This window comes from Mycobacteriales bacterium (genome assembly GCA_036497565.1).
In the GTDB taxonomy this organism is placed as follows: Bacteria; Actinomycetota; Actinomycetes; order Mycobacteriales; family QHCD01; genus DASXJE01.
Window position 1 is genome coordinate 1 of sequence record DASXJE010000230.1, and the last position, 44,085, is coordinate 44,085.

Consider the following 44,085-nt stretch of genomic DNA (forward strand, 5'->3'; position numbering starts at 1 on the left):
CGGCGCGCCTCACGCACCTTGGGCAGCACCTCGGCCATGAACTCCTGCCCGCCGAAGCCGGGCTCGACGGTCATCACCAGCAGCGTGTCGAACTCCCGGAGCAGCTCCAGGTAGGGGTCCAGCGGGGTCGCCGGCTTGAGCGCGAGGCCGACGAGCGCGCCCGCCGACCGGATCGCCCGCGCCGTCTGCACGGCGTCGGCGGCCGCCTCGACGTGGAAGGTGACGTTGTGCGCGCCGAGTTCGGCGTACGGCGGCGCCCACCGGTCGGGGTCGTCGATCATCAGGTGGCAGTCCAGCGGCAGCGAGGTCGACCGGGCCAGCGCGCCGACCACCGGCGGGCCGATGGTCAGGTTGGGCACGAAATGGTTGTCCATCACGTCGACGTGCAGCCAGTCGGCATTGCCGACCGAGGCCGCTTCGTCGGCCAGCCGGGCGAAATCGGCCGACAGCAGGCTCGGGGCCACCAGATGCTCCACGGCGAGCGAGTCTACGGCCGGGTCAGCCGGCCGCCGCCGGACGGGACAGCAGGGCGATGAACATCGCGTCGGTGCCGTGCCGGTGCGGCCACAACTGCACGGCCGGGCCAGGCCCGAGATCCGGTACGCCGGGCAGCAGCGGCCGCACGTCGACCGGCGTGGCCGGCGTCGTGCGGGTGACCTCGGCGACGACGGCGCGGGTCTCGGCGAGATGCGGCGAGCAGGTGATGTAGCCGACGACACCGCCGGGCCGGACCGCGGCGAGCGCCGCGGCCAGCAGGCTGCGCTGCAGCCGGGTGAGGGCCGGCAGGTCCTCCGGCTGGCGCCGCCAGCGGGCCTCGGGCCGGCGGCGCAGTGCGCCCAGACCCGAGCACGGGGCGTCGACGAGCACCCGGTCGAACGACCCGGCGGGCCACGCCGGCGCCGTACCGTCGGCCTGCACGACGGTGACCGGCAGCCCGGCGCAGGCCTGGGCGGTCAGCCGGGCCCGGTGCGCGCGCGGCTCGACGGCGAGCACCCGGGCGTCGCGGCCGGCCGCGAGCCCGCCGAGCAGCGCCGCCTTCCCACCGGGGCCGGCGCACAGGTCGAGCCAGCGTCGGTCCGGCCCGTCGAGCGGCGCCGCGGCGAGGGCGAGCGCGGCGAGTTGGCTACCTTCGTCCTGGACCCCGGCCCGGCCGTCGCGTATGGCGGCCAAGGCGCCGGGATCACCGGACCGCAGGTGCACGGCGTAGGGCGACCACGGGCCCGGCGTACCGCCCACCTCGGTGGCAAGTGAGTCGCGATCGACCCGGCCGGGACGGGCGGCGAGGTGCACGGCCGGCCGCTCGTCGTCGGTGCGCAGCGCCGCCTCGGTATCGGCGAGGTCGCCGCCGAGCGCGTCGCGGAACGCCGTGACCACCCAGGCCGGGTGGGCGTAGCGGACCGCGAGATTGCCGATCGGGTCGTCGCCGGCGCCGGGGGCGATCTCGCCGATCCAGGTGTCGAGGTCGCTTCGGCCGACCCCGCGCAGGACGGCGTTGACGAAACCGGCGGCCCGGCGGGGCGCCAGGTCGACCGTCGTACTGACTGCTGCGTGGGCTCGGACCCGGGTGTAGAGCAGCTGGTAGGCGCCGAGCCGCAGCACGTCGAGCACGTTGGGGTCCACAGTGGACAGAGGCCGGTTGGAACAGCGCTGCAGTACGGCGTCGAGCGTGCCCTGCGCCCGCAGGGTGCCGTAGGTCAGCTCCGTCGCCAGCGCCGCGTCCCGGCCGGTCAGGCCGCGTTCGCGGAGCATGCTCGGCAGCACGAGGTTGGCGTAGGCACCCCGGTCGGTGACGGCGCGCAGGGCGTCGTACGCCGTCGCCCGGGTGCGGTCCGGGGTCGCCGCCGGGCCCTGCTCCGGGGTTGCCGCGGGGCCGCGCGCACGGCCCCGGCCCGTCGACGGACCGCGGGGTCGATCCGGGCTCACTGCAGCCGCTCGCCCGGGGTCGGCCGGACGCCGCGGGCCCAGTCCGCGGCCGGCATGGGCCGTTTCCCCGACGGTTGGACTTCGCCGAGCCGCACCGACTGGGTCGCCGTACCGACCCGGACCACGCCGTCGCCGACCCTCAGCTCACCCAGCCCGAGGCCGGCGGAGTCGGGCTCCGGGGTGACCGGTCCGAGCTTGATCCGCTGGCCGCGGAACGTCGTCCAGGCGCCCGGCGCCGGTGTGGCGCCGCGGATCCGCCGGTCGACGGCGACCGCCGGGGCCGACCAGTCGACCTCGGCGTCCTCGGCCGTCACCTTCGGGGCCAGGGAGACGCCGGACTCGCGCTGCGGGCGGGCCTGCAGCTCACCGGACTCGATGCCGTCGAGAGTCGCGACGAGAAGGTCGGCACCGGAGACGGCGAGCCGGTCGAGCAGGTCGCCGGCGGTGTCGTCCGGACGGACCGTCTCGGTGACGACGCCGTAGATCGGCCCGGTGTCCATCCCCTGCTCGAGCAGGAAGGTGCTCGCGCCGGTGACGTCGTCGCCGGCCATGAGTGAGCGCTGCACCGGGGCGGCGCCGCGCCAGGCGGGCAGCAGCGAGAAGTGCAGGTTGACCCAGCCGCGCGGCGGTATCTCCAGCGCAGCCGGCGGGACGAGCGCGCCGTAGGCCACCACCGGGCAGCAGTCGGGGGCAAGCGTGCGGAGCCGGTCGAGGAACTCCGGCTCCGACGGCCGGCGCGGGATCAGCACCTCGATGTCGTGGGCCCGGGCGAAGTCGGCGACCGGCGAGGACCGCACCCGGCGGCCGCGGCCGGCCGGGGCATCGGGGCGGGTGAGGACGGCGGCCACCTCGTGCCGGGAGTCGAGCAGCGCGCGCAGCGACGGGATCGCGGGCTCTGGCGTCCCGGCGAAGACCAGCCTCAGCGTGCCACCCCGAACAGCCGGTGCGGGCTCGTCTTCACCCGCGGCGTCGCGGCGCCGGCCCACTCGGCCTCGCGGATCGCCTTCATCGCTTCCCGCTTGGTTTCCGCGTCGAGCCGGTCGACGAACAACACGCCGTCGAGGTGATCGGTCTCGTGCTGCACGCAGCGCGCGAGCACCTCGCTCCCCTCGATCGTCACCGGGTCGCCGTAGGAGTTGAAGCCGGTCGCGACGACATGCTGGTGGCGTTTGCAGTCGAAGGTCAGGTCGGGGATCGACAGACACCCTTCCGGCCCGTCCTGCTCCTCGTCGCTGGGGAACGAGAGCACCGGGTTGATCAGGTGACCCTGCTCCTCCTCGTCGACGTGGTAGACGAAGACCCGTAGGCCGACCCCGATCTGCGGAGCGGCAAGGCCGGTGCCCGGGGCGTCGAGCATCGTCTCGGCGAGGTCGCGGACCAGCCGGCGCAGCTGCCGGTCGAAGTCGATGACGGGTTCGGCCGGCGTACGCAGCACCGGGTCACCGAACAGACGGATCGGCTTGACGGACACGGACGAACTCCTCTTTCGTGGAACGGCTCGACCGCCAGTCTAGGGACCGCCGCGCGCCGCCGCTTCCGCGCGCCGCCCGCCCGGCTGTCGCTCGCCCGCCGCGCACCCGCCGCGCCCTGGACAAAACCCACTACTAGTGGGTTGTGGGCGGTTCCACCGGCGTGTCGTGGACCAAAACCCACTACTAGTGGGTTTTGTCCAGCCGGGTCGGCTGGCTCGGCCGCCCGTGCGATCAAAACGCACTCCGAGTGCGTTTTGGGGGCCTCACACGGCGTGTCGCGGACCAGAACGCACTAGGAGTGCGTTTTGTTCGGCCGTCCCGCGCGGGCCGCCAGCGCGGTCGCGTCGTCGGGCGCGGACTCCGACCGGCGGTCGGCGTCGACGGCCGCCACCCAGCCGCCCACCTCGTCGGTCACCCGGGCGTCGTCCCAGCCGAGTACCTCGCCCATCAGCGCGGCGACGACCGGCGCCGCCGCGACCCCGCGGTCGCGCGTCTCGATCGCGAGGTGGGTACGCCGGGCGAGGACGTCGTCGAGATGACGGGCCCCCTCGTGGCTGGCGGCGTAGACCACCTCGGCACCGAGGTAGCCGGCACCGACCGGCCGGGCGAGGTCCGGGCGGTCGGCGACGAGGTCGAGCAGGTCACCGATCCGGGAGCCGTAGCGGTCGAGCAGGTGGTCGACCGTCGCGACCGGGAGCCCCGACTCCGCGGCCAGGCCGTCCCGCTGGTTGCGCACCGCGGGCCAGCCCGCGGCGCCGAGCAGCGGCAGCCTGGCGGTCGGCGACGCGGGGATGTCGCCGCCGAGCCGGCGCGCGGCCAGGTCGACCGCGTCGGCGGCCATCACGCGGTACGTCGTGTACTTCCCGCCCGTCACCGTGACCATCCCGGGCGCGGTCTCGACGACCGTGTGGTCCCGCGAGAGTGCCGCGGTCTCCGACGCATCGGCGGAGCCGGCCGGCGACAGCAGCGGCCGCAGCCCGGCGTAGACGCCCACGATGTCGTCGCGGGTGAGCGGACGCGTGAGCCACCGGTTGGTCTCCGACAACACGTAGTCGACGTCGCCGCCGGTCGCCGCCGGGTCGTCCCGCGCTCCCGACCACGGCGTGTCGGTGGTGCCGATGATCCAGTGCCGCCACCACGGGCGCACCACCAGCACGCTGTCCGCGGTGCGGGCGATCAGGCCGGTGTGCGAGGCGATCCGGTCGGCCGGTACGACGAGGTGCACGCCCTTCGCCGGAGCGACCCGCAGCCCCGCCGGTCCGGCCAGCCCCGCGACCCGGTCCGCCCACACGCCGGCGGCGTTGACCACCACCCGGGCCCGCACCTCGAAGTCACCGCCACCACCGTCGCGATCCCGCGCGCGGACGCCGACGACCCGGTCGCCGTCGCGGAGTACGCCGGTCACCTCGGTGCGGGTCGCGATCCGCGCGCCGAGGCCCGCGGCGGTGCGGGCGACGGTCATGGTGTGCCGGGCGTCGTCGACCCGCACGTCCCAGTACTGCACCGCGCCGGTCAGGACGTCCGGCCGCAGGGCGGGCATCTCCCGCAGCGCGGCCGCCCGGCTGAGGTGGCGGTGCCGCGGCACGCCCGGCCCACCGCGCAGCCGGCCACCGAGCGCGTCGTAGAGCGCCACACCGGCGCCGACGTAGGCCCGCTCCCACCCGCGGTGGAGGAGCGGGTAGAGGAACGGCTGCGGCCGCGCCAGATGCGGGCAGAGCGTCTCGACCATCAGGTCGCGTTCGTGCAGCGCGGTGCGGACCAGGGAGATGTCGAGGCGCTGCAGGTAGCGCAGCCCGCCGTGGAACGTCTTGCCGGAGCGGGACGACGTGCCGATGGCGAGGTCACCGGCTTCGAGTACGCCGACGGACAGACCGCGCGCCGCGGCGTCGAGGGCGACCCCGGCGCCGGTCACGCCGCCACCGACGACCAGCACGTCGACCTCGCCCCCGGCCAACGCGGCGAGCGTCGCGGCCCGCTGGTCCGGGCCGAGCCGGTCGCTGCGCACGGCGTCCCCTCTCGTCATCGGCGCCGCGTCACCGCTGCCGGGCGAGGATCTGCTGGCGGTGGTGCTCGTCCTCGCGGCTGTCGATCCGGTCGGCCTGCTCGTCGGTCAGGTAGCGCGGCGCTCCGACGGCCAGCGCGCCCGCGAGCACCCTGGCCACCTTCACGGTCATCTCGGTGATCTGCCGGACGTCGACGGCGCTCTGCCCGAGCGCGAGCATGCCGTGGTTGCGCAGGTAGACCACCCGCGGCGGAACGCCGTGGCGCTGCAGGTGCGCGGACAGGCCGTCCCGCACGGCGCGGGCCAGTGGCAGCCCGGGGTCGGCGTAGGGCACCAGCACCGGGTGCCGGCCGCAGACGACGATCTGGTCGGGGAAGAGCGCGCCCGCGACGAGAGCGTCGGCCTGATCGCTGCACAGCAGTTCGTTGAGGGCGACCGGATGGGTGTGGCCGACGAACGACGCACCGGCGGTGTCGACCGCGAGCGCATGCAGGATCGCCTCGATCGACGGACGGCGGTCGCCGTCGGTCCGGGCCGCCGCGAGCCCGGCCGCGAGCTCGGCGTCGGACAGCGACGACTTCTCCAGCAGCGACAGCGCCCGGGCCACGTCGATCTCGACGAAGTCCTCGGGGCCGCTCGCGCCGAGGCTCGCGCCGCTGGCCTTCACCCGGATCCGACCGGGCGCGACCACCGCCGAGGTGTTGCCCTCGCCGAGAATCGCCAGGGCCCGCTCCGGGTCGCCGAGCCAGCGCGAGAGCGCGACCAGGTCGGCCAACGGGTCGGCCACGGGTTCGGCCAGGGGGTCACCGCTCATCGCACACTCTCCTCATCGGTCTCGTCGTCGGCGAGTTCGTCATACGCCGGCAGGCTCGCCTGCAGTTCGCGGAAGAGCACCAGCCGGCGGGTGTAGGCGCGGTGCCGGCCGGGATCGGGCTGATAGGTCTCGCGGACCGGGTCGGAGAGCGCGCGCAGTTCCTGCGGGTCGGACCAGACACCGACCGCGAGGCCAGCGAGCAGCCCGGCGCCGACGGCGGCACCGTGTCCGGCGACCGGGACCTGCACCGGCCGGCCGAGGACGTCGGCCTTCACCTGCATCCACGCGCGGTTCTTCACGCCGCCGCCGCTGGACCGCAGGGTGGGCGTCGCGCCGCCGGCCGAGTCGAGCCGCTCGAGGTTGTCGCGCAGCGCCAGTGCGGTGCCCTCGTAGACGGCGAGCAGGAGGTCACCGGCGGTGCAGCTCAGGTCGAGGCCGACCACGGCGCCGCGGGCCCGCGGTGTCCAGGTCGGTGTCCGTTCGCCGGCGAAGGAGGGCACCAGCAGCAGCCGGCCCGGGCGCCCGGCCGGGACGCGCGTGGTCGCGTCGCCGTACGTCGTCCCGGTCAGCCCATGCACCCAGTCGACGACCGAGCCCGTCGAGGTCTGCGCGGACAGCACCAGATCGGTGCCCGCGACGGCGTGCCGGGTGTGGATCATCCCCGGCACGTGGCTCCCGCGGGCCGCGGCGCGCATCGTCACCGTCGAGAAACCAGTCATCTCCACCGGCGGATCGGCGGGGGTGAATACGCCGGCCTCCAGCGCCGCTCCGATCGAGTCGATCCCGCCGGCGGCGACCGGGGTTCCGGCCGGCAGGCCGGTGGCCTTCGCGGCAGCCGCGGACACCGTGCCGACCACGTCGACACACGGCACCGCCGCGGGCAGCAGCCCGACCGGCACCGCGGCGGCCAGCGCCGGTGGGAAGCCGCCGTCCCAGCCCTGCAACATCCCGGCGGTGCTCTCGTCGAGGCTGTCCACCCCGCAGAGCTGACGGACGACGAAGCCGTTGGCACCGAGCACCGCGGCGGCGCCGTCGAGGTCGGTGCGGTGCCGCGCCCACCACAGGAGCTTCGCGGTCCCGAAGAACGGGTCGGCGCCGTTGCGGCCCGCGTCGGCGAGCGCGGCGATCTCGGCCGACTCGGCCACCGCACGCCGGTCGATCCAGGTCAGCGCCGGTCCCCGCGGCGCTCCCGCGGCATCGACCGCGACGAGGGTCGGCGCCTGGCAGGTGACGGCGAGGCCCAGCACGTCGTCGCCGTCCACGACGTCGGGGAGTACGGCGCAGGCCGCACCCCACCAGTCACCGGCGTCCTGTTCCGCTGCGGCACCGGCGAACCGGGTTGCATAGCGCTCGGTGCGCTCGCGCAGCAGGCGACCGGCCGGGCTCAGGGCCACCGCCTTGAGCCCGGTGGTTCCGACGTCGATGCCGACGAGGATCACCGTGCTCCGTTCCTCCCGATGCGTCCCGGCCGCCGCTCGGCCGGCCGGAGCCCACTGTGCCAGGGCCGGGCGCACGCGGGACCGATCACCCCAGCTCGGCCGGATCGAGCCGCACCCGCACCGGGTCCGGGGCCTTGCGCGCACTGCGCACCCCGGCGGCGGCGTGCAGCGCAGCGGCCAGCGCCGCACCGTCCCGGCGCGGCACCCGCACCAGCAACCGCTCCAGCGCAGGCGTCGGCGTCCCCGTCGACGCCGGCGCACCCGGCGGATCGACCGGCACCGGGCCGAGCAGCTCGGCGGAGTCGGGCAGTCGCGCGGCCGCGACCAGGTCGGCCACCGCGTCCGGCAGACCGGTGAGGCTCGCCATCCGGGTGGCCGGGGGGAAGCCGAGGTCGGCGCGCTCGGCAAGTTCGCGGGCGGCGTAGCCAGCCATGTCCCAGCGCAGCAACGCCTGGACGACCGGCAGCCCGCCGTCGGCGACCACCACCACCGTGCCGCCGGCCGGCGCCGACCGCACCAGCGCCGCCGCATTGGCCCACCGGCGCAGCGTCTCCTCGGCGGCGCGCAGGTCTGGCCGGGTGAGCATCGCCCACGCGTCGAGCAGCAGCGCAGCGCCGTAACCGCCCTCGGCGAGCGGCTCGGCGCCCGGCGTGGCCACGACCAGTGCCGGACCGGCTGAGACGGTGTCGAGGATGCCGTCGCGTCCCGAGGTGCGGACCGGCACATCGGGGAAGGCCCGGCCGAGCTCCTCCGCGGTACGCCGGGCCCCGACCACCGTGGCCCGCAGCCGGGTGCCGTCGCAGGTCGGGCAGCGCCATCCGCCGGCGAGCCGGCCACACCACCGGCAGCTGGGCATGGCATGGCCCGAGGTCGTGGCGAGCGGACCCCGGCAGGTGGTGCACCGGGCCGGGGCCCGGCAGTTGTCGCAGGCGAGCGCCGGTGCATAGCCGCGGCGCGGCACCTGCACCAGCACCGGCGCGCCGGAGCCGAGCGCGGCGCGGGCGGAGCGCAGGGCGACGGTCGGCAGCCGCGCACTGCGCGCCGCCGCGTCGCGGAGCAGTTCGATGTCGTCGCCGGCCGGCACGACCCGGGGTGCGCTGCGGCGTACCTCCGCCCGGTCGGCCGCGATCTCGTGCGCCCACCCGGAGTCGACGAGCAACTGGGCCTCTGCGGTGCGGGCGCCGCCGGCGAGGAGAGCGCAGGCGTTGGCGAGGTGCGCGCGGGCGACGAGCACCTCACGGGCGTGCGGGTAGGGGGCGCGGGGCTCGTCGTGCAGGTCGTCGCCGTCGTCCCAGATCACGACGAGCCCGAGGTCGGCGACGGGGGCGAACGACGCGGCGCGGGTGCCGACCACCGCCCGGACGCCGCCGCGGCGCACGGCCAGCCACCGCCGGTAGCGCTCGGCCGGGCCGAGGTCGGCCGACAGCGCGACGTGCCGGGCCGGGCCGAGGACGACGCCGAACGCCGCGTCGACCCGGTCGAGGTCGCGGTGGTCGGGGACGACGACGACGGCCCCGCGCCCGACCGCGAGTGCGGCGCGCACCGCCTCCGCGATCCGGGCCGGCCAGTCCTCCCCGGGCAGCGCCGACCAGACCGCGCGGGCCGGGCGCCCTTCGGCGATCGCCCGCAGGAAGGCCGGGCCGGCGCCGTACCGGCTCCATCCGGCGGCGTCGGGCGGCTCGGGTGCGGATGCCGGCTCGCCGGGCTTTTCGGCCTCGACCCGGGCGTGCCGGGGCGGCAGGGCGAGCCGGAGCACGTCGGTCAGCGAGCCGGCGTAGCGGTCGGCCACCGAGCGGGCGAGCCGGGCGATCTCCGGCGAGAGCACGGGCTCGGCGGACACCGACCGGTCGACGTAGGACAGCCGGCCGGCGTGCTCGCTGGCCGCGGTGCGGGCGAGGACGACGGCGTCGACCAGCGCTCCGGAGAACCGCACCCGCACCCGTGAGCCGGGTACGACCGACTCGTCGAGGTCGGCCGGGACCTGGTAGTCGAACAGCCGGTCGAGGTGGGCCAGCGGTACGTCGACGCACAGCCGGGCGATCGGGTCGTGCTCGGCCGGCTCCCGGGTCCGCGGGCTGGTGCGCCGCGTACTCACCGGCCGGGTCTATCAGACGACCCGGACATCGCGCCGATCAGCCGGTCGCGATCTTCTTCAGCTGGTCGGCCCGGTCGGTGCGCTCCCAGGTGAACTCGGGCAGCTCCCGCCCGAAGTGCCCGTAGGCGGCGGTCTTGGCGTAGATCGGCCGGAGCAGGTCGAGGTCGCGGATCAGCGCGGCGGGGCGCAGGTCGAACACCTCGCCGACGGCGTCGGCGATCTTGTCCGCGGCGACCCGCTCGGTGCCGAACGTCTCCACAAACAGGCCGACCGGCTGCGCCTTGCCGATCGCGTAGGCCACCTGCACCTCGCACCGGGACGCCAGGCCCGCGGCGACGACGTTCTTCGCCACCCAGCGCATCGCGTAGCAGGCGGACCGGTCCACCTTCGACGGGTCCTTGCCGGAGAAGGCACCGCCGCCGTGGCGGGCCATGCCGCCGTAGGTGTCGACGATGATCTTGCGGCCGGTGAGCCCGGCGTCACCCATCGGGCCGCCGATCTCGAACCGGCCGGTCGGGTTGACCAGCAGCCGGTAGCCGGTGGTGTCGAGATCGAGGTTGGCGATCTCCGGCTCGATCACGTGCTCGACGATGTCCGGAGACAGCAGCGTGTCGAGGTCGATGTCGGCGGCGTGCTGGCTGGAGACGACGACGGTGTCGAGGCGGACCGGGCGGTGCCCGTCGTACTCGATCGTCACCTGGGTCTTGCCGTCCGGGCGCAGGTAGGGCACGGTGCCGCCCTTGCGGACCGCGGTCAGCCGCTGCGCGAGCCGGTGCGCCAGTGCGATCGGCAACGGCATCAACTCGGGGGTGTCCTCGCAGGCGTAGCCGAACATCAGCCCCTGATCACCCGCGCCCTGGCGGTCGAGTGCGTCCTCGACGCTCTCCCCGCGCCGCGCCTCGTAGGCGGCGTCGACGCCCTGAGCGATGTCCGGCGACTGGGAGCCGATCGAGACGCTGACCCCGCAGGAGGCGCCGTCGAATCCCTTCTTCGACGAGTCGTAGCCGACCTCGAGGATGCGGTTGCGCACGATCGCCGGGATGTCGGCGTAGGCCTCGGTCGTCACCTCGCCGGCGACGTGGACCTGGCCGGTCGTGATCAGGGTCTCGACCGCGACCCGGCTCCGGGTGTCCTGCTCGAGCAGGGCATCGAGGATCGAGTCCGAGATCGCGTCGGCGATCTTGTCCGGATGGCCTTCGGTGACGGACTCGGAGGTGAACAGACGCCGGGACACGGGACTCCTGGTGAACTGGGCCGAAGTAGGCCGGGGACAACGTCGCGCGGAAGTCTACCGGTCGGGTCGGGAGGCGGACGCCCAGCGCGGCAGGAGCAGGTCCCACACCGCGTCGGCGACCTCTTCCTTGGGCCGAAGTCCGATCTCTGCCACGACACCGTCGGCGTCCAGCACGGTCACCGCGTTGCCGGTCGCGCCGAACACAGCACCGTCTGAGACGTCGTTGACGACGATCAGGTCGGCGTTCTTGGCGGCCAACTTCGCCGCGGCGCTGGTCAGGGCGTCGTGGGCCGCCGCCATGGTCTCGGCGGCGAAGACGACCAGCAGCCGGCCGGGGCCGGTCTTTCGGCCCACCTCGGCCGCGACGTCCGGTGTCCGCGTCAGCACGAGGGGCGCCGGGTCCGCGTCGCCGGTCTTCTTGATCTTCGACGGGGAGTACGACGCGGGTCGGAAGTCGGCCGGGGCGGCGGCCATGACCACCGCGTCGGCGCCCTCGGCGGCGGCGAGTACGGCGGTACGCAGCTCCTCGGTGCTGGTCACCCGGACGAGGTCGACGCCGGCGGGGTCGGGCAGGCTGACGTTGGCGGCGACGAGCGTCACCGCGGCCCCGCGGGCGGCGGCGGTCGAGGCGAAGGCGTAGCCCTGCCGGCCGGAGGAGTTGTTGCCGAGGAACCGCACCGGGTCGAGGTGCTCGCGGGTGCCGCCGGCGGTGATGACCACCCGGCGCCCGGTGAGATCGGGCGGCTGCAAGCCGCGGGCGAGGAGTCGGCGGGCGACCGCGGCGATCGCGTCGGGATCGGGCAGCCGACCACGGCCGGTGTCCGGGCCGGTCAGCCGGCCCACGGCGGGATCGAGCACCACGGCGCCGCGGGAACGCAGGGTCGCGACGTTAGCCCGGGTCGCCGGGTGCTCCCACATCTCGGTGTGCATCGCCGGGGCGTAGAGGACCGGACAGCGTGCGGTGAGCAGGGTGGCCGTCAGCAGGTCGTTCGCTCGTCCGGCGGTGGCCCGGGCGAGCAGGTCGGCGGTCGCCGGAGCGACGACGACCAGGTCGGCCTCCCGGCCGAGCCGCACATGCGGGACGTCATGGACGTCGGACCAGACGTCGGTGGTGACGGGGTTCCCGGACAGCGCCGCCCAGGTGGCTTCGCCGACGAAGTGCAGGGCGCCCTCGGTCGGGACGACGCGGACGCTCAGGCCGTCCTCGGTGAGCCGTCGGCACAGCTCGGCGGCCTTGTAGGCCGCGATGCCGCCGGCCACCCCCAGGACGACCCGCGGCGGCGTCACCGGGGCTCGCTCAGGCCTCCGCCGCCTGCTCGTAGGTGAGCAGGCCGGCGTCGATCTCGCGCAGGGCGATGGACAGCGCCTTCTCCTGCGGCGCGGTCTCGACCAGCGGGCCGACGTATTCGAGCAGGCCCTCACCGAGCTGGCTGTAGTAGGAGTTGATCTGCCGGGCCCGCTTGGCGGCGTAGATCACCAGGCCGTACTTCGAGCTGGCGTGGGTGAGCAGCTCGTCGATCGGCGGCTTGGTGATGCCCTCGGGCGTAGCGACGATTCCGGACAACTCGGACCAGCCTTCTCACGGTTCGGCCGCCACCCGCGCGGGGGCGACCGGAGTCAACGAACGGGATTCGACACCAATGCTACCAACTCGTCGGCGGCCCGCCCGACATCGCGGTTGACGATCACCACGTCGAACTCCTTCTCGGCCGCGAGCTCCACCCGGGCGAGCTCCAGCCGGGCCCGCTGCGCCTCGTCCGGTTCGGTGGCGCGGCCGAGCAGCCGGCGCTCCAACTCCTCCCAGGACGGCGGGGTGAGGAAGGCCAGTTGGGCGTCCGGTTTGGCCGCCCGGACCTGCCGGGCGCCCTGCAGATCGATCTTCAGCAGGACCGGGGTTCCCGTGGCGAGGCGGCTCTCGACCGCCTGCCGCGGCGTGCCGTAGAGGTTGCCGGCGTATTCGGCGTGCTCGAGCAGGTCGCCCTCGGCAACCATCTGCGCGAACCGCTCCCGGTCGACGAAGAAGTACTCGACGCCGTCGGTCTCCCCCGGTCGCGGCCGTCGGGTCGTCGCGGAGACGGAGACCCAGATGTGCGGATGGCGCCGGCGAACCTCGGCGATGACCGTGTCCTTGCCGACGGCCGACGGCCCGGAGAGCACGGTGAGGGCCGTCACCCGGCCACCCGGGGTCAGGCCCGGTCCGACGTGAACTCGCGCTGCAGCGCGCGGCGCTGGTTGGCGCCGAGCCCGCGCAGGCGCCGGGTCGGCGCGATGTCGAGGCGTTGCATGATCTGCTGGGCCCGGACCTTGCCGACACCGGGCAACGATTCCAGCACCTCCGATACGCGCATCTTGCCGACGACCTCGTCGGTCTCGCCGGCTTCGAGCACGCTGTCGAGGGAGGTGCCGTTGCGTTTGAGGCGGTCCTTGAGCTCGGCGCGGGCCCGGCGTACGGCAGCGGCCTTCTGCAGGGCGGCCGCCCGCTGCTCGGCGGTCAGCGGCGGCAAAGCCACAGGTCACCTCGCTTCGGCTCGTCGGTTCCGTTGAAGGCAACCTAGCGATTATCGTCGCGGACCGGCAACGTGCCGCACCCGTCGCCAACGGACAAACGCACTACACGTGCGTTTGGACGCCGATCCCGGCGGCGTGCAGATCGTCGACCTGAACGCGCGCGGCGGTGAGCAGCGCGATCGGGTCGGGTCCTGCGCCCAGCACGGAACGCGATGCGGATGGGAGCACCCCGGGCATCGTCCCGAAGAGTCGCCGCAGGTCGGCGGGCGTTCCGCCCTGCGCGCCGAGGCCGGGCACGAGCACCGGACCGTGCAGCGCCGACACGTCGACGCCGAGCGTGCCGACGGTCGCACCGATGACCACCCCGACCGGTCCGAGCGGTGCCGCCGCGGCGTTGTCCGCGGCGGCGGCGTCGACGATCTGCTGCGCGACGGTGGAGTCGCCGGTCACCGCGCGCTGCACCGACGCGCCCTCCGGGTTGGAGGTCAGCGCGAGGACGAAGACACCCCGGTCATGCTCGCGGGCGGTCTCGACGAGCGGCGAGAGCGCGCCGTAACCGAGGTAGGGGCTCGCGGTCACGGCATCGGCCGCGAGCGGACCCGACGGATCGAGGTAGGCGGCGGCGTACGCCGCGACGGTGCTGCCGATGTCGCCGCGTTTGACGTCGAGCAGCACCAGCGCACCGGCCGCGCGGGCGTCGGCGACGACCTGCTCGAGGACCGCGATCCCCTTCGCACCGAACCGCTCGAAGAAGGCCGACTGCGGCTTCAACACGGCGACGTCCGCGGCCAGGGCGTCGACCACCCCGCGGCTGAACCGCTCGAGTCCGTCGACGTCGTCGTCGAGTCCCCAGGACCGCAGCAGGCCCGGGTGCGGGTCGATCCCGACACACAGCGGTCCCCGCTCGGCCAGCGCCGAGAGCAGCCGCGAACCGAACGAGCTCACTCGTTCTCCGGCACCGGCTCGGCGGCGGTGGCGGCCTGCTGCACCGGCTCGACCGGCCGGTGGGCATGACCGACGGCGTCGGAGAACTTCGCGAAACCGCGCTCGGCGAGGGCGTTGCGCAGCTCGCTGAGCACCCGCATCGGGGCGTGCGGGTCGTGGAAGACCGCCGTGCCGACCGACACCGCGGACGCGCCGGCGAGGACGAACTGCAGCGCGTCGAGCCCGGTGAGGATGCCGCCCATCCCGAGGATCGGGACGTCGGGCAGCGCCTCGTGCACCTGCCAGACGCAGCGCACCGCGACCGGCCTGATCGCCGGGCCGGACAGTCCACCGGTGACCCCGGCGAGCACCGGGCGCATCGTGTCGGTGTCGATCGCCGCGCCGAGCATGGTGTTGATCAGGGACAGCCCGTCGGCGCCGGACTCCACGCAGGCCCGTGCGATCCCGACGATGTCGGTGACGTCCGGCGAGAGCTTCGCGAACAGCGGCACGCCGCGGTTGGTCTCGGCCCGGACGGCGCGGATCACGGCGGACGCCGCCCCCGGGTCGCAGGCGAAGACGTGGCCGCGGTCCTCGACATTGGGGCAGGAGATGTTGACCTCGAGCATCGCCACGCCCTGCTGCCAGCGCAGCCGCCGGGCGAGCTCGGCGTATTCCTCGACGCTGGTGCCGGCGATGCTCACCACGGCGCGCGCGCCCCGCTCGACGAGCCAGGGCAGGTCGGAGTCGCAGAAGGCCTCGATCCCCGGCCCTTGCAGGCCGATGGAGTTGAGCATCCCCGAGGCGGTCTCGGCCATCCGCGGCGTGGGCCGGCCGGCCCGCGGCCGGAGCATGACCGACTTGGTGACGATGCCGCCGAGGTCGGCGACGTCGAAGAACTGATCGAGTTCGCGCCCGGCGGCGGCGCACCCGGATGCGGTGAACACCGGGTTGGGCATCCGCACCTGGCCGAGGCGGGTCGACATGTCGACCGCGGGCGCGGCGGCGATCTCGGGCTGCGCCATCAGCGTCCCTTCGTCACGGCGACGTCGGAGGAGCCGGCACCGAGCGCGTCGACCGGCACGGTGCCGATGTCGTCCCAGCGCACCCGGTCCGCGGGGAACACCGGGCCCTCGACGCAGGACCGCACCATCCGGGTGACCTGGTCGTCGCCGATGACCGGCAGCACGCAGGTCATGCACACCCCGATTCCGCAGGCCATGGACTCCTCGACGGCCGCCTGGCACGGCACGTCGTAGGACGCGGCGATGTCGCCGCAGGCCTTGAGCATCCCCATCGGGCCGCAGGCGTAGATCACGCCGGCGCCGGAGCGCTCGATCACCTCGGGCAGGACGTCGGAGACGATGCCCTGCCGCCCGGAGCTGCCGTCATCGGTGGTGACCTCGATGCTGGTCGCCGCCCGCTTGGCCTCGAGCTCGCCGAAGAGCCGCTCCGCGGTGGACGCGCCCAGCACGAAGTCGACCCGGCATTCCCGTGCCCGCAGGCTCTCGGCCAGCGGGAACAACGAGGCACTGCCGTAGCCGCCGCCGACGAGCACCGCGGTCACCGGCCGGGCCGGCAGCCGGTACGGCGCCCCCAGCGGCCCTACGACGTCGACCTGGTCGCCCTGGCGAAGGCCGGCCAGCCACGCCGTGCCGGGGCCGCGGACCGCGACGACGAACTGCACGGTGCCGCCGTAGACGCCGGCCGGGGTGGCGGAGTAGATCGCGAAGGCCCGGCGCAGCATCATCCCGCTCGAGGCGCCCCCGACGGCGAGGGAGACGAACTGTCCCGGTCGGGACGCCTCGGCGATGCCCGGCGCGATGAGGGTCATCAGGTGGTAGGCGCCGACCCGCTTGCGGGTGAGCACCTCGCCACGGACCTGTACCGGCGGCATCAGTTCCCCCCTTCATCCCGACGGGTGCGCATCGCCTCGTGCATCTCCTGCAGCGACCGGACGCCGACGTCCCCCCGGAGCATCGCTTCGATCCCCTGCACGCATGCTGCCGCACCCTGGACCGTGGTGATACAGGGAATCGCCGTATTGACCGCCGCGGTGCGGATCTCGTAGCCGTCCAGGCGGGGCCCGGCGTTGCCCGGGCTGCCGAACGGGGTGTTGACCACGAGGTCGACGTCACCGGCCAGGATCCGCTCCACGCAGTTGCCCGGGCCGTCGCTGTACTTGCCGACGATCTGGGCGTCGATGCCGTGCCGCCGCAGGACCTTCGCCGTTCCGGCGGTCGCCAGCACCTCGAAGCCGAGGTCGGCCAGCCGCTTGACCGGGAAGATGATCGCCCGCTTGTCACGGTTGGCGACGCTGACGAAGAGCCGGCCCTTGGTGGGCAGCGAGCCGTAGGCGGCGGCCTGGGACTTGGCGAACGCCGTACCGAACACCGCGTCGATGCCCATGACCTCGCCGGTGGACTTCATCTCCGGGCCGAGGATGGTGTCGATGCCGTGCCCCTCGACGGTGTGGAACCGGTGGAACGGCAGCACCGCCTCCTTGACCGCGATCGGCGCGTCGTCGGGCAGGTCGCCCCCGTCGCCGGACGCCGGCAGCAGCCCCTCCTCGCGCAGCTGCGCGATCTCCGCGCCCAGCGCGATCCGCGCGGCCGCCTTCGCCAGCGGCACCGCGGTCGCCTTGGACACGAACGGCACCGTGCGTGACGCGCGCGGGTTGGCCTCCAGGACGTAGAGCACGTCGTCCTTGAGCGCGTACTGCACGTTGAGCAGCCCGCGGACCCCGACCCCGGCCGCGATGGCGACCGTCGACCGGCGTACCAGCTCGACGTCGCTCTCCCCCAGGGTGATCGGCGGCAGCGCGCAGGCCGAGTCGCCGGAGTGGATCCCGGCCTCCTCGATGTGTTCCATGACCCCGCCGAGGTAGAGCTCGGCGCCGTCGTAGAGCGCGTCGACGTCGATCTCGATGGCGTCCTCGAGGAACCGGTCGACCAGGACCGGATGCTCCGGGGAGACCTCGGTGGCCCGGGCGATGTAGGAACGCAGGGTCTCGTCGTCGTAGACGATCTCCATGCCTCGCCCGCCGAGCACGTAGGACGGGCGGACCAGCACCGGGTAGCCGATCTCGTCGGCGATCGCCTTGGCCTCGGCGTAGGAGGTCGCGGTCCCGAACTTCGGTGCCGGCAGCCCGGCCTTCTGCAGGACCCGGCCGAACGAGCCGCGGTCCTCCGCCAGGTGGATCGCCTCGGGCGGGGTGCCGACGATCGGCACACCGGCGTCCTTCAGCGCCTGCGCGAGACCGAGCGGCGTCTGCCCGCCGAGCTGGCAGATCACCCCGGCCACCGTCCCGGAGGTCTGCTCCGCGGCGACCACCTCGAGCACGTCCTCCAGGGTGAGCGGCTCGAAGTAGAGCCGGTCGGAGGTGTCGTAGTCGGTGGAGACGGTCTCGGGGTTGCAGTTGACCATGACCGACTCGAAGCCGGCGGCGCGCAGCTCCATCGCGGCGTGCACGCAGGAGTAGTCGAACTCGATGCCCTGCCCGATCCGGTTGGGCCCACTGCCGAGGATCAGCACCTTGGGCCGGTCGCCCGGCTCGACCTCGGTCTCCTCGTCGTAGGAGGAGTAGTGATACGGCGTACGCGCGGCGAATTCGGCCGCGCAGGTGTCGACGGTCTTGTAGACCGGGCGGATGCCGAGGCGGTGCCGCAACGCCCGGACGCCGGCCTCCCCGGCCAGTTCGGGGCGCAGCGCCGCGATCTGCCGGTCGGAACAGCCGGCCCGCTTGGCGCGACGGAGCAGGTCGGGGGTCAGCGCCGGCGCGCCCTCGACGTCGTCGCGGAGTTCGACCAGCGCGGCGATCTGGTCGACGAACCACGGGTCGATGCCGCTGGCGTCGCTGACCTCCTCGATGCTCGCGCCCAGCCGCAGCGCGCGCTCGACGGTGTAGAGCCGGCCGTCGTGCGGCGTACGCAGGGCGTCGACGGTGTCCGCCCGGGTGCCGCCCTCGGGATCGGGCCGGGTCCAGAATCCGGATGCCGCGGTCTCCATCGAACGCAACGCCTTGCCGAGGGCCTCGCTGAAGTTGCGGCCGAGCGCCATGGCCTCGCCGACGGACTTCATCGTCGTGGTGAGCTCCGGGTCGGCGCCGGGGAACTTCTCGAACGCGAACCGCGGCACCTTCACCACGACGTAGTCCAGGGTCGGCTCGAACGACGCGGGCGTCTCGCCGGTGATGTCGTTGGGGATCTCGTCGAGGGCGTAGCCGATGGCCAGCTTCGCGGCGATCTTCGCGATCGGGAAGCCGGTCGCCTTGGAGGCCAGCGCACTGGACCGGGAGACCCGCGGGTTCATCTCGATGACGACCAGCCGCCCGGTCTGCGGGTGTACGGCGAACTGGATGTTGCACCCGCCGGTGTCGACGCCGACCGCCCGCAGCACCTCGATCCCCAGGTCGCGCATCCGCTGGTATTCGCGGTCGGTGAGGGTCAGCGCCGGCGCGACGGTCACCGAGTCGCCGGTGTGCACGCCCATCGCGTCGACGTTCTCGATCGAGCAGACCACCACGACGTTGTCGTGCCGGTCGCGCATGAGTTCGAGCTCGAACTCCTTCCAGCCGAGCACGCTCTGCTCGATGAGCACCTCGTGCACCGGGCTGGCGGCCAGGCCGGCGGCGGCGATCCGGCGCAGGTCGGCCTCGTCGTGGGCCATGCCCGACCCGGAGCCGCCCATCGTGTAGGACGGCCGGACCACGAGCGGGTAACCGAACGTCGCGGCCGCTTCCAGGACGGTGTCGATGCTGCGGCAGACCGCGGAGTCCGGCACCTCGCCGCCGACCGACCGCACGATGTCCTTGAACCGCTGCCGGTCCTCGCCGCGCTGGATCGCCTCGACGTCGGCGCCGATGAGCTCCACGCCGTACTGCTCGAGGACACCGCGTTCGTGCAGGGTGACCGCGATGTTGAGTGCGGTCTGCCCGCCGAGCGTGGCCAGCAGCGCGTCGGGACGTTCCTTGGCGATGACCTGCTCTACGAACTCCGGGGTGAGCGGCTCGACGTAGGTGGCGTCGGCGAACTCCGGGTCGGTCATGATCGTCGCCGGGTTGCTGTTGACCAGGCTGACCCGCAGCCCCTCGGCACGCAGCACGCGGCACGCCTGGGTGCCGGAGTAGTCGAATTCGCAGGCCTGGCCGATGACGATCGGGCCGGACCCGATGACCAGCACGTGCTCGATGTCGGTACGCCGGGGCATCAGCGGCCTCCGTCCATCAGCGCGGCGAACCGCGCGAAGAGATGCTCGGCGTCGTGCGGGCCGGCCGCCGCCTCCGGGTGGTACTGCACCGAGAAGGCCGGCACGTCGAGGCAGCGCAGGCCCTCGACGACCTGGTCGTTGAGGCACACATGGCTCACCTCGGCCCGGCCGTAGGGCGTCTGCGTCGGCCCGTCGAGTGGCGCGTCGACGGCGAAGCCGTGGTTGTGCGCGGTGATCTCGACCCGACCGGTGGACCGCTCGGCGACCGGCTGGTTGATCCCGCGGTGGCCGTAGCGCAGCTTGTAGGTGCCGAAACCCAGGGCCCGGCCGAGCACCTGGTTGCCGAAACAGATGCCGAACAGCGGGATGCGGCGGTCGAGCACCTCGCGGGTGAGCCGCACCGCGCGCTCGGCCGCGGCCGGGTCGCCCGGGCCGTTGGCCAGGAAGACGCCGTCCGGTGCGACGGCGAGCACGTCGTCCAGGCTCGACCCCGCGGGCAGCACGTGGGTCTCGACGCCGCGCTCGGCGAGCCGGCGCGGGGTCATCGCCTTGATGCCGAGGTCGATCGCCGCCACCCGGAACCGGGTTTCACCGACCGCCGGGACGACGTAGGGGCTCGCGGTGGTGACCTCGTCGGTGAGGTCGGCACCGAGCATGCCGGGGCTGGCCTGCACCCGCTCCAGCAGCGCTTCCGGATCGCTCTCGACGGTGGAGATGCCGATCCGCATCGCGCCGCGTTCGCGCAGGTGCCGGGTGAGCGCGCGGGTGTCGATGCCGGCGATGCCGACGATCCGCTGCGCGGTGAGCTCCTCGTCGAGGCCGCGCCGGGATCGCCATGAGGAGGGCCGCCGGGCCGGGTCGCGGACGACGTAGCCGGCCACCCAGATCCGGGCCGACTCCGGGTCCTCGTCGTTGACCCCGGTGTTGCCGATGTGCGGGGCGGTCTGGATGACGACCTGCCGGTGGTACGACGGGTCGGTGAGCGTTTCCTGGTAGCCGGTCATCCCGGTCGCGAACACCGCCTCGCCGAAGGTCTCCCCGGCCGCGCCGTAGCTGTCGCCGCTGAAGGTGCGGCCGTCCTCGAGCACCAGCAGAGCCGGATCACGCACCCGGCCGCTCACGGGGCCGCTCACCGGGTCGCCTTCCCGTCGAGCACCGTCGCGGTCCCGCGCAGGAACGTCGCCATCACCCGGCCCGGCAGCGTCATCCCGGCGTACGGCGTGTTGCGGCTGACACTGGCGAGCTCGGTCGGGTCGACCGTCGCCCGCACCTGCGGGTCGACGAGCAGCACATTGGCCGCGGTGCCCTCCTCGAGCGGACCACCGTGGCCGTCGAGCCGGGCGATCCGGGCCGGCCGGCCGGACATGCGCTCGGCCACTCCGCGCCAGTCCAGCGCGCCGGTCTCGATCATGGTCTCGATCACGACGGACAGCGCGGTCTGCAGGCCGAGCATCCCGGGAGATGCCTCGTCCCACTCGCAGTCCTTGGCCTCCGGGGTGTGCGGCGCGTGGTCGGTCGCCACGGCGTCGATCGTCCCGTCGGCGAGGCCGGCCCGCATCGCCTCGACGTCGGCGGCGGTCCGCAGCGGCGGGTTGACCTTGAAGGCGGGGTCGTAGCTCGTCGCCAGCTGATCGGTGAGCAGCAGGTGGTGCGGCGTGACCTCGGCGGTGACCCGGGCGCCCTTGGCCTTGGCCCACCGGATGATCTCGACCGATCCCGCCGTGGAGACGTGGCAGATGTGCAGCCGGGAGCCGACGTGGGCGGCCAGCAGCGCGTCGCGGGCGATGATCGTCTCCTCGGCCACGGCCGGCCAGCCCTGCAGACCGAGGATGCCGGAGAGCTCGCCCTCGTTCATCTGGGCACCCTCGGTGAGCCGGGGCTCCTGGGCGTGCTGGGCGATGACCCCGTCGAACGCCTTGACGTATTCCAGCGCCCGGCGCATGAGCACCGCGTCGGAGACGCACTGCCCGTCGTCGGAGAAGATCCGCACCCGGGCGGCGGAGTCGGCCATCGCGCCGAGCTCGGCGAGCCGGACGCCGGCCAGCCCGATGGTGACCGCGCCCACCGGCAGGACGTCGACGAGACCGGCCTCCCGGCCGAGCCGCCACACCTGCTCGACGACGCCGGCGGTGTCGGCGACCGGTTCGGTGTTGGCCATGGCGTGTACGGCGGTGTAGCCGCCCAGCGCGGCGGCGCGGCTGCCCGTCTCGACGGTCTCGGCGTCCTCGCGGCCGGGCTCGCGGAGGTGGGTGTGCAGGTCGACCAGTCCGGGCAGTGCCACCAGCCCGTCGGCGTCGATCCGCTGCGCGCCGGGCGCGGACAGTCCCCGGCCGACCGCAGCGATCACGCCGTCGCGCAGCAGCAGGTCGACCGGCTCCTCGCCGTAGGGCCGCACCCCGCGCAGCAGCCACTCCTGCGTCGTCGTTGTCGGCGTCGGTCCCGTCATGCCGACTCGACCGTCGTACGCCCGCCGCCGAGCAGCAGGTAGAGCACCGCCATCCGCACGCTCACTCCGTTCGTCACCTGCTCCACGATGGTCGACCGCGCCGAGTCCGCGACCGCCGGGGTGATCTCCATGCCGCGGATCATCGGGCCCGGGTGCATGACGATCGCGTGGTCGGGAAGCATCGCCATCCTCCTGGCGTCGAGGCCGTAGCGGCGCGAGTACTCCCGGGCGGTGGGGAAGAAGGCGTCGTTCATCCGTTCCCGCTGCACCCGCAGCATCATCACGGCGTCGCACTTCGGTAGCACGCTGTCGAGGTCGTACGCCGTCTCACACGGCCAGGAGTCGACGGCCACCGGCAGCAGGGTCGGCGGGGCGACCAGGGTCACCTCGGCGCCCAGGGTGTGCAGCAACAGCACGTTGGAGCGGGCCACCCGGCTGTGCAGTACGTCGCCGACGACGGCGACCTGCCGACCGGTGAGGTCGCCGCGCCCGCCGCAGAGCCGACGCCGCATCGTGAACGCGTCGAGGAGGGCCTGGGTGGGGTGCTCGTGGGTGCCGTCGCCGGCGTTGATGACGTGTCCGCCGATCCAGCCGCTGGTGGCCAGCCGGTGCGGCGCGCCGGAGGCGGCGTGCCGGACGACCACGGCGTCGGCGCCCATCGCCTCCAGTGTCATCGCGGTGTCCTTGAGGCTCTCGCCCTTGGAGACGCTCGACCCCTTGGCGGAGAAGTTGATGACATCGGCGGAGAGTCGCTTCGCCGCAGCCTCGAAGGAGATCCGGGTGCGGGTCGAATCCTCGAAGAAGAGGTTGACGACGGTCCGCCCGCGCAGGGTGGGGAGCTTCTTCACCGGACGGTCGGCGACCCGCGCCAACTCCTCGGCGGTGTCGAGGACGAGCAGCGCCGCCTCGTGGTCGAGGTCGCCGGCCGAGAGCAGGTGTTTCATCGCAGACCTCCCCGGTCGGGACCGCCGAGGGACACCCCGTCGACACCGTCGACCTCGGCAAGACGAACGTGCACGCTCTCGTCCACCGCGGTGGGGATGTTCTTGCCGACGTAGTCGGCCCGGATCGGCAGTTCGCGGTGACCGCGGTCGACGAGGACAGCGAGCTGCACCGCACGGGGCCGGCCGAGTTCGCCGAGCGCGTCGAGCGCGGCCCGCACGGTCCGGCCGGAGAAGAGCACGTCGTCGACGAGGACCACCAGCGTGCCGTCGACCCCGCCGGCCGGCTCGGCGGTCGGCTCCAGCGGCCGGACGCCGCGCAGCCGGAGGTCGTCGCGGTAGAGGGTGACGTCGAGCGAGCCGACCGGGACCTCGATCCCGGTGAAGGCCCGGATGCGGGCCGCGAGCCGGCGGGCGAGCGGTGCGCCGCGGGTCGGGATGCCGACCAGGGCGGTGTCCTGCGCGCCGCTGGTCTTCTCGATGATCTGGTGGGCGATGCGATCGATCACGCGGCCCACGTCGGCCGCGTCGAGCAGATCGCGGGCCGGTGGGCCGGACGGTCGCTCTCCCGGGTGATCCGGGTGCGAGACAGGTGTCATTGCGGACCTCCTTCCCCGCCTCACGGGACGGGTCGTTAAAGGATGTCGACCGCTCGAACCGTAGCAGTCCGGGCCGTCATTTACCCAGTTGGCCAATCGACCCTTGACCGACGGTGGTATTTCCCCGTACGGTCACGCTCCGTAGTCATGGGGAGATACGATGATCCAGTGGGCCGTGTGCCCACGGACGTACGCGACGGGAGCAACCGAGGATGAGCAGTGAATACGCGAGGTCGCTCGGGGCGCGCCTGCGGGCCATCCGCACGCAGCAGGGGTTGTCGCTGCACGGTGTGGAGAACAAGTCCGAGGGCAGGTGGAAGGCCGTCGTCGTCGGATCCTACGAGCGCGGTGACCGTGCGGTGACCGTGCAGAAGCTGGCCGAGCTGGCGGACTTCTACGGCGTACCGGTCAGCGAGCTGCTGCCGGAGGCCCGCCAGTCCTCGGCCGCCGGGCCGTCGGAGCGGGTCGTGATCGACCTCGAGCGGCTGGGCCACCTGCCGGCCGCGCACGTGGGTCCGCTGGCACGCTATGCCGCCGCGATCCAGAGCCAGCGCGGCGACTACAACGGTCGCGTGCTGTCGATCCGCGCCGAGGATGTGCGCTCGCTGGCGATCATCTACGACCTGTCCCCCGGCGAGCTCACCGAGCGCCTGATCGCCTGGGGTGTGCTGACCTCCGACGCCCGCGACGCCGTCGCGGAGTAGCCGGTCAGCCGCCGACCGGGCCGGGCTGCGGCTTGGCCCGGGCGATGCGGCCGAGCACGCCGTTGACGAAGCGCGGCGAGTCGTCGGTGGACAGCGTCTTGGCGAGCTCCACCGCCTCGTCGATCGCGACGCCGTCGGGCACCTCGTCGCGCCACATCAGCTCATAGACCGCGAGTCGCAGCAGCGTGCGGTCGACGGCGGGCATCCGGGCCAGGCTCCAGCCTTCGGCGTAGGTCGCGATGGTCTCGTCGATGCGGTCCCGCTCGCGGACCACGCCTTCGACCAGGGTGACCGCGTAGTCGGACACGGGCGGGTCGGCCGCGGCCACCCGTTCGGCGGTGGTGGACAGCGGGTCGGTGCCGCGCAGGTCGGACTCGTAGAGCAGGTCCAGCGCCCGCTTGCGGGCCTTACGACGGGCCGTCATCTAGCTGGACACCCTGCCGAGGTAGCGCCCGTCGCGGGTGTCGACCTTGACCTTCTCGCCGGTCCCGACGAAGAGCGGCACCTGGATCGTCGCGCCGGTCTCGAGGGTGGCCGGTTTCGTCCCGCCGGTGGACCGGTCGCCCTGCAGGCCGGGGTCGGTCTGGGAGATCGTGAGCTCGACGCTGGTCGGCAGCTCGACGTAGAGCGGGGTCGAGTCGTGCACCGCGATGGTGACCTCGGCGTTGTCCAGCAGGTAGTCGGCGCCGCCGGCCACGGTGTCGTCGGACACGTGCACCTGGTCGTAGGTCTCGGCGTCCATGAAGACGAAGTCGGCGCCGTCGCGGTAGAGGTAGGTCATCGACCGCTTGTCGACGGTTGCGACGTCGACGCGGACCCCGGCGTTGAAGGTCTTGTCGACCACCTTGCCGGTCAGGACGTTCTTCAGGGTCGTCCGGACGAACGCCCCGCCCTTGCCCGGCTTCACGTGCTGGAACGCGACGACGTTCCACAGCGCGCCGTCGAGATCGAGGGTCATGCCGTTCTTCAGTTCGTTCGTGGTGGCCACGGGGATGCGTCTCCTACAGGACGAGTAGGTCCTTGGTCGTCATGGTGAGCAACTCGGGTCCGGATGACCGGACGACGAGCGTGTCTTCGATGCGGACACCGCCCCGGCCCTCGAGATACACCCCGGGCTCCACGGTCACCGGCATCCGATCTTCCAGTTTACCCGTGCCGGTCGGTCCGAGGCCGGGCGCCTCGTGGATCTCCAGGCCGACACCGTGGCCGAGGCCGTGCCCGAAATGCTCGCCGTGTCCGGCCGCGGCGATGACCTCCCGGGCCGCCCGGTCGATCTCCCGCACGTCGGCCCCGATCGCCAGGGCCTCCCGCCCGACCCGCTGCGACTCGGCGACCAGGGCGTAGATCTCGCGCTGCCAGTCCGCGGGCTCGCCGAGCACCAGGGTGCGGGTCATGTCGCTGTGGTAGCCGTCGTACTCGGCGCCGAAGTCGAGCTTGACGAAGTCCCCGGCCTGCAGCGCCCGGTCGCCCGGCCGGTGGTGGGGAATCGCGGAGTTGGGGCCGCTGGCGACGATGGTCTCGAACGACGGCGCCTGCGCACCGTGGTCGAGCATCCGGCCGTCCAGGTCGCGCCCCACCGCACGCTCGGTGCGGCCGATGGCGAGGCCCCCGGCGGCCAGCAGGTCGGCCAGCGCCCGGTCGCCGATCACGCAGGCCTCCCGCAGCAGCGCGATCTCGTCCTCGTCCTTGATCCTGCGGAGCTTCTCCACGGCGTATTTCAGGCTCACCAGGTCGACGCCGTCGGCGGCCGACGAGAGCGACCCCAGTCCGTCGACGGTCACCACGTGCGACTCGTAACCGAGCCGGCGGGCCCCGTCGCGCGCGGCCCGCGCGGCGAGCGCCGTCCCCACGCTCCGGTCGATCAGCCGCTCGACGTCGGGCGCCTGCTGGGCGGACTGGGTGGTGTAGCGGCCGTCGGTGGCGAGCACCGCGGCGCCGTCGCGGGTCAGCAGCAGCGCGCCGTTGGATCCGGTGAAGCCGGTGAGGTAGCGGACGTTGATCAGCGAGCTGATCAGGACGGCGTCGAGGCCGTCCTCGGTGGCGGCGGCGTGCAGGCGCTCACGGCGTACCGCGTGGGAAGCAGGCATGCAGCGACCGTATCGCCTCGCCCAAAACGCACTCCTAGTGCGTTTTGGGCGACGCGCGGCTAGTGCGTTGTGGGCTAGGTGGCGGCGTGCGCGGCGAGCCAGCGCAGCGCCAGCGGGTAACCGTCGACGCCGAGCCCGCAGATCACCCCGGTCGCGACGGGCGACACCAGCGAGCGATGCCGGAACTCCTCGCGGGCGTGGATGTTGGACAGGTGCACCTCGACCAGCGGCGCGGTGAGCATCGCGCACGCGTCGCGCAGCGCCACCGAGTAGTGCGACCACGCCGCCGGATTGAGGACCACCGGCAGCGAACGGTCGGCGGCCTCGTGCAGCCAGCCGAGGAGCTCGGCCTCGTCATCGGTCTGGCGCACCTGCACCTCGACGCCGAGTTCGTCACCGGTACGGCGGCACAGGCTCACCAGGTCGTCGTAAGACGTCGCCCCGTAGATCTCCGGCTGCCGGATGCCGAGCCGGCCGAGGTTGGCACCGTTGAGCACCCAGATCATGCCGCCACCTCCGCATAGGCCGCGGTGAGCAGCTCCTCACCGGGTCCCTCCAGGATCGCCGGGCGAGCCAGCCCGTCGAGCACGACGAACCGCAACGTGGCACCCCGCGCCTTCTTGTCGACCCGCATAGCGGCGTGCAGCTGCGGCCAGGCGTCCTTGGCGTACGTCGTCGGCAGGCCGAGCGCGTGGAGCACCGCGCGGTGCCGGTCGGCGGTGGCGTCGTCGAGGCGGCCCGCGGCCCGGCCGAGCGCCGCGGCGTAGACGAGGCCGACGGAGACCGCCGCGCCGTGGCGCCACCGGTAGCTCTCGGTCCGCTCGACCGCGTGGCCGAGGGTGTGGCCGTAGTTGAGCATCTCCCGCGGCCCGGCCTCGGTCAGATCGCGGCCCACGACGTCGGCCTTGACCCGGACGGCGCGCTCGACCAGCTCGGCGGTCCGGTCCCAGGCCGGGGCAGCCGCGGCGGCCGGGTCCGCCTCGATCAGGTCGAGGATCGCCGGGTCGGCGATGAAACCGGCCTTGACGACCTCGGCCAGCCCGCTGACGTAGTCGGCGGCGGGCAGCGTGGCCAGCGTCGCGAGGTCGCAGAGCACGACCGCCGGCGGGTGGAAGGCTCCGACGAGGTTCTTCCCGGCGTCGGTGTTGATCGCGGTCTTTCCGCCGATCGCGGCGTCGACCATGCCGAGCAGGGTCGTGGGCACCTGCACGAGACGCACGCCGCGCAGCCAGGCCGCGGCGACCCACCCGGCCAGGTCGGTGACCGCCCCGCCGCCCAGCCCGACCACGGCGTCGGAGCGGGTGAAGCCGGCGGCGCCCAGCACGTCCCAGCAGCGTCCGGCGACGGCCAGGGTCTTGGCCGCCTCGCCATCCGGAACCTCGATCAGCGTCACCTGGTGGCCCGCTGCGGCCAGGCCCTCGCGCACCTGCCCGGCCGGTCCGGCGAGCGAGGGCGCGTGCACGACGGCCACCTGCGCCGCACCGTCGAGCGGTCCGGCGAGCTCGCCCGCGAGTCCGAAGCCGATGACGACGTCGTACGGCGCCGCTCCCCCGACCCCGATCCGCGTCGGCGCTCCGGTCATCGCAGCGCCGCCATGACGTCGTCGGTCACCGCATCGACGTCGCGGCCGTCGGTGTTGACTTCGAACGTCGCGACCTGCTCGTAGAACGGTCGCCGCGCCTCGAGCAGCACCCGCAACTGGGCGCGCGGGTTGAGCGTCAGCACCGGCCGGTCGCGGGCCAGCCCGACGCGCTTGGCGGCATCGGCGAGCCGGACCGAGAGGAACACGACGGTGCGATCGGCGAGGTCGGCGCGGGTGTCCTCGTCGAGCACGGCGCCACCCCCGACGGCGAGAACGCCGTCGTGTCCGGCCAACGCGTCGACGACCGCGGCCCGTTCCAGTGCCCGGAAGGCCTCCTCGCCGTCGTCGATGAAGACGTCGGAGATCGGCTTTCCCGCGGTTGCTTCAATGTCGGCGTCGGTGTCGCGGAAGGGCAGGGCGAGCCGGTCGGCGACCCGCTGCCCGACGCTCGTCTTGCCGGCCCCCGGCGGCCCGACGACGACGAGTCGGGGGCCGGCCATCAGCGCACCGCCAGGCTGTCGAGGTAGGCCTTCGCGTTGCGCCGGGTCTCGGCCACCGCGTCGCCGCCGAACTTCTCCATCGCTGCGTCGGCGAGCACGAGTGCGACCATCGCCTCGGCGACGACACCGGCCGCGGGTACGGCGCACACGTCGCTGCGCTGGTTGATCGCGACGGCCGGCTCGCCGGTCGCGACGTCCACAGTGGACAGTGCGCGGGGGACGGTGGAGATCGGCTTCATCGCCGCGCGGACGCGCAGCACTTCGCCGGTCGACATCCCGCCTTCGGTGCCACCGGAGCGGCCGGTCCTGCGGCGTACGCCGTCCGGCCCCTGCTCGATCTCGTCGTGGGCCTGCGAGCCGCGGCGGCGGGCGGTCTCGAAGCCGTCGCCGACCTCGACCCCCTTGATGGCCTGGATACCCATGAGTGCACCGGCCAGCCGGGAGTCGAGACGACGGTCCCAGTGCACGTGGCTGCCCAGGCCCGGCGGCAGACCGTGCACGACGACCTCGACGACGCCGCCGAGGGTGTCGCCCTCCTTCTTGGCAGTGTCGATCTCGGTCACCATCGCCTCGCCGGTGCCGGGGTCGAAGCAGCGCACCGGGCTCGCCTCGACGAGGTCGCGATCCGCGGGCGTCGGGACGACCCCCGCCGGTGCCGACACAGTGCCGAGGGCGATGACGTGACTTTGCACCTCGACGTCCAGGGCCTGCCGGAGCAGAGCGCGCACCACTGAGCCCAGCGCGACCCGCGCGGCGGTCTCGCGCGCACTCGCCCGTTCGAGCACCGGCCGGGCGTCGGTGAAGCCGTACTTCTGCATACCGACCAGGTCTGCGTGCCCCGGGCGCGGCCGGGTGAGCGGCGCATTGCGGGCGAGGCCCGCGAGTTCCTCTTCGTCGACCGGGTCGGCCGCCATGACCGTTTCCCACTTGGGCCATTCGGTGTTGGCGATGCGGATGGCGACCGGTGCTCCGATCGTCCGGCCGTGGCGTACACCGCCGGTCAGCTCGACCTCGTCGCGTTCGAAGGACATCCGGGCGCCACGGCCGTAACCGCCGCGCCGCCGGGCCAATTCGTCGGCGATGTCGGCGGTCGTCACCTCGACGCCGGCCGGCAGTCCCTCCAGGACCGCGACCAGCGCCTGCCCGTGCGACTCACCCGCAGTGATCCAGCGCAGCACGGCCGCAAGTCTTTCATGCAGGGCGCTGCGCTCACCCGGCGACGCCCGAGACGTAGGCGTCGACGATCGGCCCGCCGGAGACCACGGCGACCAGCGCGCCGAGGAGCAGCGCCGGGCCGAAGGCGAAATCGGTCCGCCAGCCGGCGAGGCGCCGGATCAGCAGCACGACGGCGACCGCCGCGCCCACGACGAATCCGGCCACGAGGCCCAGCAGCACTGTGTCCCAGCCGATCCACCCGAGGTAGAGCCCCAGGACGCCGGCCAGTTTGGTGTCGCCGAAGCCGACCCCGCCGAGGAACGCCAGCACGAAGAACGCGGCGAACACCGCCGTCATCGCCAGCAGCGCACGCAGGTAGCGGGCACCGTCGCCGTCGGTGGCCGCAGCGACGCCGAGCAGGACGAGGCCCACGCCGTACGTCGGGAGCGTCAGCACGTCCGGGAGCCGGTGGTGGTCCAGGTCGATGACGGCAAGAGCGACACCGGCCACGCCCAGCCAGAGGTAGGCCGGCAGGGCGGGTTGCGGGCCGAGCGCGCCGGCCAGCAGGCCGAGGACGACGGCGGCCACGGCGGTGATCAGCACCCGGCGCCGACGGCCGGCCGGGTCGGCCCGCCACCAGCCGGTCGACCACACCGGGACGTCGGCCGGCACCTGCAGCGCCAGCCGGCCGACGAGCGGCCCGGCGAGCAGCCCGAGGGCGGCGCCGGACAGACCGGAGAGGACGTGCATGGACATGGCCGACTAGGTCGTCACGCCCGCCACACGGCGTTGTATTCGTCGTGCCAGTCGTAGGCGACCGACAGCGCCGTCAACGTCGGGCACGGCCACGGGAAGGCGGAGTCGCAGGTCAGGCAGCTGCCGGTGGGCCCGACGGCGCGGTGCAGGTTGACGACGCGTCGCTTGGCTTCGCAGTCGCGCAGCAGGCGGCCCGGGTCGACCGGCCCGGTTTTGCCCGTGAAGTCGCCGGCCGTCTGCATCGACATCCAGTAGGCCTCTTCGTCCTCGGCGATCCGGGCGAGCAGCCACTCAGCTGGGTCAGCCATGACACTCCACATCTCCTGCGATCCGATACCCCCCTCTCTCTCCGGGCATCGGCCGAAAACTACGGCGCGTCACGCGGACGGCTGATCCAACCACGACCCTCGGTCAGGTGACGGGGTGGGTCTTGCGCAGCACCTCGAGGAATGCGCGCATCCACGCAGGGTGATCGGGCCATGCGCGACCGGTGACGAGCTGGCCGTCGACGACCGCCTCGCCGTCGACGAATTCGCCACCTGCGGCCTGCACATCGAGCTCCAGCGCCGGGTAGGCCGCCGAGCGCCGGCCGGTGAGCTTTCCCGCGGCCGCCAGCAGCAGCGGGCCGTGGCAGAGGGCCGCCACCGGGGCGTCCTCGTCGAGGAAATGGCGGACGATGCGCCGCGCGTCGGCGTCGTTGCGGATGTACTCCGGAGCGCGGCCGCCGGGGATCACGGCGGCGACGTAGTCGGCCGGGCGTACGTCGGCGAACGCGAGGTCGGCCGGCCAGGTGTAGCCCGGTTTCTCGGTATAGGTGTCGAATCCGTCGACGAAGTCGTGCACGACGAACTGCAGTTTCTTCTTCTCCGGCGCGGCGATGTCGACCTCGTAGCCCTCCTCCAGCAGCCGCTGGTAGGGATACATCACCTCCAACGACTCAGCCGCGTCACCGGTGAGCAGCAGTACCTTCGGCATGTCGACCTCCCGCTGTCGTTCGTTCTCTTCTTCCGCCGCGTCAGCGGAAGCAGTAGGAATCTGAGGACGCGTCGCCGCCCTGCAGCCGCGTCTGGTGCACCCGCAGGCCACGGAAGTCGCCGCCGTGCGGGAAGAAGCGCTCGTCGACCGTCATGCCGCCGCCATCGAGATCGACGTCGAGCTTGACCAGCCACGGATCGATGCCACCCGGGTAGAACTGGTCGTCCCAGGAGCCGTAGAGCGAATTGGTGAGGTAGACCCGGCGCCCGTCCCGGCTGATCTCGACCATCTGCGGGCCGCCGGTGAGCGGGGTGTGCAGCGCGGTCGGGTGCGGGCTGCGGCGCACGATGCCGCCCAGATGCACCGAACCGGCGAGGCGCGGGTGCGCGGGATCGCTTACGTCGTACTGCTGCAGCTCGCCCGTCCCCCAGCACGAGACGTAGAGCCACTTGTCGTCGACGGACAGGTCGATGTCGGTCACCAGCGGCGGCACGGCGCCGAAGCCCTGCAGCAGGGGCGGCAGGTCGGCGGCGTCGGCCGGCTCGGCCGGGATGGTGATCACCTTTTCTGCGGCCCACCGGTCGCCGTCGCGGTGCCACCGCCAGATCGATGAGGACAGGTCCTCGACGTTGGTGACGACGCCGACGAAGCCCCAGGTTTGGGCGGGGTCGTGGGCGGGCCGGAGTTCGAGCACCATCTGGTTGGCGTCGCCCAGGTCGATCTCCTGCTGGTGACGGCCGTTCGCGAGGTCCCAGAAGTGCAGGGAGTGGCCGTATTTGCGACCGAGGAGCAGTTCGGCGTTGATGCCCTCCTCGATCATCGACGGCGTACCCCACTCGCTCGTCACCATCGTGTTCTCGTTGAGGTGCCACCACATGTCGTAGGCGAAGTACTGCGGTCCGCGGTCGGTCTCCCACGTGCCGATGACGTCGAAGCTGTCGTGGTCGAGCAGCGCGATGCCACCGGGACCGTCGGCGCCGTTGGCGCCGCCGAGGCAGGAAAGGTAGAGGCCGTTGGGCCCGCAATGCAGGGTGTGCGGGCGGGAGTAGCCGGCCTTGCCGGCCAGCTCGTCGGCGTCAATCACCTTCACCAGCTGGGGATTGGCCGGATTCGGCTGGGTGTCGAACACGTTCAACCGCGACGAACGCAGGCCCGGCACGAGTAGGTAGCGCCGCTGCGGACCCTCGTGCCCGCCGTGCCCGGTGTGACACAGCGCGCTGCTGCACGCGTTCCAGCCGAAGTGGTGCAGCTCGTCGCCGCGCGTGGGCAGCTCGCTGAAACCGACAACCTCGCCGTACGTCGACGACGCCGGGTCGGTGTCGACGACGGTCAGTGCGTCGGGCTGCGCTCCGGCGCGGTCGAAGCCGACCACATAGGCCAGTCGTTCGGGCGGCGCGCCGATCGCGTCGGTCGGCGTCCGGTAGAACGTCGGATCGCTCGGCGCGTCGTGGTCGTCGTGAGTGACGGTCATGGCATCTCCGCGGGTCGATGGAGCGGACGTGGGCCGACCAACCGAGCTTGGCACAGCTTGCTCAGCCCTGGCCAGTGGCCTCCACAAGCGCGGCCCGCACCGCGGCAATCGGCGGCACGTGCCCGGTCATGAGCTCGACCTGCCGCACACCCTGGTGCAGGAGCATGGAACGGCCGCTGACCACCGACCGACCGGCGGCCGCGGCCGACTCCGCGAGCACCGTCGGCCACGGGTCGTAGATCACGTCGAGCAGCACGCCACCGGTGCCCCACCGGGTGGTCCGGCCCACCGGGTCGGCGGCGCCCCGGGGCAACGTGGAGATCACCACCGGAGCATCACCCACGACGGCGTCGTCGAAGCCACGCACCACCTGCGGATGGACGCCGAGCCGGGCGGCGGTCTCCAGGAGGGCGGCCGCCCGCGCCGGCTCGCGCACCAGGACGGTCGGTTTCGGCTCACCGAGCTCGCGCAGCGCTGCGAGTGCCGCCTGGGCGGTGCCCCCGGCGCCGAGCAGCACGGCACCTGCCGCCGAGTGCACACCGGCTTCGGCGAGCGCACCGACGACACCCGCGACGTCGGTGTTATCGGCGTACCACCCGTCCTCGCGGCGGACGAGCGTGTTCGCGGCGCCGACCGCGTCGGCCAAGGTGCTCCGCGTCGTCGCCTCGGTGAGGGCGACCCGCTTCAGCGGCATGGTCACTGACAGACCGGCGCAGTCGCCGTCGAGTCCCGCGAGTAGTGCCGGAAACCGCGACTCCGCACACTCGATCGCCTGATACGTCCAGTCGGACAGCCCGAGTGCCGCGTAGGCGGCTCGGTGCAGCACCGGGGAGAGGGAGTGCCCGATCGGGGTGCCGACAACCGCTGCGTAAGGCATGCCGGTCAGTAGACCCCTTCTGCCTGTGACTTCCGCTTCTGCCGCTCGAACGCGCGATCGTCGTCGGTGAAGAAGGAGTGCCCGGCCCGGTCCGCCTTGACGAAATACAGCCACGGCCCGGGCGTCGGGTGCAACGCCGCGTCGACCGCTGCCATCCCGGGGCTGCAGATCGGTGTGGGAGGCAGGCCCGGGTGGCGATAGGTGTTGTACGGCGAGTCGACCTGGATCTGCTGGTGGGTGACCCGCGCGTCGTTGCGGCCGAGCGCGTAGTTGACGGTCGAGTCGAGCTGCAGCGGCTTGCCCGCGGCGAGTCGGTTGTCGATCACCCGGGCGATCTTGCCGAAGTCGGAGGTGATGCCCTCCTCCTCGAGCAGGGACGCCACGATGACCACCTGGTACGGCGTGAGGCGCAGGCCCGGCGCCGCGAGCGTGTCCGGGTCGAGGTTGCGGTTCGCCGTCGACACCATCATGTGCAGGACGTCGTGCGGAGTCGCGGTCCTCGGGACGTCGTAGGTCGTCGGGTAGAGAAAGCCCTCCAGGTGTCCCCGGGCGTAGGACGGCAGCCCGAGCGTGCCGGGTGAGTCGGCCGCGGCGGTGAGTTTCGCGAGCGGGATCTTGGTGCGTTTCGCCAACAGGGCGAGGGTCTGCTTGACGTTGAGACCTTCCGGCACGGTCACCCGGCCGACGAGCGACGCGCGGTCGAGGATGAGCGCAAGTGCGGCGGAACCGCTCATGTGCTTGCGGAGCCGGTAGGTGCCCGGCTGGATCGCCCGCGACCGGGCGTCCTTCTCCGCGGCCGCCCGGAACGCCCGGGAACTCTTGACCACACCGGAACTCACCAACGTCGTGCCGATGTCGCTGGCCGTGTCGCCGTCGTCCACCTGGACATAGACCAGGGCGCCGGCCTGGCCGCTGTAGTCCGGCGCCGAGCCGACCCGGTGCAGGATCAGCCGCCCGCCGTAGAACGCGCCCAGGGCCAGGACCACGATCACCAGCACGGACAGCAGCGGGCCACGGACCCGGCGCCGGCGCCGGCGGGACCTCCGCCGCGGCGGCTCACCGTCGTCGCCGCTGCCGAGGATGGACAGGTCGCTCATCGGACCTGCCTCGCCCGGTCCAGCCAGCCCTGCAGGATGAGCACCGCCGCGGCCTGGTCGATGCGCGGCTTCTGCTTACGGGTCGAGACGCCCTGTCGGGACAGGGTCTGGCTGGCCACCACAGTGGTGAGGCGTTCGTCGGCGAGGCGGACCGGCACCGGCTCGATCTTGGCGCGCAGCTTCTCGGCGTAGTCCTGCGCCGCGAGAGCGGCCGACCCGGACCGGCCGGCGAGAGTGCGCGGCAGCCCCACGACGACCTCGACCGCGGTCCGCTCGGCGACCAACGCGGCCAGCTCGTCGAGATCCCGTTCTCCGCCGGTGTCACGGGCCAGGGTGACGAGCGGGGTGGCGAGCACACCGGCGGGGTCGCTGACTGCGACCCCCACCCGCACCGTGCCCACATCGACGCCGAGCCGGACGCCCGGACCGGCGTCCTGCTCGTGCCCTTGCCCCGTCACCGGTGCGCCGGGCCGTCCGGTCCCGCCCTGACCATCACGCCGACCCGGTGACCCGTTGCCCGACGAAGTGCTCGGCAAGCCGGAGTGCCTCGTCGACACCGGCGGGGTCGCTGCCGCCGCCCTGCGCCATGTCCTCGCGGCCGCCGCCCCGCCCACCGACGGCGGGGGCGAACGCCCGCACGATGTCGCCGGCCGAGAGCCGCCACGACCGCGCGGTCTCGTTGGTCGCCGCGACGAAGGAGACCTTCCCGTCCGTGGCACCGACGATCACGACGACCCCCGGTCGCCCGGAGTCCAGCCGGTTGCGGACGTCGGTCGCCAGCGCCCGCAACTCGTTGCCGCTCAGGCCGTCGGGCGCCTGCGCACCAACGAAAGCGACGCCGAAGACATCGCGGGCGCCTTCGGCGAACTCGGCCGCGCCGGCCAGCGCCGACGCCGCCCGGAGCCTGGCGAGCTCGCGCTCGGCCGACCGGAGCCGCTCCATCAGCGACTGCACCCGCCCGGGTACCTCGTCGACCGGCGCCTTGAACGTCTCGGCCAGCTGTGACACCAGCACGTGCTCACGAGCGAGGTACCGGAACGCGTCGAGCCCGACCAGGGCTTCGACCCGGCGTACGCCGGCCCCGATCGAGGATTCGCTCAACAGCTTCACCACGCCGAGCTGGCCGGACCGCAGCGCGTGCGTGCCGCCGCACAGCTCGCGGGCGTAGTCGCCGACCTCGACGACCCGGACCTCGTCGCCGTACTTCTCGCCGAACAACGCGATCGCGCCGATCCGCCGGGCCTCGGCCTGGTCGGTGAGGAACGCCCGCACCTCCAGGTCGTCGGCGAGGGTCGCGTTGACCTCGGCCTCGACGTCGGCGAGGACCGACGGCGGCACCGCCTGGGGCGTGGTGAAGTCGAACCTCAGCCGGCCGGGCGCGTTGAGCGAACCGGCCTGCGCGGCGGACTCCCCCAGCGCTCCGCGCATCGCCCGGTGCACCAGGTGGGTGGCGGTGTGTGCGCGGGAGACCGCCTTGCGGCGGTCGATGTCGATCGCGGCGTAGGCCGGCGTACCCGGCCGCACCTCACCGCGGCGGACCCGCGCCCGGTGCACGATGACGCCCGGCAGCGGAGTCTGCACGTCGATGACCTCGAGCTCGCCGCCGTCGACGACGATGGTGCCCGTGTCGGACTGCTGACCGCCGCCCTCGGCGTAGAACGGCGTCGCATCGAGGACCACCGAGACGTCGTCGCCCTCGCCGGCGGCCGCCAGCGACGCGCCGTCGGCCCGGAGCAGCGCAGTCACCCGCGACTCCCGCGCGGCCTCGGCGTAACCGGTGAACCGGGTCGGGCCGCTGTCGTCGAGCACCGCGCGGTAGGCCGACAGGTCGGCCTGACCGGACTTGTGCGCCTGGGCGTCGGCCTTGGCCCGCTCGCGCTGCTCGGTCATCAGCCGACGGAACTCCGGCTCGTCGACCGAAAGGCCCTGCTCCTCGGCCATCTCCAGGGTGATGTCGATCGGGAAGCCGTAGGTGTCGTGCAGGGTGAAGGCCTCGTCGCCCGAGAGCTGCGCCCGCCCCGCCGCCTTCGTCTGACGCACCGCCGTGTCGAAGATCGTCGTCCCGGAGCGGAGCGTCGACAGGAAGGCCTCCTCCTCGCCGTAGGCGTAGGTGGAGATGCGGCCGAAGTCGGATTCGACCTCCGGGTAAGACGACTTCATGCAGTCCCGGGAGACCGGCAGCAGCGCGGGCATGACCGGCTCTTCGATCCCGAGCAGGCGGACCGAGCGCACCGCGCGCCGGATGATCCGGCGCAGCACATAGCCGCGCGCCTCGTTGGACGGCGTCACGCCGTCGGCGATGAGCATCAGCGCGGAGCGGACGTGGTCGGCGATGATCCGCAACCGCACGTCGTCCTCGTGCACGGCGCCGTAGCGCTTGCCGGTGAGCGCCTCCGTCCGCTCGAGGACGGGGTAGATCTCGTCGATCTCGTAGATGCTGTCGACGCCCTGCAACTGCGCGGCGACGCGTTCCAGGCCCATGCCGGTGTCGATGTTCCGTTTGGGCAGGTCGCCGAGGATCTCGAATTTCCCGTGCGCGTCGGAGGGACCGCGCACCTGCTGCATGAACACGAGGTTCCACAACTCGACGAAGCGGTCCTCGTCGACCTCCGGTCCACCGTCCCGGCCGAACTCCGGGCCGCGGTCGTAGAAGATCTCCGAGTCGGGCCCGCAGGGACCGGCGATGCCCATGTCCCAGAAGTTGTGCTCCGCCCCGCGACGCTGGATCCGTTCCCGCGGCAGGCCGGTCACCTCGTGCCACAGCGTCGCGGCCTCGTCGTCGTCCTGGAACACGCTTGCCCACAGGCGGTCGGGATCGAAGCCCAGCCCGCCCTCGCTCTGCGGCGAGGTCAGCAGCGTCCACGCGAAGCGGATCGCGTCTTCCTTGAAGTAGTCGCCGAAGGAGAAGTTGCCGTTCATCTGGAAGAACGTGCCGTGCCGGCTGGTCTTGCCGACCTCTTCGATGTCGGTGGTGCGGACGCATTTCTGACAGCTCACCGCCCGCGGGAACGGGGGCGACAGCTGACCCACGTAGTAGGGCACGAACGGCACCATGCCGGCGCTGACGAACAGCAGGTTGGGGTCGTCGACGACCAACGACGCGCTCGGCACATGTGTGTGGCCGCGGCGTTCGAAGAAATCGAGGTAACGGCGGCGGATCTCGGCTGTCCTCATCGTGCCTGGAAATCCTCCGGCCGCGCGCCGAGGTCGCCGTCGAGCCCGCTGCTCTCCTTCAGCTCGATCTCCCGTGCCGTGCTCGCCGCGCGCGCATCGTCGACGAACTCTCGGACCGATTCCACCAGACGTCCCGTCGATTCGGACAGCGAACGCGTAATGCCGCTCGGGGTGAACTGCTCCGCCTTACGGCTGAGCTTGCGGACCACCAGTGCCCCGATCGTGACACCCATCGCGAGCCAGAACAGCCGGCGCATCACGCCGCGCCCTTCTTCGCCGCCCGGCGGCTACGCCGCTCCGCCCGGCGGGCCCCCTTGACGTCCTTCTCCATGGACGCCTTCCGGCGATTCCCGGCGGCCTTGCGGATTCCGTAGGAGAACGCCGCGACCTTCACCACGGGACCGCCGACGGTCGAGGCGAACAGCGACGTGAGCGCGGCAGTGTTGCTCGTCACCGACTCGGCGTTGGCCGTGATGCCGTCCACCCGTTCGAGCTGGTTGTTCACCCGCTCGACCGTCGTCTGCGCGTTGGTGAGGATCGGGCCGGCGCCGTCATGTGCCTTCCGGATCGCCAGCGTCGCCTCATCCAGGGTTCGCCCGAGCTTCAGCAAGGGGACGGCGAGCAGCCCGACCAACAGCACAAAGGCGACGGCCGCGATCAACGCGGCGATCTGTCCACCGGACACGCGACTCTCCCAGGCGAGGCGACATTATCTGCGCGAGACTACCGCCTGGGCCGTCGGCGGGCCGAAGCCGTTCCGGTCGGTCAGGCCGGCCCCTCCTCGGCGTCCTGGCCGTTCTCCTCGCCGCGCACGATGCGCCGCAGGCCTCGTACCCGCGCCTGCAGAGCGCGTTCCGCGCCGTGGGAGGAGGGGGTGTAGTAGTCCCGGCCGACCAGGGCGTCCGGCGGGTACTGCTGGGTGACCACCCCGGACGGGTCGTCATGGGCGTAGCCGTATCCGGCACCGTGCTCGAGCCGGCCCGCACCGGCGTAGTGCGCGTCCCGCAGTGCGGGCGGCACCGTGCCGGCCAGTCCCTGCCGTACGTCGGTCAGTGCCTGGTCCACGGCGGCGATGACGGCGTTGGACTTCGGCGCGAGCGCCAGGTGGACGACCGCGTGGGCGAGCGTGATCCGGCCCTCCGGCATCCCGATCAGGGCGACGATCTGGGCGGCCGCGGCGGCCGTCTGCAGCGCGGTCGGGTCGGCCATGCCGATGTCCTCGCTGGCGAGGATGACCAGCCGGCGGGCGATGAATCGCGGATCCTCGCCGGCCACGATCATCCGGGCGAGGTAGTGCAGTGCGGCGTCGACGTCCGATCCGCGGATCGACTTGATGAAGGCGCTGATGACGTCGTAGTGCTGGTCGCCGTCCCGGTCGTAGCGCACCGCGGCGGTGTCGACCGCCTTCTCCAGGGTGGCGAGGTCGACATGATCGGCACCGGCCGCGATCGCCGCACCCGTGCCGGCCTCCAGCGCGGTCAGGGCCCGGCGGGCGTCGCCGGCGGCGAGGCGGACGAGATGGTCGAAGGCGTCATCGTCGAGGGTGACGGCGCCACCCAGGCCGCGTTCGTCGGCCAGCGCCCGGCGGACGAGTTGGCGGATGTCCTCGTCGGTGAGCGGCTCCAGGGTCAGCAGGAGCGAGCGGGACAGCAGCGGGCTGACGATGGAGAAGAACGGATTCTCGGTGGTGGCCGCGACCAGCGTCACGACCCGGTCCTCGACGGCGCCGAGCAGCGAGTCCTGCTGGGTCTTGGAGAAGCGGTGCACCTCGTCGATGAACAGGACCGTCTGCCGGCCGGAGAAGCCGAGTTCGCGGCGCGCCTCCTCGATCACCGCGCGCACGTCCTTCACCCCGGCGTTGAGGGCGGACAGCGGCACGAACCGGCGTTGGGTGGCGCGCGAGACGACATGGGCGATCGTCGTCTTGCCGGTGCCGGGCGGTCCCCAGAGGATCAGCGACATCGGGGCGTCGCCCTCCACCAGCCGGCGGAGCGGCGTACCGGGGCCGAGCAGATGTTGCTGCCCGACCATCTCCTCGAGGGTGCGCGGACGCATCCGGACGGCCAGCGGAGCGTGCTCCGCCGTCGCCTGTTCGGCGGCGTCGTCGAAAAGGCTGTCGCCTGCCACGGTGAGCGACATTACCCGTCGACTGAGCGAGCCCGGGAATACCGGACGGGCGGGCCGGGTAGTGACCGGAAGACATCTGACTGAAGGAGACCCATGCAGATCCGGACAATAGGCGACGTCAAGGTGAGTGCGATCGGGCTCGGCGAGATGCCGATGTCGCTCGAGAGCCGCCCCGACGAGGAGCGGTCCATCCGCACCATCCATGCCGCACTCGACGCCGGCATCACCCTGATCGACACCGCGGACGCGTACTGCATCTCGCTCGACGAAGCCGGTCACGGCGAGCGGCTGGTCGCCAAGGCGCTCGCGTCGTACGGCGGGGACACCTCCCAGGTGCTCGTCGCCACCAAGGGCGGCCACTTCCGGCCCGGCGACGGCTCCTGGCAGGTGGACAGCTCGCCGGACTACCTGCGCAAGGCCTGCGACGCCAGTCTCACCGCGCTCGGCGTGGACGCGATCGGGCTCTACCAGCACCACCGGCCCGACCCCAAGGTCGACTACGCCGACGCGATCGGGACGATCAAGGAGCTCTACGACGCCGGCAAGATCCGCCACGCCGGTATCTCCAACGCGACGGTGCCGCAGATCGGCCTGGCACAGGAGATTCTGGGCTCGGCGCTGGTGAGTGTGCAGAACCAGTTCGCGCCCAACTTCCGCTCCTCGGAGCCGGAGCTCGAGTACTGCGCGGCGCAGGGTCTCGCGTTCCTGCCGTGGAGCCCGCTCGGCGGCATCGGCAACGCGGGTGGCCTCGGCTCGACACACGCCGCCTTCCAGTCCGTCGCCGACGCGCACGGGGTGAGCCCGCAGCAGGTGGCGCTGGCCTGGGAGCTGGCCAAGGCGCCGGTCGTCATCCCGATCCCGGGTGCCTCGCGGCCCGAGACGATCCTCGACTCGGCGCAGGCCGCCGAGCTCACGCTGTCCCCGGAGGAGCTGGCGCAGCTCGACGCCGCCTGACCCTCCCCGTCTCATCCGCTCGGGCGGCGCCGTTCTCGGCGCCGCCCGAGTCGTTTGTGCTGGTCCTGTCCGTGTTCAGAGGGCCACGATGCCCTTGACGGCGAGATAGATCCCGAAGATCAAGCACACCGCCAGGCTGATGGCGTGGGTGTGATTCCTTGTCTTGGTGACCAGGGGGACCAACACTGCCTGTGCCCGGTCCGGTGCGAACGTGTAGAGGAGCACGGGCACCCACACCGTCAGCAGGACGATCAGCATCACGATCACCAGGACCACGACCTTGCCGCCCAGGCCGACCGACCTCGCGGCGGCGACATCCTTCACCGCCGGGATGAAGAGCGCGAGGCTCGAGAAGTTGGCGACCATCAGGCCGAGGCCGAGGAGTATGCACTTCGCCGGTCCGGCGGCGACCGGGTGGGGTTGTTGATTGTTGGCGGAAGACGGCTTGAGTGCGATACGTAGCGCCAGAAGCAGCAGGATCGCGCCGAAGGCCAGGTCGACTATTGGTGAGATGCGATGGTGACCGCCGGCGATCGCGTGCCGGAAGACGATCAGTCCCACGATCGCGATGACGACGAGCGGGAGGGCAGCTCCCACGCCGAAGGCGGCCGCCCGCGTTCTGGGGCGGCCCGGCGACGACAGCAGGAGGACGACGCCCACGAACAGGGTTGGGCTGACGGCCGCACCGAGGGCCAGCGGAAGCACCTTGGCCAGCAGCGTGATCATCTGAGCAGTTAACAGCGCTATGGCGCCCGAGCCCGTCCGACACAGCCGGTGCCACCCGATCCGCCTTGACTTTGTATCGCAAAGCTCGCTAGCTTTGCGATACAAAGTCGTGGCCGTGCAGACGGCCTGGCCGGAGGGGGCAAGCGATGGGCGACGCCGGAGTTGTCGCGGGCCGGAGCGGACGGGCCGGGATCTCGACCGCGAGCGCGTCTGCCCACGACCTGGCGATCACCGGGTTGATCCTGAGTGTCGCCGGCTCGGCGTGGTTCGGGTGGGGGCGGCAGGATCCGCCGTCGGGCTGGTCGATTCCGTTGCTGATTGGATCCGTGGTCGGCCTCGGCGTCGCGGTCGCCGGCGGCCTGCTCCTCCGGCGGCTGCTCTCGTCCGGCGAATCGGCGATGAACGACCCGCGGATCCGCCGAAGCTGGCGACTGATCGTCGGCGTCGAGGTGGTCGCGATCCTGCTCGGCAACGTGCTGCTCGGTCTCAGCGGGCGGCCGGCGTACGCCGCCGCGTGGACGCTGTTCGTGGTCGGCGCGCACTTCCTGCCGATGGCCCGGGTGTTCAGGATGCCCGGCATCGGAGTCGCCGGCGTCGTACTGATGGCCGTGGCGGTCGGCGCCGCCGTCGTCGCAGTTGCCGGCCTTGCCGCACCCAGCGCGGTTGCCGGCTTGGGCGGTGGGCTCGTCTGCGTCGTCTCGGGCGCGATGTACCTGCGTCGGGCGTATCGACACGATGCCTGACGACGAGGTGCTCGACCCGCAGGCGGCTGCCGCGTTGATGCAGCAGACCCGACAGCACACCAGCGATGCGTTGCGGATCAAGCTGCCGTGGGTCTACGCCGCGTGGGGCGTCGCCTGGCTCGTCGGCCTCGGGGCGATGTGGCTGTCGGTGCAGAGCCGACACCTCTATCACGGCCCGTCGACCACATCCGCCGTATTGCTGGGGATCCTCATCGTCGCGGCGATCGCCGTCACGATGGTCGTCGTGATCCGGGCGACGAGGGGCGTCCAGGGAACGTCGGAGATGCAGGGCCGCCTCTACGGGCTGTCCTGGCCGATCGGATTCGCGGCGCTGTTCGCGATCGAGGGTTCGCTCGCGTCGCACGGCGCGAGCGACGCGGTCATGGGCCTGATCGGCGCGGCCGGACCGCTGCTGATCACCGCCGTGATCTATCTGGTCGCCTCGGCGATCTGGTTGGACCGGTCGATGTTCGCGTTGGGCGCCTGGCTGGCTGTCGTGACGGGCGTCGCTGTCCAGACCGGTCCGGTCACGGTGCTGCTGATCGAAGCCCTGGCCGGTGGCGGTGGATTCCTGGTGGCGGCCGCGGTGCTGTCCCGCCGATACACCCCATGACGACCCCGGAGGCCGACCTCGATCCGGTCATCCATGTGCCGGCCCGGCTGCGCATCGTCGTCACGCTGGCGGCGCTGCCGCCGGGTGACAGCCTGTCCTTCTCGCGCCTGCAGCAGTTGCTCGACCTCACCGCCGGCAACCTCATCACCCACTTGCGCAAGCTCGAGGACGCCGGCTACGTCGCCAACGTGAAGTCCCGGCAAGACGGTGCGGCGCGGACGTCGGTCCACCTGACCACTGCCGGGCGTGCTGCTTTGGAGCGCTACACGACGACGCTGCGGCGACTGCTCGATCCGCCTCCTCCCCGCTGACGGAGTAACCGCCGCGGCCGGCCTGTGGACAACGCTTTTCTGGTCGGCGGGTGGGTCCATAATCGAACACATGTTCGATGATGGTGATGGTGTCGAAGGTGGCCTGACCGCGGCGGCGGTGATCGCGGCGTGGGGGCCGGGGGTGCCGCCGGGTCCGGAAGCGATGGCCTGGCTGGCGTCGATCGACGCGGCGGTGTTGCCGGCCGGGTTGCGGCTGGACCTGCTGGTGGCGTGGGAGGCGCAGGCGGCGTGGGTCGCCGCCGAGCAGCACCGGGTGCTGGGCGGCCTGGACGCCCCGGACGGCCCCCCGGGCCCCGGTGATGAGGACTGGGTGCGCGAGGAGGTGGCGGCGGCGTTGCACCTGTCCGCCCTCACCGCCGACCGCCGGCTGCAGGTCGCCCGCGGCCTGCGGGACCGGCTCCCGGGCACCCGGGCGGCGCTCACGGCCGGGCGGGTCGACGTGCGCAAGGCCACCGCCATCGCCGAAGCCACCGAACCCCTCGACGCCGAGCACGCGGCACGGGTGGAGGCTGCGGTGCTCCCTGCGGCTCCGTCCCAGACGGTGGCGGAGCTGAAACGGGCCGTGCGCCGGGCCGTGCTGGCCGCGGACCCCGCCGACGCCGAAACC

General features: G+C 72.7%; 46 protein-coding genes. 6 read left to right on the forward strand and 40 right to left on the reverse strand.

Going from position 1 to position 44,085, the window contains the following annotated elements; genetic code table 11:
• The 21 genes from VGH85_18800 to pyrR all read right to left on the reverse strand — a co-directional run.
• On the reverse strand, nucleotides 1-467 hold a 467-nt coding region (locus tag VGH85_18800), incomplete at its 3' end, for a ribulose-phosphate 3-epimerase (GenBank protein HEY2175858.1).
• A gap of 31 nt (nucleotides 468-498) precedes the next feature.
• Nucleotides 499-1,923 carry a transcription antitermination factor NusB gene (locus tag VGH85_18805; protein HEY2175859.1) on the reverse strand — a complete coding sequence of 475 codons (1,425 nt, stop codon included), beginning with the start codon at nucleotides 1,921-1,923 and terminating at the stop codon, nucleotides 499-501.
• Nucleotides 1,920-2,846 carry a methionyl-tRNA formyltransferase gene (gene fmt, locus VGH85_18810; GenBank protein ID HEY2175860.1) on the reverse strand — a complete coding sequence of 309 codons (927 nt, stop codon included), beginning with the start codon at nucleotides 2,844-2,846 and terminating at the stop codon, nucleotides 1,920-1,922. Before fmt ends, VGH85_18805 begins: the two co-directional genes overlap by 4 nt.
• Nucleotides 2,843-3,394, reverse strand: a complete 552-nt coding sequence (def, locus tag VGH85_18815; protein HEY2175861.1) for a peptide deformylase — start codon at nucleotides 3,392-3,394, stop codon at nucleotides 2,843-2,845. The genes fmt and def overlap by 4 nt, the downstream gene beginning before the upstream one ends.
• 293 nt (nucleotides 3,395-3,687) lie before the next feature.
• The gene (locus tag VGH85_18820) at nucleotides 3,688-5,418 is read right to left on the reverse strand and encodes a glycerol-3-phosphate dehydrogenase/oxidase (protein HEY2175862.1); all 1,731 of its coding nucleotides are present in this window, start codon (nucleotides 5,416-5,418) and stop codon (nucleotides 3,688-3,690) included.
• Nucleotides 5,419-5,428: 10 nt separating this feature from the next.
• Nucleotides 5,429-6,211 carry a class II aldolase/adducin family protein gene (locus VGH85_18825; GenBank protein ID HEY2175863.1) on the reverse strand — a complete coding sequence of 261 codons (783 nt, stop codon included), beginning with the start codon at nucleotides 6,209-6,211 and terminating at the stop codon, nucleotides 5,429-5,431.
• Complete coding sequence (locus VGH85_18830) at nucleotides 6,208-7,725, reverse strand: FGGY-family carbohydrate kinase (GenBank protein ID HEY2175864.1); 1,518 nt, start codon at nucleotides 7,723-7,725, stop codon at nucleotides 6,208-6,210. The genes VGH85_18825 and VGH85_18830 overlap by 4 nt, the downstream gene beginning before the upstream one ends.
• Before the next feature lie 10 nt (nucleotides 7,726-7,735).
• Nucleotides 7,736-9,745 carry a primosomal protein N' gene (locus VGH85_18835; protein ID HEY2175865.1) on the reverse strand — a complete coding sequence of 670 codons (2,010 nt, stop codon included), beginning with the start codon at nucleotides 9,743-9,745 and terminating at the stop codon, nucleotides 7,736-7,738.
• A 37-nt stretch (nucleotides 9,746-9,782) separates the two neighbouring features.
• On the reverse strand, nucleotides 9,783-10,979 hold the full coding sequence (gene metK, locus VGH85_18840; protein ID HEY2175866.1) for a methionine adenosyltransferase: 1,197 nt from the start codon (nucleotides 10,977-10,979) through the stop codon (nucleotides 9,783-9,785).
• A gap of 54 nt (nucleotides 10,980-11,033) precedes the next feature.
• Nucleotides 11,034-12,266 (reverse strand): bifunctional phosphopantothenoylcysteine decarboxylase/phosphopantothenate--cysteine ligase CoaBC, encoded by a 1,233-nt coding sequence (gene coaBC / locus VGH85_18845; GenBank protein HEY2175867.1) that lies wholly within the window; start codon nucleotides 12,264-12,266, stop codon nucleotides 11,034-11,036.
• Between the two features lie 10 nt (nucleotides 12,267-12,276).
• A complete protein-coding gene (rpoZ, locus tag VGH85_18850) occupies nucleotides 12,277-12,543 on the reverse strand; it encodes a DNA-directed RNA polymerase subunit omega (protein HEY2175868.1) in 267 nt (88 codons plus the stop codon).
• A gap of 53 nt (nucleotides 12,544-12,596) precedes the next feature.
• The gene (gene gmk, locus VGH85_18855) at nucleotides 12,597-13,151 is read right to left on the reverse strand and encodes a guanylate kinase (protein HEY2175869.1); all 555 of its coding nucleotides are present in this window, start codon (nucleotides 13,149-13,151) and stop codon (nucleotides 12,597-12,599) included.
• Nucleotides 13,152-13,165: 14 nt separating this feature from the next.
• Complete coding sequence (gene mihF, locus VGH85_18860) at nucleotides 13,166-13,489, reverse strand: integration host factor, actinobacterial type (GenBank protein HEY2175870.1); 324 nt, start codon at nucleotides 13,487-13,489, stop codon at nucleotides 13,166-13,168.
• 100 nt (nucleotides 13,490-13,589) lie between these two features.
• Nucleotides 13,590-14,432 (reverse strand): orotidine-5'-phosphate decarboxylase, encoded by an 843-nt coding sequence (pyrF, locus tag VGH85_18865; protein ID HEY2175871.1) that lies wholly within the window; start codon nucleotides 14,430-14,432, stop codon nucleotides 13,590-13,592.
• Nucleotides 14,429-15,436 (reverse strand): dihydroorotate dehydrogenase, encoded by a 1,008-nt coding sequence (locus tag VGH85_18870; GenBank protein HEY2175872.1) that lies wholly within the window; start codon nucleotides 15,434-15,436, stop codon nucleotides 14,429-14,431. Before VGH85_18870 ends, pyrF begins: the two co-directional genes overlap by 4 nt.
• Entirely contained in the window at nucleotides 15,436-16,308 is an 873-nt protein-coding gene (locus tag VGH85_18875) for a dihydroorotate dehydrogenase electron transfer subunit (GenBank protein ID HEY2175873.1), read from the reverse strand. The genes VGH85_18870 and VGH85_18875 overlap by 1 nt, the downstream gene beginning before the upstream one ends.
• Nucleotides 16,308-19,619 (reverse strand): carbamoyl-phosphate synthase large subunit, encoded by a 3,312-nt coding sequence (gene carB, locus VGH85_18880; GenBank protein ID HEY2175874.1) that lies wholly within the window; start codon nucleotides 19,617-19,619, stop codon nucleotides 16,308-16,310. Before carB ends, VGH85_18875 begins: the two co-directional genes overlap by 1 nt.
• The gene (gene carA / locus VGH85_18885; protein HEY2175875.1) at nucleotides 19,619-20,740 is read right to left on the reverse strand and encodes a glutamine-hydrolyzing carbamoyl-phosphate synthase small subunit; all 1,122 of its coding nucleotides are present in this window, start codon (nucleotides 20,738-20,740) and stop codon (nucleotides 19,619-19,621) included. The genes carB and carA overlap by 1 nt, the downstream gene beginning before the upstream one ends.
• Nucleotides 20,741-20,748: 8 nt before the next feature.
• Nucleotides 20,749-22,065, reverse strand: a complete 1,317-nt coding sequence (locus VGH85_18890; GenBank protein ID HEY2175876.1) for a dihydroorotase — start codon at nucleotides 22,063-22,065, stop codon at nucleotides 20,749-20,751.
• Entirely contained in the window at nucleotides 22,062-23,009 is a 948-nt protein-coding gene (locus VGH85_18895) for an aspartate carbamoyltransferase catalytic subunit (protein ID HEY2175877.1), read from the reverse strand. The genes VGH85_18890 and VGH85_18895 overlap by 4 nt, the downstream gene beginning before the upstream one ends.
• The gene (gene pyrR, locus VGH85_18900) at nucleotides 23,006-23,605 is read right to left on the reverse strand and encodes a bifunctional pyr operon transcriptional regulator/uracil phosphoribosyltransferase PyrR (protein HEY2175878.1); all 600 of its coding nucleotides are present in this window, start codon (nucleotides 23,603-23,605) and stop codon (nucleotides 23,006-23,008) included. The genes VGH85_18895 and pyrR overlap by 4 nt, the downstream gene beginning before the upstream one ends.
• Nucleotides 23,606-23,817: 212 nt before the next feature.
• Here pyrR and VGH85_18905 point away from each other — a divergent pair, with 212 nt between their 5' ends.
• Nucleotides 23,818-24,309, forward strand: coding sequence for a transcriptional regulator (locus tag VGH85_18905; GenBank protein HEY2175879.1), 492 nt, complete (start codon nucleotides 23,818-23,820; stop codon nucleotides 24,307-24,309).
• Between the two features lie 4 nt (nucleotides 24,310-24,313).
• Here the strand turns inward: VGH85_18905 and nusB are convergent, their stop codons facing one another.
• From nusB to VGH85_18995, 18 genes are all read right to left on the reverse strand, one after another.
• Nucleotides 24,314-24,733: a transcription antitermination factor NusB gene (gene nusB / locus VGH85_18910; GenBank protein HEY2175880.1), complete on the reverse strand. Its 420-nt coding sequence runs from the start codon at nucleotides 24,731-24,733 to the stop codon at nucleotides 24,314-24,316.
• A complete protein-coding gene (gene efp / locus VGH85_18915; GenBank protein HEY2175881.1) occupies nucleotides 24,734-25,297 on the reverse strand; it encodes an elongation factor P in 564 nt (187 codons plus the stop codon).
• A 13-nt stretch (nucleotides 25,298-25,310) separates the two neighbouring features.
• On the reverse strand, nucleotides 25,311-26,396 hold the full coding sequence (locus VGH85_18920; GenBank protein HEY2175882.1) for a Xaa-Pro peptidase family protein: 1,086 nt from the start codon (nucleotides 26,394-26,396) through the stop codon (nucleotides 25,311-25,313).
• A gap of 74 nt (nucleotides 26,397-26,470) precedes the next feature.
• A complete protein-coding gene (gene aroQ / locus VGH85_18925; GenBank protein HEY2175883.1) occupies nucleotides 26,471-26,902 on the reverse strand; it encodes a type II 3-dehydroquinate dehydratase in 432 nt (143 codons plus the stop codon).
• Nucleotides 26,899-27,978, reverse strand: coding sequence for a 3-dehydroquinate synthase (gene aroB / locus VGH85_18930; GenBank protein HEY2175884.1), 1,080 nt, complete (start codon nucleotides 27,976-27,978; stop codon nucleotides 26,899-26,901). Before aroB ends, aroQ begins: the two co-directional genes overlap by 4 nt.
• Nucleotides 27,975-28,478 (reverse strand): shikimate kinase, encoded by a 504-nt coding sequence (locus VGH85_18935; protein ID HEY2175885.1) that lies wholly within the window; start codon nucleotides 28,476-28,478, stop codon nucleotides 27,975-27,977. Before VGH85_18935 ends, aroB begins: the two co-directional genes overlap by 4 nt.
• Entirely contained in the window at nucleotides 28,478-29,656 is a 1,179-nt protein-coding gene (aroC, locus tag VGH85_18940) for a chorismate synthase (GenBank protein ID HEY2175886.1), read from the reverse strand. The genes VGH85_18935 and aroC overlap by 1 nt, the downstream gene beginning before the upstream one ends.
• 31 nt (nucleotides 29,657-29,687) lie before the next feature.
• Nucleotides 29,688-30,389 carry an A24 family peptidase gene (locus tag VGH85_18945; GenBank protein HEY2175887.1) on the reverse strand — a complete coding sequence of 234 codons (702 nt, stop codon included), beginning with the start codon at nucleotides 30,387-30,389 and terminating at the stop codon, nucleotides 29,688-29,690.
• 14 nt (nucleotides 30,390-30,403) lie between these two features.
• The gene (locus VGH85_18950) at nucleotides 30,404-30,697 is read right to left on the reverse strand and encodes a DUF6221 family protein (GenBank protein HEY2175888.1); all 294 of its coding nucleotides are present in this window, start codon (nucleotides 30,695-30,697) and stop codon (nucleotides 30,404-30,406) included.
• Between the two features lie 103 nt (nucleotides 30,698-30,800).
• A complete protein-coding gene (locus VGH85_18955) occupies nucleotides 30,801-31,364 on the reverse strand; it encodes a DJ-1/PfpI family protein (protein ID HEY2175889.1) in 564 nt (187 codons plus the stop codon).
• A 40-nt stretch (nucleotides 31,365-31,404) separates the two neighbouring features.
• The gene (locus VGH85_18960; protein ID HEY2175890.1) at nucleotides 31,405-32,835 is read right to left on the reverse strand and encodes a selenium-binding protein SBP56-related protein; all 1,431 of its coding nucleotides are present in this window, start codon (nucleotides 32,833-32,835) and stop codon (nucleotides 31,405-31,407) included.
• Between the two features lie 61 nt (nucleotides 32,836-32,896).
• Nucleotides 32,897-33,712: a shikimate dehydrogenase gene (locus VGH85_18965; protein HEY2175891.1), complete on the reverse strand. Its 816-nt coding sequence runs from the start codon at nucleotides 33,710-33,712 to the stop codon at nucleotides 32,897-32,899.
• 5 nt (nucleotides 33,713-33,717) lie between these two features.
• Entirely contained in the window at nucleotides 33,718-34,809 is a 1,092-nt protein-coding gene (gene mltG / locus VGH85_18970; GenBank protein ID HEY2175892.1) for an endolytic transglycosylase MltG, read from the reverse strand.
• On the reverse strand, nucleotides 34,806-35,267 hold the full coding sequence (ruvX, locus tag VGH85_18975) for a Holliday junction resolvase RuvX (protein ID HEY2175893.1): 462 nt from the start codon (nucleotides 35,265-35,267) through the stop codon (nucleotides 34,806-34,808). Before ruvX ends, mltG begins: the two co-directional genes overlap by 4 nt.
• A 34-nt stretch (nucleotides 35,268-35,301) precedes the next feature.
• Nucleotides 35,302-37,983, reverse strand: a complete 2,682-nt coding sequence (gene alaS, locus VGH85_18980) for an alanine--tRNA ligase (protein HEY2175894.1) — start codon at nucleotides 37,981-37,983, stop codon at nucleotides 35,302-35,304.
• The gene (locus tag VGH85_18985; GenBank protein HEY2175895.1) at nucleotides 37,980-38,243 is read right to left on the reverse strand and encodes a hypothetical protein; all 264 of its coding nucleotides are present in this window, start codon (nucleotides 38,241-38,243) and stop codon (nucleotides 37,980-37,982) included. Before VGH85_18985 ends, alaS begins: the two co-directional genes overlap by 4 nt.
• The gene (locus tag VGH85_18990; protein HEY2175896.1) at nucleotides 38,240-38,668 is read right to left on the reverse strand and encodes a DUF948 domain-containing protein; all 429 of its coding nucleotides are present in this window, start codon (nucleotides 38,666-38,668) and stop codon (nucleotides 38,240-38,242) included. Before VGH85_18990 ends, VGH85_18985 begins: the two co-directional genes overlap by 4 nt.
• Before the next feature lie 80 nt (nucleotides 38,669-38,748).
• Nucleotides 38,749-40,110 (reverse strand): replication-associated recombination protein A, encoded by a 1,362-nt coding sequence (locus VGH85_18995; GenBank protein ID HEY2175897.1) that lies wholly within the window; start codon nucleotides 40,108-40,110, stop codon nucleotides 38,749-38,751.
• Nucleotides 40,111-40,203: 93 nt separating this feature from the next.
• Here VGH85_18995 and VGH85_19000 point away from each other — a divergent pair, with 93 nt between their 5' ends.
• The gene (locus VGH85_19000) at nucleotides 40,204-41,064 is read left to right on the forward strand and encodes an aldo/keto reductase (protein ID HEY2175898.1); all 861 of its coding nucleotides are present in this window, start codon (nucleotides 40,204-40,206) and stop codon (nucleotides 41,062-41,064) included.
• Between the two features lie 75 nt (nucleotides 41,065-41,139).
• Here VGH85_19000 and VGH85_19005 read toward each other — a convergent pair whose 3' ends face one another.
• The gene (locus tag VGH85_19005) at nucleotides 41,140-41,790 is read right to left on the reverse strand and encodes a GAP family protein (GenBank protein ID HEY2175899.1); all 651 of its coding nucleotides are present in this window, start codon (nucleotides 41,788-41,790) and stop codon (nucleotides 41,140-41,142) included.
• A 146-nt stretch (nucleotides 41,791-41,936) separates the two neighbouring features.
• Between VGH85_19005 and VGH85_19010 the strand changes: the two genes are divergently transcribed.
• The 4 genes from VGH85_19010 to VGH85_19025 form a co-directional block, all read left to right on the forward strand.
• Nucleotides 41,937-42,533 carry a hypothetical protein gene (locus VGH85_19010; protein HEY2175900.1) on the forward strand — a complete coding sequence of 199 codons (597 nt, stop codon included), beginning with the start codon at nucleotides 41,937-41,939 and terminating at the stop codon, nucleotides 42,531-42,533.
• A complete protein-coding gene (locus VGH85_19015; GenBank protein ID HEY2175901.1) occupies nucleotides 42,526-43,146 on the forward strand; it encodes an ABC transporter permease in 621 nt (206 codons plus the stop codon). The genes VGH85_19010 and VGH85_19015 overlap by 8 nt, the downstream gene beginning before the upstream one ends.
• Nucleotides 43,143-43,457, forward strand: a complete 315-nt coding sequence (locus tag VGH85_19020; GenBank protein ID HEY2175902.1) for a transcriptional regulator — start codon at nucleotides 43,143-43,145, stop codon at nucleotides 43,455-43,457. The genes VGH85_19015 and VGH85_19020 overlap by 4 nt, the downstream gene beginning before the upstream one ends.
• Before the next feature lie 70 nt (nucleotides 43,458-43,527).
• Nucleotides 43,528-44,085 (forward strand): DUF222 domain-containing protein (locus VGH85_19025; protein HEY2175903.1); only part of this gene is annotated, 558 nt, incomplete at its 3' end.

What these genes read in the sequence shown, in the direction of transcription:
- VGH85_18825 (HEY2175863.1), bottom strand. Translation starts at nt 6,211, where the DNA reads ATGAGCGGTGACCCCCTGGCCGAACCCGTGGCCGACCCGTTGGCCGAC.
- VGH85_18965 (HEY2175891.1), bottom strand. Translation starts at nt 33,712, where the DNA reads ATGCCTTACGCAGCGGTTGTCGGCACCCCGATCGGGCACTCCCTCTCC.
- VGH85_18820 (HEY2175862.1), bottom strand. Translation starts at nt 5,418, where the DNA reads ATGACGAGAGGGGACGCCGTGCGCAGCGACCGGCTCGGCCCGGACCAG.
- VGH85_18875 (HEY2175873.1), bottom strand. Translation starts at nt 16,308, where the DNA reads ATGCCGCCGGTACAGGTCCGTGGCGAGGTGCTCACCCGCAAGCGGGTC.
- nusB (HEY2175880.1), bottom strand. Translation starts at nt 24,733, where the DNA reads ATGACGGCCCGTCGTAAGGCCCGCAAGCGGGCGCTGGACCTGCTCTAC.
- VGH85_19010 (HEY2175900.1), top strand. Translation starts at nt 41,937, where the DNA reads ATGGGCGACGCCGGAGTTGTCGCGGGCCGGAGCGGACGGGCCGGGATC.
- VGH85_19020 (HEY2175902.1), top strand. Translation starts at nt 43,143, where the DNA reads ATGACGACCCCGGAGGCCGACCTCGATCCGGTCATCCATGTGCCGGCC.
- pyrR (HEY2175878.1), bottom strand. Translation starts at nt 23,605, where the DNA reads ATGACACCTGTCTCGCACCCGGATCACCCGGGAGAGCGACCGTCCGGC.
- mltG (HEY2175892.1), bottom strand. Translation starts at nt 34,809, where the DNA reads ATGAGCGACCTGTCCATCCTCGGCAGCGGCGACGACGGTGAGCCGCCG.
- alaS (HEY2175894.1), bottom strand. Translation starts at nt 37,983, where the DNA reads ATGAGGACAGCCGAGATCCGCCGCCGTTACCTCGATTTCTTCGAACGC.
- VGH85_19015 (HEY2175901.1), top strand. Translation starts at nt 42,526, where the DNA reads ATGCCTGACGACGAGGTGCTCGACCCGCAGGCGGCTGCCGCGTTGATG.
- VGH85_19000 (HEY2175898.1), top strand. Translation starts at nt 40,204, where the DNA reads ATGCAGATCCGGACAATAGGCGACGTCAAGGTGAGTGCGATCGGGCTC.
- VGH85_18870 (HEY2175872.1), bottom strand. Translation starts at nt 15,436, where the DNA reads ATGGCGCAGCCCGAGATCGCCGCCGCGCCCGCGGTCGACATGTCGACC.
- carB (HEY2175874.1), bottom strand. Translation starts at nt 19,619, where the DNA reads ATGCCCCGGCGTACCGACATCGAGCACGTGCTGGTCATCGGGTCCGGC.
- VGH85_19005 (HEY2175899.1), bottom strand. Translation starts at nt 41,790, where the DNA reads ATGATCACGCTGCTGGCCAAGGTGCTTCCGCTGGCCCTCGGTGCGGCC.
- VGH85_18935 (HEY2175885.1), bottom strand. Translation starts at nt 28,478, where the DNA reads ATGGCCGGCCCCCGACTCGTCGTCGTCGGGCCGCCGGGGGCCGGCAAG.
- VGH85_18960 (HEY2175890.1), bottom strand. Translation starts at nt 32,835, where the DNA reads ATGACCGTCACTCACGACGACCACGACGCGCCGAGCGATCCGACGTTC.
- VGH85_18955 (HEY2175889.1), bottom strand. Translation starts at nt 31,364, where the DNA reads ATGCCGAAGGTACTGCTGCTCACCGGTGACGCGGCTGAGTCGTTGGAG.
- VGH85_18920 (HEY2175882.1), bottom strand. Translation starts at nt 26,396, where the DNA reads ATGCCTGCTTCCCACGCGGTACGCCGTGAGCGCCTGCACGCCGCCGCC.
- aroB (HEY2175884.1), bottom strand. Translation starts at nt 27,978, where the DNA reads ATGACCGGAGCGCCGACGCGGATCGGGGTCGGGGGAGCGGCGCCGTAC.
- VGH85_18950 (HEY2175888.1), bottom strand. Translation starts at nt 30,697, where the DNA reads ATGGCTGACCCAGCTGAGTGGCTGCTCGCCCGGATCGCCGAGGACGAA.
- VGH85_18895 (HEY2175877.1), bottom strand. Translation starts at nt 23,009, where the DNA reads ATGAAACACCTGCTCTCGGCCGGCGACCTCGACCACGAGGCGGCGCTG.
- aroQ (HEY2175883.1), bottom strand. Translation starts at nt 26,902, where the DNA reads ATGATCTGGGTGCTCAACGGTGCCAACCTCGGCCGGCTCGGCATCCGG.
- VGH85_18945 (HEY2175887.1), bottom strand. Translation starts at nt 30,389, where the DNA reads ATGTCCATGCACGTCCTCTCCGGTCTGTCCGGCGCCGCCCTCGGGCTG.
- VGH85_18890 (HEY2175876.1), bottom strand. Translation starts at nt 22,065, where the DNA reads ATGACGGGACCGACGCCGACAACGACGACGCAGGAGTGGCTGCTGCGC.
- VGH85_18905 (HEY2175879.1), top strand. Translation starts at nt 23,818, where the DNA reads ATGAGCAGTGAATACGCGAGGTCGCTCGGGGCGCGCCTGCGGGCCATC.